The organism is Niallia nealsonii, assembly GCF_002835805.1.
Classification (GTDB): domain Bacteria; phylum Bacillota; class Bacilli; order Bacillales; family Cytobacillaceae; genus Niallia; species Niallia nealsonii.
This window is the reverse complement of record NZ_PISE01000041.1, coordinates 1-56,984: the sequence shown is the minus strand read 5'-3', so window position 1 is coordinate 56,984 and position 56,984 is coordinate 1. Positions and strand designations below refer to the sequence as shown.

56 protein-coding genes and 1 tRNA gene are annotated in these 56,984 nt (G+C 34.1%); 3 read left to right on the top strand and 54 right to left on the bottom strand.

Annotation, left to right across the window (positions count from 1 at the left end; genetic code table 11):
* Positions 1-401 precede the first annotated feature (401 nt).
* The 18 genes from lysS to spoIIE all read right to left on the bottom strand — a co-directional run bounded on the left by lysS (position 402) and on the right by spoIIE (position 19,907).
* A complete protein-coding gene (gene lysS / locus CWS01_RS17165) occupies positions 402-1,886 on the bottom strand; it encodes a lysine--tRNA ligase (protein WP_101178399.1) in 1,485 nt (494 codons plus the stop codon).
* Between the two features lie 190 nt (positions 1,887-2,076).
* Positions 2,077-3,069, bottom strand: a complete 993-nt coding sequence (dusB, locus tag CWS01_RS17160) for a tRNA dihydrouridine synthase DusB (RefSeq protein WP_101178398.1) — start codon at positions 3,067-3,069, stop codon at positions 2,077-2,079.
* Between the two features lie 29 nt (positions 3,070-3,098).
* Positions 3,099-3,311 (bottom strand): helix-turn-helix domain-containing protein, encoded by a 213-nt coding sequence (locus tag CWS01_RS17155; protein ID WP_101178397.1) that lies wholly within the window; start codon positions 3,309-3,311, stop codon positions 3,099-3,101.
* Positions 3,260-3,790, bottom strand: coding sequence for a 2-amino-4-hydroxy-6-hydroxymethyldihydropteridine diphosphokinase (folK, locus tag CWS01_RS17150; protein WP_101178396.1), 531 nt, complete (start codon positions 3,788-3,790; stop codon positions 3,260-3,262). The genes CWS01_RS17155 and folK overlap by 52 nt, the downstream gene beginning before the upstream one ends.
* Complete coding sequence (gene folB / locus CWS01_RS17145) at positions 3,787-4,149, bottom strand: dihydroneopterin aldolase (RefSeq protein WP_101178395.1); 363 nt, start codon at positions 4,147-4,149, stop codon at positions 3,787-3,789. The genes folK and folB overlap by 4 nt, the downstream gene beginning before the upstream one ends.
* On the bottom strand, positions 4,142-4,981 hold the full coding sequence (gene folP, locus CWS01_RS17140; protein ID WP_193603789.1) for a dihydropteroate synthase: 840 nt from the start codon (positions 4,979-4,981) through the stop codon (positions 4,142-4,144). Before folP ends, folB begins: the two co-directional genes overlap by 8 nt.
* Complete coding sequence (gene pabC / locus CWS01_RS17135) at positions 4,971-5,846, bottom strand: aminodeoxychorismate lyase (protein ID WP_101178394.1); 876 nt, start codon at positions 5,844-5,846, stop codon at positions 4,971-4,973. The genes folP and pabC overlap by 11 nt, the downstream gene beginning before the upstream one ends.
* Positions 5,847-5,850: 4 nt before the next feature.
* Positions 5,851-6,435 carry an aminodeoxychorismate/anthranilate synthase component II gene (gene pabA, locus CWS01_RS17130; RefSeq protein ID WP_101178403.1) on the bottom strand — a complete coding sequence of 195 codons (585 nt, stop codon included), beginning with the start codon at positions 6,433-6,435 and terminating at the stop codon, positions 5,851-5,853.
* A gap of 5 nt (positions 6,436-6,440) precedes the next feature.
* Entirely contained in the window at positions 6,441-7,841 is a 1,401-nt protein-coding gene (locus CWS01_RS17125) for an anthranilate synthase component I family protein (RefSeq protein ID WP_101178393.1), read from the bottom strand.
* Positions 7,842-7,991: 150 nt separating this feature from the next.
* Positions 7,992-8,924 carry a cysteine synthase A gene (gene cysK / locus CWS01_RS17120; protein WP_101178392.1) on the bottom strand — a complete coding sequence of 311 codons (933 nt, stop codon included), beginning with the start codon at positions 8,922-8,924 and terminating at the stop codon, positions 7,992-7,994.
* 231 nt (positions 8,925-9,155) lie between these two features.
* Positions 9,156-10,034 carry an Hsp33 family molecular chaperone HslO gene (gene hslO / locus CWS01_RS17115; RefSeq protein ID WP_101178391.1) on the bottom strand — a complete coding sequence of 293 codons (879 nt, stop codon included), beginning with the start codon at positions 10,032-10,034 and terminating at the stop codon, positions 9,156-9,158.
* A 55-nt stretch (positions 10,035-10,089) separates the two neighbouring features.
* Entirely contained in the window at positions 10,090-10,866 is a 777-nt protein-coding gene (locus CWS01_RS17110) for a type III pantothenate kinase (protein ID WP_101178390.1), read from the bottom strand.
* Positions 10,867-11,295: 429 nt separating this feature from the next.
* Positions 11,296-13,221, bottom strand: a complete 1,926-nt coding sequence (ftsH, locus tag CWS01_RS17105; protein WP_101178389.1) for an ATP-dependent zinc metalloprotease FtsH — start codon at positions 13,219-13,221, stop codon at positions 11,296-11,298.
* Between the two features lie 86 nt (positions 13,222-13,307).
* On the bottom strand, positions 13,308-13,856 hold the full coding sequence (gene hpt, locus CWS01_RS17100; RefSeq protein ID WP_101178388.1) for a hypoxanthine phosphoribosyltransferase: 549 nt from the start codon (positions 13,854-13,856) through the stop codon (positions 13,308-13,310).
* Between the two features lie 22 nt (positions 13,857-13,878).
* Positions 13,879-15,267 carry a tRNA lysidine(34) synthetase TilS gene (gene tilS, locus CWS01_RS17095; protein ID WP_101178387.1) on the bottom strand — a complete coding sequence of 463 codons (1,389 nt, stop codon included), beginning with the start codon at positions 15,265-15,267 and terminating at the stop codon, positions 13,879-13,881.
* A gap of 354 nt (positions 15,268-15,621) precedes the next feature.
* Positions 15,622-16,638 carry a protein kinase domain-containing protein gene (locus CWS01_RS17090; RefSeq protein ID WP_101178386.1) on the bottom strand — a complete coding sequence of 339 codons (1,017 nt, stop codon included), beginning with the start codon at positions 16,636-16,638 and terminating at the stop codon, positions 15,622-15,624.
* Positions 16,607-17,341: a vWA domain-containing protein gene (locus CWS01_RS17085; RefSeq protein WP_101178385.1), complete on the bottom strand. Its 735-nt coding sequence runs from the start codon at positions 17,339-17,341 to the stop codon at positions 16,607-16,609. Before CWS01_RS17085 ends, CWS01_RS17090 begins: the two co-directional genes overlap by 32 nt.
* Positions 17,342-17,435: 94 nt before the next feature.
* The gene (gene spoIIE / locus CWS01_RS17080) at positions 17,436-19,907 is read right to left on the bottom strand and encodes a stage II sporulation protein E (protein ID WP_101178384.1); all 2,472 of its coding nucleotides are present in this window, start codon (positions 19,905-19,907) and stop codon (positions 17,436-17,438) included.
* Between the two features lie 454 nt (positions 19,908-20,361).
* Here spoIIE and CWS01_RS17075 point away from each other — a divergent pair.
* A tRNA-Met gene (locus CWS01_RS17075) sits at positions 20,362-20,435 on the top strand.
* 137 nt (positions 20,436-20,572) lie between these two features.
* Here CWS01_RS17075 and CWS01_RS17070 read toward each other — a convergent pair.
* From CWS01_RS17070 to metG, 26 genes are all read right to left on the bottom strand, one after another.
* On the bottom strand, positions 20,573-21,049 hold the full coding sequence (locus tag CWS01_RS17070; protein WP_101178383.1) for a S1 domain-containing RNA-binding protein: 477 nt from the start codon (positions 21,047-21,049) through the stop codon (positions 20,573-20,575).
* Between the two features lie 107 nt (positions 21,050-21,156).
* Positions 21,157-21,543 (bottom strand): FtsB family cell division protein, encoded by a 387-nt coding sequence (locus CWS01_RS17065; protein WP_101178382.1) that lies wholly within the window; start codon positions 21,541-21,543, stop codon positions 21,157-21,159.
* An 18-nt stretch (positions 21,544-21,561) separates the two neighbouring features.
* Positions 21,562-22,188, bottom strand: a complete 627-nt coding sequence (gene yabQ / locus CWS01_RS17060; protein ID WP_101178381.1) for a spore cortex biosynthesis protein YabQ — start codon at positions 22,186-22,188, stop codon at positions 21,562-21,564.
* Positions 22,185-22,484 carry a sporulation protein YabP gene (yabP, locus tag CWS01_RS17055; protein ID WP_101178380.1) on the bottom strand — a complete coding sequence of 100 codons (300 nt, stop codon included), beginning with the start codon at positions 22,482-22,484 and terminating at the stop codon, positions 22,185-22,187. Before yabP ends, yabQ begins: the two co-directional genes overlap by 4 nt.
* A gap of 210 nt (positions 22,485-22,694) precedes the next feature.
* Positions 22,695-22,952, bottom strand: a complete 258-nt coding sequence (locus CWS01_RS17050) for an RNA-binding S4 domain-containing protein (RefSeq protein ID WP_101178379.1) — start codon at positions 22,950-22,952, stop codon at positions 22,695-22,697.
* 15 nt (positions 22,953-22,967) lie between these two features.
* Entirely contained in the window at positions 22,968-24,431 is a 1,464-nt protein-coding gene (gene yabN / locus CWS01_RS17045) for a bifunctional methyltransferase/pyrophosphohydrolase YabN (protein WP_101178378.1), read from the bottom strand.
* A 4-nt stretch (positions 24,432-24,435) separates the two neighbouring features.
* Positions 24,436-26,040 carry a putative polysaccharide biosynthesis protein gene (locus CWS01_RS17040; protein WP_101178402.1) on the bottom strand — a complete coding sequence of 535 codons (1,605 nt, stop codon included), beginning with the start codon at positions 26,038-26,040 and terminating at the stop codon, positions 24,436-24,438.
* Positions 26,041-26,643: 603 nt separating this feature from the next.
* A complete protein-coding gene (gene spoVT, locus CWS01_RS17035) occupies positions 26,644-27,180 on the bottom strand; it encodes a stage V sporulation protein T (RefSeq protein ID WP_101178377.1) in 537 nt (178 codons plus the stop codon).
* A gap of 482 nt (positions 27,181-27,662) precedes the next feature.
* The gene (gene mfd / locus CWS01_RS17030; protein ID WP_101178376.1) at positions 27,663-31,199 is read right to left on the bottom strand and encodes a transcription-repair coupling factor; all 3,537 of its coding nucleotides are present in this window, start codon (positions 31,197-31,199) and stop codon (positions 27,663-27,665) included.
* Between the two features lie 494 nt (positions 31,200-31,693).
* Complete coding sequence (locus CWS01_RS17025; protein ID WP_101178375.1) at positions 31,694-31,924, bottom strand: anti-sigma-F factor Fin family protein; 231 nt, start codon at positions 31,922-31,924, stop codon at positions 31,694-31,696.
* 240 nt (positions 31,925-32,164) lie between these two features.
* Positions 32,165-32,728 carry an aminoacyl-tRNA hydrolase gene (pth, locus tag CWS01_RS17020; protein WP_101178374.1) on the bottom strand — a complete coding sequence of 188 codons (564 nt, stop codon included), beginning with the start codon at positions 32,726-32,728 and terminating at the stop codon, positions 32,165-32,167.
* A gap of 190 nt (positions 32,729-32,918) precedes the next feature.
* A complete protein-coding gene (locus tag CWS01_RS17015; RefSeq protein ID WP_101178373.1) occupies positions 32,919-33,557 on the bottom strand; it encodes a 50S ribosomal protein L25/general stress protein Ctc in 639 nt (212 codons plus the stop codon).
* A gap of 265 nt (positions 33,558-33,822) precedes the next feature.
* Positions 33,823-34,779 (bottom strand): ribose-phosphate diphosphokinase, encoded by a 957-nt coding sequence (locus tag CWS01_RS17010; RefSeq protein ID WP_101178372.1) that lies wholly within the window; start codon positions 34,777-34,779, stop codon positions 33,823-33,825.
* Positions 34,780-34,868: 89 nt separating this feature from the next.
* A complete protein-coding gene (gene glmU, locus CWS01_RS17005) occupies positions 34,869-36,245 on the bottom strand; it encodes a bifunctional UDP-N-acetylglucosamine diphosphorylase/glucosamine-1-phosphate N-acetyltransferase GlmU (RefSeq protein WP_101178371.1) in 1,377 nt (458 codons plus the stop codon).
* A gap of 441 nt (positions 36,246-36,686) precedes the next feature.
* Positions 36,687-36,977, bottom strand: a complete 291-nt coding sequence (gene spoVG / locus CWS01_RS17000; RefSeq protein ID WP_003347151.1) for a septation regulator SpoVG — start codon at positions 36,975-36,977, stop codon at positions 36,687-36,689.
* A 332-nt stretch (positions 36,978-37,309) separates the two neighbouring features.
* The gene (locus CWS01_RS16995) at positions 37,310-37,684 is read right to left on the bottom strand and encodes a RidA family protein (RefSeq protein WP_101178370.1); all 375 of its coding nucleotides are present in this window, start codon (positions 37,682-37,684) and stop codon (positions 37,310-37,312) included.
* A gap of 21 nt (positions 37,685-37,705) precedes the next feature.
* Positions 37,706-38,527, bottom strand: a complete 822-nt coding sequence (gene purR / locus CWS01_RS16990) for a pur operon repressor (protein ID WP_101178369.1) — start codon at positions 38,525-38,527, stop codon at positions 37,706-37,708.
* A 57-nt stretch (positions 38,528-38,584) separates the two neighbouring features.
* A complete protein-coding gene (ispE, locus tag CWS01_RS16985) occupies positions 38,585-39,454 on the bottom strand; it encodes a 4-(cytidine 5'-diphospho)-2-C-methyl-D-erythritol kinase (RefSeq protein ID WP_101178368.1) in 870 nt (289 codons plus the stop codon).
* Between the two features lie 501 nt (positions 39,455-39,955).
* Positions 39,956-40,135 carry a small, acid-soluble spore protein, alpha/beta type gene (locus tag CWS01_RS16980; RefSeq protein ID WP_101178367.1) on the bottom strand — a complete coding sequence of 60 codons (180 nt, stop codon included), beginning with the start codon at positions 40,133-40,135 and terminating at the stop codon, positions 39,956-39,958.
* A 152-nt stretch (positions 40,136-40,287) separates the two neighbouring features.
* Positions 40,288-40,551: a biofilm formation stimulator Veg gene (gene veg, locus CWS01_RS16975; RefSeq protein ID WP_101178366.1), complete on the bottom strand. Its 264-nt coding sequence runs from the start codon at positions 40,549-40,551 to the stop codon at positions 40,288-40,290.
* A gap of 383 nt (positions 40,552-40,934) precedes the next feature.
* Positions 40,935-41,813 carry a sporulation peptidase YabG gene (gene yabG / locus CWS01_RS16970; protein ID WP_101178365.1) on the bottom strand — a complete coding sequence of 293 codons (879 nt, stop codon included), beginning with the start codon at positions 41,811-41,813 and terminating at the stop codon, positions 40,935-40,937.
* A 266-nt stretch (positions 41,814-42,079) separates the two neighbouring features.
* On the bottom strand, positions 42,080-42,961 hold the full coding sequence (rsmA, locus tag CWS01_RS16965; RefSeq protein ID WP_101178364.1) for a 16S rRNA (adenine(1518)-N(6)/adenine(1519)-N(6))-dimethyltransferase RsmA: 882 nt from the start codon (positions 42,959-42,961) through the stop codon (positions 42,080-42,082).
* Positions 42,954-43,514: a ribonuclease M5 gene (gene rnmV, locus CWS01_RS16960; protein WP_101178363.1), complete on the bottom strand. Its 561-nt coding sequence runs from the start codon at positions 43,512-43,514 to the stop codon at positions 42,954-42,956. The genes rsmA and rnmV overlap by 8 nt, the downstream gene beginning before the upstream one ends.
* 307 nt (positions 43,515-43,821) lie before the next feature.
* Entirely contained in the window at positions 43,822-44,961 is a 1,140-nt protein-coding gene (locus CWS01_RS16955) for a ubiquitin-like domain-containing protein (protein WP_328588928.1), read from the bottom strand.
* A gap of 286 nt (positions 44,962-45,247) precedes the next feature.
* A complete protein-coding gene (locus CWS01_RS16950) occupies positions 45,248-46,015 on the bottom strand; it encodes a TatD family hydrolase (protein WP_101178361.1) in 768 nt (255 codons plus the stop codon).
* 136 nt (positions 46,016-46,151) lie between these two features.
* Positions 46,152-48,140 carry a methionine--tRNA ligase gene (gene metG / locus CWS01_RS16945; RefSeq protein ID WP_101178360.1) on the bottom strand — a complete coding sequence of 663 codons (1,989 nt, stop codon included), beginning with the start codon at positions 48,138-48,140 and terminating at the stop codon, positions 46,152-46,154.
* A gap of 579 nt (positions 48,141-48,719) precedes the next feature.
* Here metG and CWS01_RS16940 point away from each other — a divergent pair.
* On the top strand, positions 48,720-49,004 hold the full coding sequence (locus tag CWS01_RS16940) for an AbrB/MazE/SpoVT family DNA-binding domain-containing protein (protein ID WP_101178359.1): 285 nt from the start codon (positions 48,720-48,722) through the stop codon (positions 49,002-49,004).
* Between the two features lie 85 nt (positions 49,005-49,089).
* Here the strand turns inward: CWS01_RS16940 and rsmI are convergent, their stop codons facing one another.
* From rsmI to CWS01_RS16890, 10 genes are all read right to left on the bottom strand, one after another.
* Complete coding sequence (gene rsmI, locus CWS01_RS16935; RefSeq protein WP_101178358.1) at positions 49,090-49,956, bottom strand: 16S rRNA (cytidine(1402)-2'-O)-methyltransferase; 867 nt, start codon at positions 49,954-49,956, stop codon at positions 49,090-49,092.
* A complete protein-coding gene (locus CWS01_RS16930) occupies positions 49,934-50,221 on the bottom strand; it encodes a GIY-YIG nuclease family protein (RefSeq protein WP_101178357.1) in 288 nt (95 codons plus the stop codon). The genes rsmI and CWS01_RS16930 overlap by 23 nt, the downstream gene beginning before the upstream one ends.
* Positions 50,208-50,951, bottom strand: coding sequence for a tRNA1(Val) (adenine(37)-N6)-methyltransferase (locus CWS01_RS16925; RefSeq protein WP_101178356.1), 744 nt, complete (start codon positions 50,949-50,951; stop codon positions 50,208-50,210). Before CWS01_RS16925 ends, CWS01_RS16930 begins: the two co-directional genes overlap by 14 nt.
* Before the next feature lie 171 nt (positions 50,952-51,122).
* On the bottom strand, positions 51,123-51,500 hold the full coding sequence (gene yabA, locus CWS01_RS16920) for a DNA replication initiation control protein YabA (protein WP_101178355.1): 378 nt from the start codon (positions 51,498-51,500) through the stop codon (positions 51,123-51,125).
* 12 nt (positions 51,501-51,512) lie between these two features.
* Entirely contained in the window at positions 51,513-52,340 is an 828-nt protein-coding gene (locus tag CWS01_RS16915) for a PSP1 domain-containing protein (protein ID WP_101178354.1), read from the bottom strand.
* A complete protein-coding gene (gene holB, locus CWS01_RS16910; RefSeq protein WP_101178353.1) occupies positions 52,333-53,340 on the bottom strand; it encodes a DNA polymerase III subunit delta' in 1,008 nt (335 codons plus the stop codon). Before holB ends, CWS01_RS16915 begins: the two co-directional genes overlap by 8 nt.
* A gap of 13 nt (positions 53,341-53,353) precedes the next feature.
* Positions 53,354-53,791, bottom strand: a complete 438-nt coding sequence (locus tag CWS01_RS16905) for a YaaR family protein (protein ID WP_101178352.1) — start codon at positions 53,789-53,791, stop codon at positions 53,354-53,356.
* A 76-nt stretch (positions 53,792-53,867) separates the two neighbouring features.
* Positions 53,868-54,197, bottom strand: coding sequence for a cyclic-di-AMP receptor (locus CWS01_RS16900; RefSeq protein WP_101178351.1), 330 nt, complete (start codon positions 54,195-54,197; stop codon positions 53,868-53,870).
* A 243-nt stretch (positions 54,198-54,440) separates the two neighbouring features.
* On the bottom strand, positions 54,441-55,076 hold the full coding sequence (gene tmk, locus CWS01_RS16895; RefSeq protein WP_407938579.1) for a dTMP kinase: 636 nt from the start codon (positions 55,074-55,076) through the stop codon (positions 54,441-54,443).
* A gap of 2 nt (positions 55,077-55,078) precedes the next feature.
* Positions 55,079-56,536, bottom strand: coding sequence for an aminotransferase class I/II-fold pyridoxal phosphate-dependent enzyme (locus tag CWS01_RS16890; RefSeq protein ID WP_101178400.1), 1,458 nt, complete (start codon positions 56,534-56,536; stop codon positions 55,079-55,081).
* A gap of 132 nt (positions 56,537-56,668) precedes the next feature.
* On the opposite strand from CWS01_RS16890, the gene CWS01_RS16885 reads away from it, so the two are divergent.
* Positions 56,669-56,887, top strand: a complete 219-nt coding sequence (locus CWS01_RS16885; RefSeq protein WP_101178350.1) for a sigma factor G inhibitor Gin — start codon at positions 56,669-56,671, stop codon at positions 56,885-56,887.
* The last annotated feature ends 97 nt before the right edge of the window (positions 56,888-56,984 follow it).

Here is a 56,984-nt window from a genome sequence, read left to right as displayed (position 1 = left end):
TGTATTACTTGTTGTTTCGTTTTTATAACAGAAGTTATAAAAAACGTTTATTGTTGACGTTTTGTTTGTTCAGTTTTCAAAGAGCAATATTATTTCGTCGTCATCGGCGACTTTTTAATGATATCAAATACCGATTACCGAGTCAACATTTTTTTAAAAAGTTTTTTTAGTTAGTTACTAAGTTACCTTAGCAACAGATAATAATATACCATTTCAGCCAAATCTATGCAACTACTTTTTAAAAGAAAAATTATTCTGATAATTCAATTGCGATATATTCCCTAAAGCAACATTACCACTAATCTCCAATCTAATTAAAAATACCCTAGAATTAGTTGGAAAATATCACTCCTATATAAAAAGAAGAGCCGAGCGCATTATCAAACGCCCAGCTCTCTTTATTAACGATGTCTCATTAACGGGAATAACAATACGTCTCTAATAGATGGAGAATTAGTTAAAAGCATAACTAGACGATCAATCCCTATCCCCAATCCTCCTGTAGGCGGCATACCATATTCTAGCGCCTCTATAAAGTCATCATCCATTAAATGTGCTTCATCATTACCCTGCTCACGCTCTTTTAGCTGCGCTTCAAATCTTTCACGCTGATCAATAGGATCGTTTAATTCCGTAAATGCATTTGCGTGCTCACGGCCAACAATAAACAATTCAAAACGATCAGTAAAACGGGGATCCTCTTCATTCCTTTTTGCTAGAGGTGAAATTTCTACTGGATGTCCATATATAAAAGTCGGCTGAATTAATTTCTCTTCTACTCGTTGTTCAAAGAATTCATTTATAATATGTCCATATGTCATATTATCATTTATTTCAATATTATTTTCCTTAGCCAATCTTCTAGCATCTTCTAAGCTTGTTTCAGGCCAGAAATCTACACCAGTATATTGCTTAATTGCATCTACCATATGAAGTCTTGTCCATTCTGGTTTTAAATCAACTTCATACTCACCATAAGCTACAGTTGTACTACCATGTATTTCATTTGCAATATGAGCTACTAGATTTTCAGTTAAGCTCATAATATCACGATAGTCCGCATACGCTTCGTACAATTCAATCATTGTAAATTCCGGGTTGTGTCTAGTAGAAACTCCTTCATTACGGAAAACACGTCCAATTTCATACACTTTTTCTAAACCGCCAACAATCAAACGTTTCAAATGAAGCTCAATAGCAATACGCATATACAGCGGCATATCTAATGCATTATGATGAGTAATAAACGGACGTGCTGATGCACCACCAGCAATAGAGTGCATCATTGGTGTTTCCACCTCTAAATAACCATGGCTATCTAAATATCTGCGCATTGATTGTATAATTTTACTACGAAGAATAAATGTACTTTTACTTTCTTCACTAGCGATTAAATCTAAATACCGCTGACGATAACGCTGTTCAATATCTTTTAATCCATGGAATTTGTCCGGAAGGGGACGAAGTGCTTTTGTCAGCAATGTAAAGTCTTTGACTTTAATTGATAGTTCCCCAACGTTGGTTTTGAACAATGTTCCTTCCACTCCAACAATGTCTCCTAAATCCACAGAATTAAATATAGAATATTGCTCTTCTCCTACATTATCTTTTCTTACATATAATTGAATTTGGCCTTGAAGATCTTGTATATGAGCAAATCCAGCTTTTCCTTTTCCTCTTTTAGTCATTACTCTTCCAGCAAGAGCAACAACAATATTTTTTTCTTCCAGTTCTTCTTTTTCAAAAGAGCTGTACTTTTCTTTTAACTCTTCCGATAAATTTGTTCTTTCGAAACGTTTTCCGAATGGATCTATTCCCTGTTCACGCAATTCATTCATTTTGCTGCGTCTTACTTGCAGTTGGTCATTTAATTCTTCATGACTCATTTTTAATCATCTCCAACATCTTTTTTATGTATGATCACCTAAAAAAGGAATCGTAAATTTTTATACATACTTTATTATTCTACACAATGTCACGATTACAGACACTAAAAAAGAAAAAAAACTGCCAGATTTTTCACCGACAGCTGATTTTCAAAACATATTATAAAAAAGAACCTAGTAAAAGTCAAAGTTATCCTACTTGAATTGCCTTTTGCTCTACTTCTATTACAAGACTATCTAACAAGGTAACTAGCTGTTCTCTTGTTTCGCATTGATTAACTTCATTGCGAGCTTTTGCATTTCCTCTTATCCCTTTTAAATACCAAGCAGCATGCTTTCTCATTTCTCGTACCGCAACATTTTCATTTTTTAAAGCAATTAAACGATCGAGATGAAGTTTGCAAACCTCTATTTTTTCTCGCACCGATGGTTCTCCCATCAATTCGCCCGTTTCCAAATAATTTACTGTGCGATAGATCATCCAAGGATTTCCTAATGCCGCTCTTCCGATCATTACAGCATCACAGCCTGTCTCCTCAAGCATTCTTTTTGCATCTTGTGGTGTTTGCACATCTCCATTACCGATTAATGGTATATTAATGGATTGTTTCACTTCACGAATAATATCCCAATTCGCCTTTCCTTCATACATTTGCACACGTGTACGACCATGAAGAGATACCGCACTTCCTCCTGCACGTTCCACTGCTTGTGCATTTTTGATTGCATAAATATGTTCTTCATCCCAACCCATGCGCATTTTAACTGTAACTGGCTTATCAACTGCCTCCACAACTGCTGAAACCATCTCATAAATTTTATTTGGATCTAATAGCCATTTTGCTCCTGCATCACATTTCGTAATCTTTGGCACAGGGCAGCCCATATTAATATCAATGATATCCGCATTTGTATTTTTATCAACAAACTTAGCGGCTTCCACCAAAGTCTCTCTTTCCCCACCAAATATTTGCAGACTTAATGGATTTTCTCTTTCATCAATATACAGCATATTCATTGTTTTTTTATTTTTTAAAACAATTCCTTTATCACTTATCATTTCCGCACATACTAGTCCTGCACCGAACTCTTTCACTGTTAAACGGAATGCTGAATTACAGATTCCAGCCATTGGTGCAAGAACCACTCTATTCTTCATTTCAACATTGCCTATTTTGAACAATACACTTACCTCCTCCATTAAATTATGATTTATTTAGAATCAGGATCTAAATCTTTTCTCGTTATTTTTAAAGCTTTCACAATTAAATTTATCATATCCTCTGATGGAATCCTGTTTCCCCGCTCAATTTCACCGAGAATAGAAACAGATACAAGAATTTTTTTGGCTAGCCCCTCTTGGGTATACCCTTTTAATTTTCGAAAAGCTCGAATACGTCTTCCCCATTTTTCTGTCGTCTCCATATCCTTACTCCTTCTTTACCCTGCAAAAACTCGTTGCTTTCTATTAAAGGCATTGATTTATTCGGTAGTTGTATTGTTGGAGCGATTTCCAGTAAAGGAATCATAACAAACGCTCTTTCTTCTATTCTTGGATGTGGAATGTTTAGTTTCTCTGATTCTATATTTTCATGATTATACAATAGAATGTCAAGGTCTATCGTCCTCGGCCCCCACCTTATTACCCTTTTTCTTCCTAACTCATTTTCCACCGACTGACATACATGTAATAAATCAAGTGGAGATAAAGATGTGCGCACCTCTAAAACAATATTTAAAAAAGGATCTTGTTCTACATAACCAACAGGATCCGTTTCATAAATAGATGAAATACTTACCAGCTTAATTTTTTCCTGACCATCCAACATGCGCACCGCTTCATGTAAGTATTCCACTCGATTACCAATATTAGATCCCAATGAAATATAAGCTTTATTTCTCATTGTCTTCTCCTAAAAATCTCAACAGATACCGATTGATAATGACCTGGTATCGGGGGATCTGGTTTAATAACTGCAACACGTATACTTTCAATTCGATTATAGGTAAACAAAAGTTTTTGTGCAATTCTTTCAGCTAGTGCTTCAATAAGCTGAAAAGGTTTCCCTTCCACTATTTCTTTTACATCAAAATAAAGCTGGCCGTAATTAACCGAGTGCTCTAAATTGTCACTTTCACCCGCTTCCTTTAAATCTACTTCTACTTCTAAATCTATAACAAAACGCTGGCCTAGTTTATTTTCTTCTGGAAAAACCCCGTGATATCCGTAAAACTCCATTTTCGTTAAGCGTATCTTATCCACTATATTCACCTCTCCCCATTAGCGCATCCATCATACGGGTCATTCTTGCCATTTCTTTCACATCGTGCACACGTACTATTTGGCATCCCTTTTGTATTCCAAAGCAAACTGTTGCTCCTGTTCCTTCCATTCTTTCAGCTATTGGCAAATCCAATACATTTCCAATCATTGATTTTTTTGAAGTACCAAGTAAAACAGGATAGCCTAGTTCTACTAACTTATCTAAACTCCTCATCATTTCAAGATTTTGCTGAAGATTTTTAGCAAAACCTATGCCCGGATCTAGAATAATATTAGACTCGGAAATCCCTGCATTTTTTGCAATTTGGATGCTTTCTGCAATATCTGCTAATACATCCTCGATAAAGTTTTTATACTCCTGCTTCTCTCTATTATGCATTAAAATAATGGGTACTTTTTTTTCTGCAGCGATACTGGCCATTAACGGATCTTTTTTGACTCCCCAAATATCATTTATAATATGGGCACCTGCTGTTAATGCTTCCTCGGCAACACGACCTTTATACGTATCAATAGAAATCGGAATATCTATTTCCTTAGAAATCGCCTCAATAATAGGTATTATCCTTTCTAATTCCTCTTCTATCGAAATTTCTACATACCCTGGTCTTGTGGATTCACCACCAATATCAATGATATCCGCACCATTTTCAATCATATCGATTGCATGTTTTAAAGCATGATCTCTTCTGTTGTATTTTCCTCCATCAGAAAAGGAGTCTGGATTAACATTCAATATCCCCATAATCAACGTTTTATTTTTATAATCAAGCTTGTAGGGGCCACATTTTACCGTTTTATCACTCACCATAAATTCCTCCTATCTCTTTCATTGTCCATAACGAACTAGTGCACTGCTGATATGCTTTATGAAGCATTCTGGTTATCTCACCATTTTCTCCCTTAAAACAATGGGAATCAATACGTCCCAATACAACGATTTCTTGAATAGAATTTGTCGCAAATACTTCTTCCGCCTCTAGTAAGTGCTCTACAGAATAAAAATCCTCTTCTACCTTTACCCCCTTCTCCTTCGCAAGAGAAATGATGAATCTTCTTGTAATCCCATTTAAAATACCTGTACGTAAACAAGGAGTGTATAATGTATCATTCTTTACCCAGAACAAATTAGAAGTGATTCCTTCCGCTACAAACTTGTCCTTCGTTAGAAAAATCCCCTCTATATCTAACACATCTCCTACTTCTCTTTTAGCAAAAACATTGTTGAGATAATGATGTGATTTTAATCTTTCTTTACCTTCTGGTGTATTGCGAGGTACAGTTACTATTTGTCCCCTTTTTTCGATTATGCCTCTCCGGTTTTCTAATGGTTTGATATAAATGATTACAGTAGGATTCGTATAGGGGACCGTTTGCAAACCAATTGCACCACTCCCTGCCGAAACATTAAAACGAATATAGGCATTCGTTAACATATTCGCTTTTAATAAATCATCTAACAGCTTCACTACTTCTACACGCTTAAAAGCTTTATTAATATTTAAAAGCTGCAACCCTTCATTTAATCGACTTATATGATCGTCTAATAAAAATGGATGTCCTTCATAAATACGAAATGTTTCAAACAACCCTAATCCATACATAAACCCATGATCAAAAGGAGAAATTACTGCTTCTTCCTGCTTTACGATTTGTCCATTTAAGTATATATACATATATTTATTCACTCTCGCATCTAGCATAATGAGTAATGAAATTATTTAATAATTTCATGCCAACTGTTGTCATAATGGACTCAGGATGAAATTGCACTCCTTCAATCGCCAATTCTTTATGGCGAATCCCCATAATTTCCCCTTCTTCTGTCCATGCACTTATTTCCAAACATTCAGGCAATGTTTCTTTTTTTACAATTAAGGAATGGTACCTTGTAGCTGGAAATGGATTAGGCAGTCCAGCAAAGATCGTTTTATTATCATGATGCATAAGAGAAGTTTTTCCATGCATTTGATTTTCTGCTTTTACAACATCTCCTCCAAATACTTGTGCAATGGCTTGATGCCCTAAACATACACCAAAAACAGGGGTTTCATCAGCAAATGCGGTAATAGCTTCTAAACTTATCCCCGCTTCATTTGGACTGCAAGGGCCTGGCGAGATCATTAAATAGTCAGGAGATACCTTTTGAATTTCCTCAATAGTTGTTTGGTCATTTCTTTTTACAACTAGTTTTTCACCCATCGATCCTAAATACTGAACAAGATTATAAGTAAATGAGTCATAATTATCAATCATATAGATCATTTGCTTTACTCCTTTTTTTCCGCTAATTCTTTTGCATTCCATAATGCTCTTGCTTTTTTCATAGATTCTTTATATTCATTGGCAGGAACAGAATCAATGACAATTCCAGCACCTGCTTGTACATATGATTTCTGCTCTTTTACAAGCATGGTTCTAATCATAATATTTAATTCTATATCTTTGTTAAATCCAATCCATCCAAGGGACCCAGTATATGGTCCTCTTCTCACAGGCTCTAGCTCTTCAATAATTTCCATTGTTCTTACCTTTGGTGCACCAGTTATCGTTCCCCCTGGAAACATACTGTCTATTAAATCAAATTCATTTTTATCTCCTGCTAATTTTCCACGAACATTTGAAACAATATGCATAACATGAGAGTATTTCTCAATTACCATAAACTCATTTACTTCTACCGTTCCATACTCGCAAACTCTCCCAAGATCATTTCTTTCTAAATCAACTAGCATGACATGTTCAGCACGTTCTTTTTCACTTTCTATTAATTCATTTGCAAGTATTCGGTCTTCCATATCATCTTTCCCTCTTGACCGCGTTCCAGCAATCGGCCTTGTACTTACCTCATCCCCCTTCTTTTTAACTAAAAGCTCAGGAGAACCAGAAACCAACTGAAAATCCGGTGTATGGAAATAACCCATATAAGGAGATGGATTTAATACTCTCAACTGTTTATAAACCTCAATTGCAGGAACGTGCAAGCTTTGAGATTGGCGTACAGATAAATTAACTTGAAAAACGTCTCCTTGTGAAATATACTCTTGGATCTTTCTAACAGATCTCTGGAAATCATTATCTTGAATAGATACTTCCACATCATATGACTTCTCTGCTTGTACAACAACTTCTTCTTGACCTGCATACTCTTCTAAAAGACTAATACGTTTTTTTATTTTATTTTCTATGCTATCTCTTGCAGTTTCTTTATATAAGCCCATCAGCCATAAAGATTGTTCTTGATGATCATACACATACCACTCATCAAACAAGAGAAAATATACTTCTGGTATTTCAAGGTCGCCTAACGTTTCCTCAGGAAGTCTTTCAATATAACGAATATAATCATAGCTAATGAAGCCAAGCGCCCCACCCTGGAAATCAGGCCATTCTATATTTGATTCTACTTCATACTTTTTCATTTCCTCTTTCACTAAATGAAGAGGATTTCCTTCAAATATTTCCGTGTTCCCTTCTTTTATAACGTTTAATTGATTGTTTTTCCCAATCATTCTTACGATTGGTTTATTAGCAGCAATACTATATCTTCCACCTCGTCCACTTTCTAATAAAACATAATATGGTTCGTCATTGGATAGTTGGAGGAATTGTTTATAAAAATGATCATATAGCATTGATTTTTTTTCGCCGTATACTTTAAACTTTTCCAATTTTTTTCGCCCCTTACCATTTTTTCTTTTATCATCATACATGAGATTGAAGTAAAAAAACAAAAAAATTAGAATTTGATTATAAAAAAACAAGCGGCCTATTAAGGGCGCTTGTTTATAAGTATAAAAGTAATCAGTTGCTTTTTCTGCTTATTCTTCATCAAACTGATAAAGTGGTGTACTTAAATAACGTTCTCCATTACTAGGAATAATCGCCAATACTTTTTTGCCTTTTCCTAACTCTTTAGCTACTTTTAATGCAGCATAAATTGCAGCACCAGAAGAAATGCCACCTAACACACCTTCTTCTTTACCTGCACGACGAGCATATTCAAAAGCTTGTTCTGTCGTTACTTGAATAATATCATCGTATACTTCTTCATTTAATGTTGCTGGAACAAATCCTGCACCAATTCCTTGGATTTTATGAGGACCTGGTTTACCGCCAGATAATACTGGTGAGTCAGCTGGTTCTACCGCATATATTTTAATATCATTATATGCTTCTTTTAACACTTCACCCGCACCAGAAATAGTACCGCCAGTTCCAATACCAGAAATAAATGCATCAAGTTTTTCCTCTCCAAAGGCTGCAACAATTTCTGGTCCAGTTGTTAATTTATGCACTTCTGGATTAGATAAGTTTTTGAATTGCTGCGGCAGGAAGTATCCATTTTCTTTAGCCAATTCCTCTGCTTTGCGAATCGCTCCACCCATTCCTTCTGGTCCTGGAGTTAATACGATTTGTGCACCGTAGGCCTTAAGCAATCTTCGTCTTTCAATACTCATAGTTTCTGGCATCACAAGAATTGAGTCATATCCTTTTGCTGAAGCTACCATAGCTAATCCAATTCCAGTGTTTCCACTAGTTGGTTCAATAATAGTGCTTCCTTCTTTTAAATCTCCGCTTTTTTCGGCAGCTTCAATCATCGCAAGGGCAATACGATCTTTAACGCTACTTCCAGGGTTCATATATTCTAGTTTTAAATAGACGTCTGCACTGTTTTCTTCTACTAAACGATTTAATTTTACTATAGGTGTTTGACCTATTAATTCTAAAATTGAGTTAGCTAAACGTGACATACACAATCTCCCCTTTTTCTTAATCCGAGTATTTTAATTGGTTTTATAATATATAATTTATCAATGAATCTTCTTTTTGTCAATTAATACACTTGAATTTTACAAAAAATTCACACTACAAAGGCAGCTTTCACCTCTTGAAAAAAGTATATTCAACTAGAGAAAAGAAAATCCTTCTAAATAAAAAGAAGATAAACACTATAATAAGGTTTATCCTCTGTTTATCTTCTTTTATCTCACTTCAGATAAAAGAGTTTCTAACTCGTTTTTTGTAAATACGTACTTTTCATTACAAAAGTGACAGTGTGCTTCTGCTTTTTCATCTGTTGCAATCATATCTTCAATTTCTTCTTTGCCTAAGCTGATAATAGCATTAGAAAATCTATCTTTTGAACATGTGCAGGTAAAAGATATTGGCATTGTTTCAATGATTTTCATATTATCCGCTCCGAAAATCTCTTCTAAAATTTGTTCAGGAGATAATCCTTTTTGAATCAGTTTCGAAATAGGAGGAATTTCTCCTAAACGTTTCTCTATCGCCGTAATCGTTTCATCATCTGTTCCTGGCATCAATTGAATAATAAATCCTCCAGCTGCTAGGATAGAATTATCTGGATTCACAAGTACACCAACACCTACTGATGATGGAACCTGCTCTGATGTAACTAAATAATAAGTAAAATCTTCACCAAGCTCTCCTGAAACAATCGGCACTTGTCCTGTAAAATAGTCACGCATGCCAATATCTTTAACAACCGATAATGTTCCTTCCGTACCTACAGCTCTCCTGACATCTAATTTACCATGTTCATTTAAATCAAAATGAGTTTGCGGATTTGTAACATAGCCCCTTACTTCTCCTTTTGCATTTCCATCTACCAAAATTAAACCGATAGGCCCACCGCCATCTATTTTAACAGTAAGCTTTTGATCACCTTTTAATAAGGCCCCAAGCATAGCGGTAGCTGATATCGCTCTTCCTAATGCGGCAGATGCTGTAGGCCATGTATAATGTCTTCTTTGTGCTTCTGCTACTGTTTCCGTGCTTTTTATAGCGTATGCACGTACTTGATCATTAAATGCTAATGCTTTAACTAGATAATCACTCATTTTTTCGACTCCTTTTTAGGCTTATTCCCAAAAGCAATATCTTGCTTTTTTAACCTTATTTTATATTTTCTTTATTTTTATTATAAATAAGCTGCAAGCCTTTTAATGTTAAAAACGGATCCACCACATCAATAACATCAGATTCTTTTGCTATTAAGTTAGCTAATCCCCCTGTTGCAATAACTTTAGGATTTGCTTTACTGTATTCTTTCATGCGTTTTACAATTCCCTCAACCTGACCAACATATCCAAATAATATGCCAGATTGCATAGCAGAAATGGTGTTTTTCCCTATAACTCCTTCAGGACGAGCTATTTCTATTCTTGGGAGTTTTGACGCTTTTGAATATAATGCTTCCGTAGCAATGTTAATGCCTGGAGAAATGGCTCCCCCCATATATTCTTTATTCTCATTTATATAGCAAAATGTCGTGGCTGTTCCAAAATCCACAACAATCAAAGGACTTCCATATTCTTCAATTGCGGCTACCGCATTTACGATCCTATCTGCCCCTACTTCTTTAGGGTTATCATACTTAATGTTTAAACTTGTTTTTGTTCCAGGACCAACAATAAGAGGTTTAATATGAAAATATTTATGACACATTCTTTCCAAAGCAAACATAATTGGAGGTACTACTGACGAAATAATAATGCCGTCTATGCTAGAAAAACTTAAATGAACATGATCAAATAGCGATTTAATGATCATGCCATACTCATCTTCCGTTTTATAACGATTTGTTTCTATTCTCCAATGATGCTCTAATTTCTCGTTATCATATACCCCTAGAACAATATTCGTATTTCCAATATCAAAAACAAAAATCATGACCTTCACCACTTTATTATTATTGTACGTTATACGATTTTAGTTTAATGCTTACTCTATTTTAAAGAAAGGCTGTTTTCTAAAAGATTGTTGTTTTCCGGACAGTTTCCATGAGTAAATCCATGGTTAAAACAGGTGGATTGGAGGGAAAGATGCAAGACTCCTGTGGGATTAGCGGGACAGGTGAGACCCCACGGCAATTACGCCGATGAGGCTCATCGCCCGCCCCACGGAAAGCAAGCATCCTGAAACGGAAATCAACCTACTTCTTTAAAAGCAACAAAGTTTACGAAAACAGCCTAAAGAAAAAAGAACACTATACAAAACACTGCAAACATCATAACATAATACCTTGCCAATAGTGAACTATTCAAATTCTGTATATATAATAAAAAAGATGTGCAAATAAATCGCACATCTTTTAACATATTATAGTTCTTCTTTTGGATTCACATCTTCTTTTTTCATATTAATGTTTACTTTCACATCATCTGAAGGAGAAGAAATAGTTTCCGTTGAAGAGGAACGATCCGGAAGTTTCCCTTCCTTAAACAAACTATTAATTTGTTCAGCATCCAATGTTTCTATTTCAAGAAGTGTTTCAGCAATTAAATTTAACTTCTCACGATTTTCAGTAAGAATTGTTTTTGCTCTCTCATAACACTCTTTAATGATTCTTTGGATTTCTTGGTCAATATCATAAGCAATAGCATCTGAATAGTTTTGTTCATTATTCAAATCCCTTCCTAAGAACACCTGACCTTGAGATTGGCCAAATTGCAATGGACCTAATTTTTCACTCATTCCATATTCTGTTACCATTTTCCTTGCAATATTAGTAGCTCTTTGGAAGTCATTATGTGCTCCAGTACTTACTTCACCAAACACAATATCTTCCGCTACGCGTCCACCCAATAAGCCTGTGATTTTATCAAGAAGCTCTTGTTTTGTCATTAAGAAACGATCTTCTCTTGGAAGCATTACTGCATACCCACCTGCTTGACCACGAGGCACGATGGTTACTTTATGAACCATATCTGCTTCATCCAGCACTACGCCTATAATTGTATGTCCACCTTCATGATAGGCAACAATATTGCGTTCTTTTTTGGAAATAACACGGCTTTTCTTAGCAGGTCCCGCAATAACGCGATCTGTCGCTTCATCCATATCTTCCATATCAATCTTTTTCTTATCTGATCTAGCAGCAACAAGGGCTGCTTCGTTTAATAAATTTTCTAAGTCTGCACCAGAAAAACCTGGAGTACGCATTGCAATTGCTCTTAAATCAACAGCTGCATCTAATGGCTTATTGCGTGCATGAACGCGAAGAACTGCTTCACGACCATTTACATCAGGTCTATCAACCGTAATTTGACGGTCAAATCGGCCTGGACGCAATAATGCAGGATCTAGAATATCTGGTCGGTTTGTTGCGGCAATGATAATAATCCCTTCATTTGCACCAAATCCATCCATTTCCACTAGAAGTTGATTTAATGTTTGTTCACGTTCATCGTGCCCACCACCAAGTCCAGCTCCACGCTGACGGCCTACTGCATCAATTTCATCGATAAAAATAATACATGGTGCATTCTTTTTAGCTGTTTCAAATAAATCACGAACACGTGACGCACCGACACCAACAAACATTTCTACAAAATCAGATCCACTAATTGAGAAAAACGGCACACCAGCTTCACCAGCAACAGCTCTTGCTAATAATGTTTTCCCTGTTCCTGGAGGTCCATTTAGTAAAACGCCTTTTGGTATTCTTGCTCCAAGCTCGGCAAATTTTCTTGGATCTTTCAAAAATTCAACTACTTCAACTAATTCTTGCTTTTCTTCATCAGCGCCAGCTACATCTTTAAAGCGCACTTTTTTCTTTTCTTCATTGTAAAGTTTTGCTTTGCTTTTACCAAAGTTCATCACTCTTCCGCCGCCGCCTTGTGCTTGGTTAAGCAAGAAGAAGAATAAAATGAAGATAATCACAAAAGGAATGATAGAAGTAAAAAATGTTACCCAGCTGTTTGTTTCCTGTGCTGGCAAAAACTCTACTTTTGATCCTTCTTGTGCAGCTTTGTCAATTCGCTGCTGCACCGTCTCACTATTTGTTACGTAAGAAACGAAATATTCATCGCTTTTGTATGAATTTAACTGTCCTTTAACCTCTAATACACCGCGCTCTGGCTGGCTTGTAATAGATTTTACTTCACCCTTTTCAAGATGACTGATTAATTGATTATAGGATATATGCTTGGTAGGTTCGTTGTTTCCATTGAAAAAACTTACTACACCTATAATTACTAAAAATATTAATAAATAAAAGATGGTATTACGGAAAATACGATTCATCCCTTACCTCCTCCCACGGTAAACAAACTATAGTGTATAGTATCATAGAAAATTGTGTAAATTCAAGAAATTAACCTTTTGTTTGATTATTCATTAGTTGCAGTGTAAACTTCCGGTTTCAATACACCAATATATGGAAGATTACGGTATTTCTCTGCATAATCTAATCCATACCCTACAACAAAAGCATCTGGCACAATAAAGCCAACATAATCTGCCTGAAGATCTGCTTTTCTTCCAGTTGGTTTATCTAAAAGTGTAACTATTTTAATCGATTTCGCTTTGCGGTATCTAAATAATTCCACCAAATAACTTAAAGTTAAACCACTATCAATAATATCCTCAATAATAAGAATATCTCTTCCTTCCACTGAAGTGTCTAGATCTTTTAAAATTTTCACTTCACCAGATGAAACAGTTGAATTGCCATAGCTTGATACATCCATAAAATCCATTTCTAAGTATGTATCGATTCGTTTTAATAAGTCGCCCATAAAAGGCATTGCACCTTTTAAAACACCAATTGCAAGAGGAAATCTGTCTGTGTATTCTTCCGTTAATTGAAATGCTAAATCCTTTATTTTTGCTTGAATTTCTTCTTCTGATATTAGAACTTTTTCAATATCTTGTTTCATTAAATATGTGCCCCCTAGAAGATCATTGCTTTTTATATGTTATTAATAGATAACAATCACTATTCTTATTGCTAAAAGAATAAATAGATTTTTTTAGACCTGGTATCCATAAAAGATTATTTTCCACATCTGTTACAATTGGCCATGTTGCTCTTTGCTGTATAGGTATTTTTTCATCCACAAATATCCTGTTTACTTTTTTGGTACCAGCCATTCCTTTCAACTTTATCCTATCTCCATTTCTTCTAGTTCGAATGATGAGTGGATATTTAATAGAATCAGCACAGAGAAGAATGCTGTCAGCTTCTAAGTTTTCTGGTCTTTTGTCTATATATTCTACCTTAATATAGTACCCATTAGGTAATAATAACTCTCCTGTTTTTGAAATTTCATAATAAAAGGGGTCCTCAGTTGAAAAATTCAATTGAAAATAGGCTAACTGATAGGATTTAACCACTTTTAGATTTTCAGGGAGATCAATATTTCCTGATGGATGAGGACTATTCAACAATGCAATAATTTGGTCTATATGTAATGCGGATAATGAAGCAGGTTTATCTTTATAAAGATAGTTTAATATTAGTTGAATACATCTTCTTTGTAAAGAATTAGCTATTGAAAGAAATTCGTTGATACCAATAACTATTTCATTCTCTTTCTTATCCATTACCACTGTATTCCATGTTTGAACAGTTAATTCCATTAAAAACAGCTCATCTTCTGCTATTTCCTCACTAAATCGCTGAAAATGCTGAATAACACGGTTATTTTCCTTTTTCAGAAATGGCATTACATGTTTACGAAATCTATTTCTGCTATATACTTCCTTATCATTACTAGGATCTCTCCTTGGGTTTAGCTCATTTATTGTACAGTAATTCTCGATTTCTTGTCTTTCTAAACAAAGAAATGGCCGAAATAGTATGCCTTTTCCAAACTTCCTTTCAAATGGAATCCCTGCCCGAGCACGTCCTGAACTTCCTCTAGTTAAATGCATCAAGATAGTTTCTGCTTGATCATCTCCATGATGACCTAATGCTAAATAGTCCATATTGTATATCGCTATCATTTCCTTAAAAAATGAATAACGACAGTCTCTTGAGGCAGTTTGCCCATTCGCCCTTGTTTCTTTTATGTATTTAGGCACATCTATTCTTTTCCAAACAAACGGGATGGATTTTTCCTTGCAAAATTCTTCAACAAATTTTGCTTCTTCTAGCGACTCCTCCCCTCTAAACATATGATCAACATGTGCGGCCATAATAGAAATATTCCATTCTTCTTGTTTAGTCCACAGGAAATGCAGCAACGCAAGGGAATCTGGACCTCCAGAAACTCCTACTAACACTTTACTTCCTTCAAGGGTCAACCCCTTCTTTTTTAAAAATTTTTTCACCTTTAGTTCTAGCATATGCATAACTTCCTTATTTCATTATCACAATTCTTTCAACTGACGATCATCTTTTAAAAATAGATATAAAATAGGTTTCTTATTAATAGGATACCACTTTTGTTTTACTATTTTCAAAAAAGACCTCTAAATTATGGATAAAAACTTATACTATTTTTATAACATTTTCTTAGCAAGTAGGCTTGCTAAATAACAGTTTAGCTTTTTGTTTTTATTTACACTCCTTGCAAAGCCCACTCATTAACAAAATCAATTTTAACCATTAACCTGCTAACCTATAAAAAATAACATTATTACCCAGAAATAGTTATTCCTTCATCAAAATATATAAGAGTTATCTTTTATATACCAGTGTTAAGTTAACTGACCATAAATGTAAAAAAAATATAGTAAAGAGATAATGAGAATAAGAAGCAATGATTCTAAAACACCTGTTTTCCTTTTTCGTTTTTTTACTAGTTGCCTACTTCTTGTATTTTGGTTAGTTGCTGTTTTTTGTTTCGGAGTAGCAGTCTGGCTTTTCACCTGATTGGCCGATGATGTGTCTATCGTATTTTTCATTACTTTGCTTCCGCTAGAAAGCTGCAATAGTGCCTGTTTCATTTCGTTAGCATTGCTGTATTTTCCCATAAAAGCCTGCATCAGAACATTTTCAAATGGCCTCAATTCTTTTTTTTGCTGAATCATGGCTTTTAATTGGGCAATCCCTCCTGTTGTTTTATTAAACCTTTTTGGATAGGCAATATTCATTATTACCATACCAACAGCAAATAGGTCATAGGATGGTTCTGCCTTTCTTGTCCCTAGCCCCCAATAGCCCCGATCAAAAAATTCTGTAAATTCCTTAATGGCTCTCCCCCTTATCGTTGTCCCCCCTACATCAATGCATCTAATTCTTGTAGGAGGACCTGTAATAATTAAATTTTCTGGTTTCAAATCGCCAAAAACCCAATTATTATCATGCAAGACTTGTAAATCTTTTAATAGCTGAATCATTAATACGTTTATCCAAGAGCTCTCCTTCTGGGAAATAAACGTTAACAGTTCAGGTCCCTTTATATATTCCATTACATAAAAAGATATTGTTCCCCTTCCTGTCACCCAATCATCTACGTCTACCAAAGAAGGTCCAAGGCTGTAACCTTGGACCTTTGCAAAAGATTTTAATACATTTACTTCAGAAATAATTGACAGTCCATTATCACTTATCTTTAATGCAAATTGTCCCAATTTGCATTCTGCTAAAAAAACAGTCCCGTTTGCACCAAAACCTAGTTCTTTTAAGATAGTATAATTATTTCCATGCCACTTCCCCTTAATAACTGTACCTGAATGGATTCTAAATGGACTCTTCGAAGTATTCATCATCATGAGAAATTAAGCCCCTTAATGAGCGTTTATTTTTAAAGTAGTGAATAGCTTCTTTTAAAGCCGGACCTGTTGGTGTAATGCCACCTGTGGAAAGTTTAGAAAATATAGTAGTAAGCGACTCTAATCTAGGTGTCCAATCAAGCAGTTTTTCCACCTCTTTCTTTTTCCCGGGAAATACAAAAACAGCATATTTATTTTCTCCAGACCTTGCATTTAAACTTAAAGACAGATCAATTAATGCTTCCTTTACCGTTGGGAGTTTATGCTTCATACTAGCACTTGTATCGACAAGAATAAGAACTTCTAGCTCTACCGTTTCACCTAATTCATCCACAACTTCCATTACCTCTCCCCTTTTTTCTGGGGGTAGGTCTTCTACTGTTTTGGATTTCCCTAATATTTGCTGAAGTTCTTTATTTACAACACCTTGTAATGTTTGTGTCATTGCCTTTTTTGTAACCATTTGAACGGTTTGCGCTAATGCTTGGGCATACACAACTTGACTTACTCCTCCACCAGAAAGAGCAATATCTTCAATTTCTTGCATCCCTCGCTCTTCTATCGTATCATGTTCCATCACACCTATTACATTAACAGTAATTCCTTGCTCCATAGCTAATGCAGCCATCGCTATCGGGTCTTCTCCCTGATTAGAGCAGCCATCTGTGATTAGAAGGATTTGTTTAAGTTTACCAGTTTTCATAATTACTCCCCTCCATTTATGAGTTATTTCCATTTTCGACGGAATAGGGCGTATTTATACTTATAATTCAGATTATTTATCCTCTACTAATCCATTAATTCGCCTCTTGACTATATGTTTGAACCGGAATAGATTTCCATTTCGGTGTATTGTGATTAATTTGTGCAACTAACACTGTCATATCATCTTCAATCAAGCCAGATCTAGAACGAATCACTTCTTCCATAATTAAATCGGCAATCTCTTGTGGATTATTGGTTTTTAGCTCTTTAATTTTTCTCTTCATCCATAAATCAAAATTTTCTACATGTTTTGGTCCCTCAAAAACGCCATCGCTCATCATAATAAGCAAATCGCCAGCCTTTAATTGTTCACTTACTACATCTACATCAAACTCCTGAAGTATCCCCATCGGCAAATTACTTGCTTGAATTTTTATGACCTTTGTTCCTCTTTTAATAAAGCTTGGCGTTGATCCTATTTTTAAAAATTTAGCTGAAGCATTTTGCAAATCAATCATGGCTAAATCTAATGTAGAGAAAATTTCATCTGTTGTCCGTAAAGACAGTACAGAATTAATGGATTTTATAGCGACTTGTTCTTCAATTCCTGATTGAAGAATTTTTTGAAGAAGCTGCAAAGTTTCTTCACTTTCTATATGTGCACGTTCTCCATTCCCCATGCCATCACTTATCGCCATCGCATATTTTCCTAACCCAAGTTCAATGGTAGAATAGCTGTCTCCGGAAATAAATCCTCCATCTTTGGCAGCATGCGCTACTCCTGTTTCTACAACAAATGCTCTAGCAGATCGAAACGTTGCATGACTATAATCATTAGAATATAGACTTTCTGTATTCACAATAATATTTTCTCCTAAAATATCAGATAACATCGGTGCAATCAGCTTTTCACTTTCACCATACCCCGTGTTATATGGAATGGTAATATCTATATCCACATTTCCTTGTTCTAAACTGTATATTTCTACGTTCTCTATATCAATGCCAAACTTCTGGATAGCATCTAGGATTAATTCTTCCTGCTTATGATGATTTTCCCTTTCTCTTTGGATTTCCTTAGCAAAGTCCTCCATTACTTCTGATACACCTTGAAGCTGGTCTGCAACAAGTTTTCGACTTTCTTGCACTTGTTTTTTTAGCTTTTGATTCGCCTGGTATAATGTTAACTCTTGATGGATAGCATCTGTTACTTTTTTCGATCTTGTGCAATGTTTTTCCCAATCTCTTGCTAAACTTAATGAAATATTACCATTTGTCTCAGACATTTCTGTCATAATATCTTTCATAAAGTCATAGGTTGTATTAAAGTTCCTTGCCCAACAGTGTTCCTTCCTAAAGCATGTTTGACATGTTTTTTCTGTAACATTACTTAAAAAATAATCCAATTCTCTATCATGATCTTCATTTTCGGCGAGGTTTTGATTTGAAGAGAAACTCTTTGATAAAGCATGGAAAACCGTAGAAAATTGGGATACCCTTTGTGCCGTTACATCCCGCATTTTCCGCATATATTGCTGTTGCTCCATTGAATATTCCGTTGTTCCTGGAATATGTTTTGCAATTCTTGTAGTTAAAAGCTGGGGCGTCAACATAAAAATAATGACGGCAATGGTTGTTTCCATAATAGAAATGGATAATACGCCGCCTCCCTCACCATACATCCCTATAAGCAACGTAGCAATATAAAGCCCTAAAGCTACCCCGACCTTTTTCCCCTCTTTCAGCAGTCCACCTAATAAACCAGAAAAAGCAAGCAAGCTCATATGATAAAAACTAGATACATTTGCAAGGCTAAAAATCAAACCTGTCACAACTCCTACAGTTGATCCAATAGTGGCTCCTGCAATATAGGCGAATAATAATACTAAGTATCTCGACATAATATGTTCAACAGACATATCGTAGACAGTCCACCCGATTGTTCCAGTCATAACCGATGCTAACATAATAATCAGACAAACAATCTCTTCCGTTTTTAATGCTTGTCTTCGCTTATTGAAAGATAACAATGGAAGACTTTGCAAAAAAATCAATGTTAAAATGAAACCCAAGCTTCCTTCTACAAGTGACATCATTCCGCTATATAAAGTAATTTCTCCCTGAAATAAATAACTTTCTACTAAACCGCCTCCAACCAAGCTCAATAAAACGATAAATGGGACGAGACTTTGTTCATTTTTTTTCCATTTGCTTAATAATTTATAAATAACAAGAAATATAAAGGAAAGTGCAAAACTAGAGAATGATTCTTTCAAAGAAATGGTTGCTGCTCCTCCAATTAACCCAACTAATGCAATGGGAGCTTTCTCTTTTCTAGTTAAATAAACTGCTGCAAAAAAGGGGAGAGTAAATGGAGTTAATTTTGCTAAAATTAATGCCCTCCCCAACAGAAAACCGATGAAAAGGAGCATATACCCTTTTACGATAAAAAGGTTCTCTATTTTGACATGAAATTTATTAAGAAATACCCCAAATCCGGCCTTCGATTTCCCAAAATTAACTTCACCTATTGTGTCTATTAAGTCCCTTTCTACTTTTTCCATTTAACTACACTCCCTATCCAGTATCGTTGCTGAAAATTATAGAATGCTTAGTATTAGAAGTTTGTCAAAACGGCAGACAAGCATAAAAATTTCGGTCGACTTCTTTCACTTATTTTTTTAATAAAATACATATTTCGATAAAACACAAGTTATTATAGAGCCTTTTAAATATTAAAAAACGTAGTAAAATCAACTATTTCGTAAAAAAAGTATTTTTTCCTCTCCCCAATTTTTTTGCCTCATTTTGTCAAAAAGTAAATATAAATAATTAAATATTAAAATTCTCCTATACTTGCAATCGATGATATATTTTTTAAAAATATCTTCTCCGTGATTGTAGAAATGAATGTGCTGTCAAACACTAAGGTTTACGAAAAGAGTCTTTAAAAAAACTATTGACTTTTTAATAATTATTTTGTAATATATAAATTGTGTCTGATAACTATATAAATATGGCGGCGTAGCTCAGCTGGCTAGAGCGTACGGTTCATACCCGTGAGGTCGGGGGTTCGATCCCCTCTGCCGCTATCTAAAAAACTATAGAATAATGTTCTATAGTTTTTTTATTTTTTAACCAACAAAAAAACAAGCCTAACTGGCTTGCTTAAAGCTACGGGAATATATAAACGATAAACCGTGCTATTTATTAGAAATTCAGCAGCAAGTTACCCTCGTCTAGCGCCTTTTCCCCCGCGTTTAGACTCAGTATTTCGTTTAAGTGAAGCTAAACGATCTTCACTATCTTTTAAGAAACGGGCCATTTTCGACTCGAAATTCTCTTTAGGCGCACGATTTTCATTTGGCTTCGCATGACGTGGTCTTTGAGAGTTATTAGAATATCCACCTCTAGACTCTCTTCTTTCTCCGCGTTCAAATGATCTCTCTGGTCTCTCTGGTCTCTCTGGTCTCTCTTTTGCCTTTTTAATGGATAGGCCAATTTTCCCATCCTTCTCCACATTGATAACTTTTACTTCTACTTGATCGCCTACTTTTAAATGTTCATTAATGTCCTTAACATAATTGTCTGCGACCTCGCTAATATGAACAAGACCTGTTGCTCCTTCAGGGAGTTCAACAAACGCACCAAAATTAGTAATACCTGTAACCTTTCCTTGTAACTTGCTGCCTACTTCGATTGACATAAAAAAGTTTTGCCTCCTTAAGGATATAAAAAATCATGCTTATAACATATTATACATAATGGAAAAAAAGAGTGTCAATATAACTGTCATTCTTATTCATTTCCATTTTATTTCTTTTCCTCTTTTTCTTCTGGAATATTAAAGATTATTTCTCCTTTTTCAGATAAAAATAAATCTTTCCTCGCCAATTTTGCTAAGTAATCCTCATCCTGCAGCTTCACTATCTGATCATTTAGCTCTTTTTCTTTTTCTTGAAGAGATGCTACTTTTACTTGTAATTTCTTCTTTTCGGCTATCTTCTCATCCAAAGTGGAGCTTTGAGATATGAGTGTGGAGATCATTATAAAGCCCATAACAAATGCAAATAGAAAAAATAATGTCAATCTGCGAAAAAGCAATTTTTTTCTTCTTGCCGCACTCAAGCTATTAGCCTCTTGTTTTATATTATATTCTGTTTGTAAATTTGCAACATCTGGTTTTTTTATTGCACTCATACACCGCTCCTCCTTTCGCTATTGTTTTTTTCTATTAGTTATCCAATTAATCCAATATTTCTTTATTTTATGGAAATATCCTGCCATTTCACCTGAAAACTTCTCGACTGAATTTTTACCTCGTTTCGGCAATAACAGCCAAATGAGGGAGAATAACCATTTGAATGGTAGAAACATTATCTTCAAGATAAAGCTTAATACCCTAACAGCAGCCCTCGCCAGTGCCATAAGTCCCTTATATAAAAATACAACAATAGATATAAGGAGAAAAATTAAGGATTTAATCGGTTTATAGACTAGATTAATCAATAGCTTAACAATAAGTTGATAGAACCGAATACTAATAGAAATAACCAGTTTCAATAACCTAAGATATACTTTCTTTAATAGTGCCTGATAAATCGCAAACCCTAAAAAAAGGGCTAAAATTATATAGATTCGCACTTCTCCCTGATTAACAAGAAAAAGAACATAAAACAGCAATAGTGCTTGGAAAATCCAAAATAAAAGATCATGAAAAAAAACAATCAGTCTTTTTCGTACCGGTCTTTTTAAAAAATATTGATATGTCTCTAGACTAATTCCAAAAAACAGGCCCATACCAATCATAGCAAGCATGGTCATAAATTGGACCGATAGCGTCATCGGAATATCTTGCTAAAGAATCCCTTAGCCTTGTCTCCATTATCATCTACATATACTAAATCAAAAACCTTTCCTTTGATAGAAACAATCCCCTTTTCTACATCTAAGTTTTTCATTTGAAGATTTTGGCCCCGTATCGATAAAAAACCCATTACTGTTTCTAAAAGAAATTCCTCACTATCAAAGCTCTCTACCTGCTTAACACCAGTAATGTCTACAAGCTTTCTTCCCCGCATTATCACATCATGCTCTACATTACTGCTTTTGGATGAATTCGATTCATAATATTGGCTCATCTATTTATCCCTCACAATCACTTAGTACATTGCTACTTGTACAATTGTATGAAGGATAATAATAAATTAGAACAAGCTTTCCGATACACACTTATATAATAAAAGCTATTAATAAATAGAGAAAATAAGTATATTTTTTATCCTTATATCTTTTTCCCCACCTATTTCTATTTTTAAACTTATGCTTATTATAAATATGAAAATGCAGCTTTAAGAAAGGCTTTCTTCCTTAAGAATTGTATACATATTTGCTGCATCTTCCTTTTTAGTGGAATCCTGCAATAACTCTATTTTCACCGTTACCACTTTTTGACCAAATCGAACTTGCAATTCATCCCCTACTTTTACATTCGAGCTAGCCTTGGCTTGTTGACCATTAATCAATATTCTTCCTTGATCCGCCACTTCTTTTGCCAATGTTCTTCTTTTAATCAATCTTGATATCTTTAAAAATTTATCTAGTCTCAAAATAATTCCCTCCGCTTAAATTTCTTTTTCTTTTGCTTCATTCCAAAGCTTATCTAATGATTCCAAATCCAACTCATGAATCGATTTACCTATTTCACTCACTTTTCCTTCTATATATCGGAAACGTCGCTTGAATTTTTGATTTGTTTGGTGAATGGCTAGTTCAGGATCTATTTTATAAAATCTTGCTATATTCACAAGTGAAAAAAGAATATCTCCAAATTCCTTTTCCATTTTATCTGTACTTTGTTTTAATTTCAGCTCTTCTTTAAACTCTTCCAGCTCTTCTTGAACTTTTCCCCATGCTTCTTCTACTTCTGGCCAATCAAAGCCAACATTCGCAGCCTTTTTCTGCAATTCATACGCTCTTAAAAGATTAGGAGCTGCTTCATTTATTCCATCTAAAACTGATTTTGGTTTCTCCGTATGTTCTAGACTTTTCGCCTTTTGCCAATGCTCCATTACATCATCCACTGATTCAGCATCTTTATCTCCAAACACATGGGGATGTCTTCTAATCATTTTAGCAGAAATGCCATCAATAACATCATGTACACTAAAGAACCCTTCGTCTTCTCCAATTTGACTATGCAACATTACTTGAAGCAAAACGTCGCCTAGTTCTTCTATTATATGATCGATATCCTCTTCATTTATTGCTTCAATTAGTTCAAAACATTCTTCTATTAAATACTTCCGCAATGATAAATGGTTTTGCTTTTTATCCCAAGGACAGCCATCAGGCCCCCTTAATGTAGCAATAATTTGGCGCAATCTCGAAAATTCTTTATTTAATAGCTCCTCATCTTTCACTGGAGGCACATAAACAGAAGTCAAATTATTTAAATTTACTTCTCTATCTAATTCATGCAAGGGAACTTCTTTTATCCATTCATCTGTACTGCCCGCAGCTGTTATAATTTTAACAAGATAATCGTACGGAAGTCTTTCCATCAATGTCAATTTTACTTCTGAAGCAGAAAAAGAGTCATATACTTGGCCAATAATTAGATGATTGCGAAATTGTATATCATCAATAGATAATGCAGTGCCATCTAGCAATTGAAATCCATCAATCGGATCGACCTTTAATGATTGAAAAATGCTGTCTAAAAAGCTTTGTCCCCCGCCAAATGCTAAATCCACTACACCATTTTCACTTTTTTCTATTAAAAGCTGTACTGTTTTCTCAGCAACAAGAGGATGTCCTGGAACAGCATAAATAATTTCTTCTTTTTTAACCTCTGTTAGAAGAATGGCAACTATTTCTTTGTAAACTTCTTCAAATTGGTCATGCTTCTCATAAATATCGTCTAAAAAAGTAAAACTTGCCCCTTCCGCTTCTAGTTCCGGCACAAGAGGATGATCTTTGGTTCTTAAATAAGTTCTTTTATCCTTTTGCATTAATAGTTTATAGACTCCTAAAGGAAGCTGGTTTATATCGCCTGCTCCTAGCCCTACAATAGTAATTTTATTCAAAACATTACCTCCTTTTTGTTGGTAAAAAAAATGATAGCTTGCTGCCCAAAGGCAACAATTGCAAATCTTGTTCTTTGAAAATATCTGCTTTCATTACTATAAACAAATAGACAATCCCGCCTATTGCTACACCACTCATCGCCTGAAAACTAGCCAAGATACGGATAGAGTGAAACAAAGGTTCCATAAAATTGGTTATATATAGATATAGTTTTAATAAGATAAACATAACAATTGCACTATATCCAATAACACAGACACTTTTTTTATCAAACAATGGCTTCTTTATTATAGACATCATCTTCATCACTAATAAAACCATAATAACAAAAAGAGTAATATTAGAGGAAATCCCCGCTCCAAGTGTCCCATATTTAGAAATTAGCAATATATTTAATCCATATTTTACAAAAATCGAACCTAAAATAACGATTGCAGGATATAAAGAATAGCCTAGTCCTTGCAATATTGCCGTGCATGTAGAAATAATTGCATTTAAAAATATGACAAAAGTCAAACTAGCAAGAACCGAAGAACCATTTGCATTTTCAAAAAGCATAATATTAGTCTCTTTTACAATGCCAAATAACCCTATTGTTGCACCTAATCCAATAAATAGTCCTATTTTTAACGATAATTTAATTTTTTCTATCAGCTCATTTTTATTATTTTTCAGCTTTTCTCCTGCAATAAAAGGAACAAGCGTCAACGCCATCGAAATAGAAAGAATCGAACCCATTTGAATTAAAGGCTGTCCTCTATCATAAATTCCCTTTAAAGATTTTGCAGCATCACTTTCTATTCCTGACAAAACAAGCTGTCCATATAGATTTAAAGAATCTGCCAACTGCATTAAAACAAGAAGCATGCTACTAATAGAAATGGTAAAACCTTCAAAAATAATTCTTTTATAAAGATTCTTATTATAACTATCCCGTACCAATCTAGGTTTATAAAGAGCAATGTTTCTTTTTTTATAATAGTAGAACAATACTAGAAGCGAGATCAAACCTCCTGTCACAGAACCAAACATGGCACCTGCTCCAACAGTATATAAAGACGTGTGATAACTCATGAAAACTGTTGCTGCAATTAAAATAGTGCTGACTCTTATTAGCTGTTCTCCCACTTGGGATACGGCAATCGGAAGCATGTCCCCCTCCCCCTGAAAGATTCCTTTTAACATTGTTGAAAAAGGAAAAAAAAGAAAAGAAAAGGAAATAACTTTTAATAATAAAGCTAACTCTTTATCCCCCATCCATTCTGCTAGCAAGTCTGAGCAAAAAAACAATAGAAAAAAGGAGAAAATACTTATACAAGACAATAGAAAAAAAGCAGATTTTATTAATGTAGCTATCCCCCCCTTATTTCCTTCCAATTTTATTTCCGTATATATTTTAGAAAGAATAACAGGAAAACCATATGTAGAAACAGCTGCTACTATTCCATAAAAAGGATATACTTGTTGGTATATATAAAAGCCTGTATCTCCTACAATATTCTGAAATGGAATGCGGTAAACTGCACTTAGCACCTTTGTAATTAGTGCCCCTATTGTAAGAATAAATGCCCCTTTAAACCAATTATTTGTATGAATATTAGGCTTCACCAAAAAAGCCCCTTCCTAATTTTTATCACTTCCCGACAAAAACCCCCGCTTCAAGGAATGCGAAGGGCGTAGCCTAATGAGTAAGTGGGAGATGAATGTCGGTAGGCATAAATCTAAATTGTTGAATAACACGAACAGTTGTACTGTAATATTTCTGTAAGTTGTTCTTTGAAAACGGAAGATATGGAGTCTGGCAGGAAAAGCGTCTGCTAGGTAAAATCTTTAACGTTCTAAACGCCCACGCATACCGAAATTGCAAAAACCAAGCTAAAGTAGGATGCGTGATGAGTCAATGTACAAGATTCTAAAAGTTTTCACCGTAGGGACTACGGGTAGAGCCTACTCCATAATTAGTGAATACACTGGTGTTCGTAGAAACCCTCCACTTCAAGCGAGTGATGGCAGTTCAACACTAGTATTATAGCATAGTTCTAAGTTTGATAAGCACAGCCACCTGCTACCTGCCTTTTAAATAATAAACATAAAAAATCCGATGAATAATTTATCTTCATCAGACTGATGCATAATAAAAACCTCTTAAATATTATGGCAAAAAGACAGCATGATAAGCAGCTGTCTTTTTGCGGAAACACTTTATCTTCTTTATGACTCCATTTGTCTAGCTAAAAAGCCAGCTGCGGTTTCCACTGCTTTCTTTTCTACTTCTCCAAGCGGATTTTCCTTTGAGAAAATAATAACTGCTCCTATTGGATCTCCATTTGCAATAATAGGCCCAATAGTATAAGATTGAATACTTTCATTATTATTCTCTACTAACGCTAATTGCTCTTGTTGATTTTTTAAAATGGAGCCTCTTTCTTCCATTGACTTTTCTACTAATTCACTTATATTCTTATTGAGGTACTCCTTCTTAGAGCCTCCAGCCATTGCGATATATGTATCTCTATCGCATATTAAAACAGAATTCCCTAAACTGTCATATAATGCCTCTGCATATTCTTTTGCAAAGTCACTTAGTTCACTAATTGGAGAATATTTTTTCAAAATAACTTCTCCATCACGATCCACAAAAATTTCTAATGGATCTCCTTCGCGAATTCTTAATGTTCTTCTGATTTCCTTTGGGATTACAACACGACCCAGATCATCGATTCGACGCACAATTCCAGTTGCTTTCATTTCATGTTGCCTCACTTTCATCAGATGATTTTAATTTGGCAAATATTTCTTTAACTAATTATGAAATGTTCGCCATATTTAAACATAGTATCTTTCATATGGAAAGTTCTATACACTTTAACAAAAATTTTTCTTTTTATTATGATTATTTCCATAAAAATAAGGATAGAGTGAATATCTTAGGTTAGTTTTTCTCTACTATATTTAGATCCTTTCTTAACTAAATTATGTTCATAAATAGACTTAAATAAGTGAAAAACTAGCAGCACTCCTTCACAAAACGAAAAGTAAAAGCTTCCGACAGACCATTAAATTCCAATTCCCTTATATTTATTTAGATACCCTTGTCTCAACTATTTAAACCTTAAAATAAATAGTATTATTCCTGCCAACCGGCTAATCAAAATACTTTTACAACAGCAAAATATACAACCGAAAAAGGAGTGTCCCAAATATACTATTTGAAACACCCCTCCCCCTTATTAACTTGTCTCTTGCGGTTCTTTTTTAAAGCTATTTAATGATTCCACCATTTCATAACAAGCCTCAAGCCATTTATCTGTTTCTATTCCTTTCACATGTAAAACGATTTTTAATTTTTTCCCTTCCATTCCAAGACCAATCATTCTTCCATATTTAGAGCTTTTCTCAAATATCTTTTGCCCATCCATTACATTGCTGCTTTTCTCTGATAAGAGTATCAGCACTTCTTCTTTATTTTGTTTGATTAATTCTACTCCAGCTTGTTTTCCATATACCTTCATTTCTGTCAGCTTAAATAAATAGGCAACTTCAGGTGGATAATCGCCGAAACGATCCACCATTTCTTCTTGAAGTTCTGCTAATTCATCTAAACATGCAACTCCTCTAAACCTTTTATACATTTCAATTTTTTGCTGGCCATTATTTATATAAAAATCAGGGATATATGCATCTATATCAAGATCTAGCTCTACTGTTTGTTTGCTTTCTTCATCAATTGTTCCTTTACGCTCTTCTATTGCCTCTTTTAACATTTGAGAATATAAGTCAAAACCAACAGAATCAATAAATCCATGCTGTTGTGAACCCAGGAGATTACCTGCTCCTCTAATGGTTAAATCTCTCATCGCAATTTTAAAGCCGGAACCTAACTCTGTAAATTCTTTAATTGCTTGTAAACGTTTCTCTGCAACCTCTGTTAATACCTTATCCTTGCGATAGGTAAAATAGGCATATGCAACACGGTTAGATCGTCCTACCCTACCTCTTAATTGGTAAAGCTGAGAAAGTCCCATCCGATCAGCATCTTGCACTATTAATGTATTAACATTAGGAATATCTACACCTGTTTCAATAATAGTGGTACTTACTAAAACATCATACTCTCCTTCAAGAAAACTAAGCATAACAGATTCTAATTCATTTTCTGTCATTTTTCCATGTGCATAAGTAACTTTTGCATCTGGGACTAGCATAGATATTTCTTCTGCTTTTCTTTCGATATCTTCTACTCTATTATATAAAAAGTATATTTGCCCATTGCGTGCAAGCTCTCTTTCAATTGCCTCACGAACTAATCCACCATTATACTCCATAACATACGTTTGAATTGGAAAACGATTTTCTGGTGGTGTTTCAATAACAGAAAGATCCCTTACTCCTAGCATAGACATATGCAGTGTTCTGGGAATTGGTGTAGCAGTTAAGGTTAAAACATCTACATTGGTTTTAAGCTGCTTAATTTTTTCCTTATGTGTTACACCAAATCGTTGTTCTTCATCAATAATCAGTAAACCTAAATCTCGATAAGAAATATCTTTTGATAGAATCCGATGTGTCCCTACAACAATATCTATCGTTCCTGCTTTCAGACCTTTCATTGTCTCCGTTTGCTGTTTTCTTGTTCTAAACCTGCTTAATAGACCAATCTCAATTGGATAATCTTGAAAACGCTCTCTAAGCGTTTCATAATGCTGTTGTGCCAAAATAGTAGTTGGTACTAATAATGCCACCTGCTTTTCATCGGCAATTGCCTTAAATGCAGCACGAATGGCTACTTCTGTTTTTCCATATCCAACATCTCCACAAAGAAGACGGTCCATTGGCCTTTCTCGTTCCATATCTTTTTTTATTTCATTAATAGATCGCAATTGGTCCTCTGTTTCCTGATAAGCAAACGAAGCTTCAAATTCCCTCTGCATTTCTCCATCTGGTGAAAATCCATATCCAACAGATGCTTCTCTTTCTGCATATAATTTAATTAAATCATCGGCAATATCTTGAACAGAAGATTCTACTTTGCGTTTTACTCTCTTCCACTCATTTCCACCTAGTTTATATATTTTAGGTTCCTTGCTTTCAGACCCAACATACTTTTGCACTAAATCAATTTGTTCAACAGGTACGTATAGTTTATCACTACCTTGATATTTTAAATGGAGATAATCTTTATGCACACCATTTATTTGCAACGTTTCTATTCCAAGGTATTTTCCTATCCCATGATTGACATGAACGACATAGTCCCCAACCTTCAATTCAGAGTAACTTTTAATTCTTTCTGCATTAGATAGCTTTTGCCTTCGTTTCGAGCTTTTTTTCGTTTTTGTTTTAAATAATTCTTCTTCTGTTAGAACAGCCATTTTTAAAATGGGCAGCTCAAATCCAGATTGAAGATTCCCTTCTATAAGCTGTATCTGTCCAGGAATAACAGATTGACCCCTGTCCTTGATAACACTATTTATTTCATAATCCCTAAGCACTTGTTCTAACTTCTCTAAACGCTCTTGATCACTCCCTATAATAAGCATAGAGTACTGATTTTTCTGCCAGCGTTCTATTTCTGTTTTAAGGACATTCATCTGTCCATGAAAACTTTGCATTGGTTTACAGGATATATTAATAATATTTTGTGGATTTGTATTTTGAACATGTCTTAAAAATAAAGATAAATAAACAATTGATTGCTTAGACTGGTGAAGCAGATAATTAACATTTTGAGATAATGTTAATTCATGAATAATCTCCCCTTCATGGAGTAAGCTTGTGTACCAGTCTGCTTCTTCTTTCTCTAAGGCATCATTCATTTCTTGAACTCTACTAATTTCATCAATGAAAATAAGTCCATCAGACGGCAAATAATCTATTAAACTTGTTTGCTTTCCATATAGAATGGACAAATATTTATATAATTGTTCTGGTTTTTGTCCTTCTTTTAATTGCTCTATTTCATGTCCGATATTTCGCGCCAGCAATGTTTTTATCGCAGGATCTTTTACTTTTTTCAGGCTTTTTGCAAGTCCTGATTCCATTTTAGCAATGAGCGATACTACCTCCTCTTCGCTAAATAGGACTTCTGTTGCAGGGCCAATATTTATTGCTGATAATTTATCCTTTGACCTTTGATCCTCTAGAGAAAATCTACGAATAGAATCTATTTCCGTATCAAATAATTCAATTCGTAATGGGTCTTCTTCTGTTAAAGGATAAATATCAATAATTCCTCCTCTAACACTAAATTCGCCTGGTGCAGAAACCATATCATTTCTTACATATCCCATTTGAACAAATTGCTTTAACTGTACTTCAAGATCCATTTCCTTTCCAACTTCTACCCTTACTTGACTATTATCCCACATCTTTAATGGGGGAAGCAGCTTTCTTAAACCAGCAACAGGAACAATCATGATTCCTTTTTTTTCTTTTGTCCAGTGGTTTAAAACTTCAATTCGCTGGGCTTTAAGTTCAGGACTTGCAATACTTATTTCTGCTGCTATCAATTCATTGGCAGGATATAAGAATACTTCTTTCTCATCAATTATATTTGTAATATCATCATAAAGTTTCTGAGCTTGAAGCAAGTTATGTGTAACAATCAATAAAGGCCTTTTCGTTCTCTCATATACCGATGTCAAAAACAATGTTCTTGCTGATCCTGACAGCCCTGATACTAATTGCTCATGTAACCCCACTTCAAAACCAGAAATGAGATTTTGAATATCTTCTTGTTGGTTAAATTCTTGTTTTAGCCCTAACAATGGATTTTTCCCTCCTTACTGAAAACTTCAGCATTAAGATAACCATAACGGAAGAGGAACATAAAAATCATGCTCCCCCAATCTATAGTTTTTATCCTTTTTTATGCAATGGCAGCACATAAGTAATCATTTTCACTTTTGCCTTTCCTTATTTAATTAAGCATTATCTCCATATCTATAAGTGTCCACATATCATAAAAAAGAATTAGCTCTAGGTTTATATTTTTTTGCTAAAAGGTATAAATAAAAGTGCTAGTGAGTTTATATACGATAAACATATCTAATATTCCTGCATGAAACGCCATTGATATATCAATTCCATCATTTTTTATCCGACGCTACTAAACAAACTTTATTTAATAAAATGGAAAAACGAGGGTTCCCCAAACACATTCACCCCCTCTACTAGTAGAGGGGATATGAACAATTTTTTGGGGTTACCCTCTAGTTTTTTGTTCCAATCCGGAAAACATTAATAAATAGCGGCATAATTTTTAATGAATTAAGTAATTATTTTCATAGAAATTAGGATTTTTTGTTAATGATTCATAGCAATCTTCACAAATGGACTTTATATGTACATGTCCATCTTCACTATAATTAACCATTTCTACTCGATCTTCATCTGTCAACAAATGAATTCCTAATCTACTAATATCTACAGACTCTGTTTCAAGTGTTCCCATATTAACGCTACAATGTCTGCAGTGATAATGAATAGCCATGCTCGAGCCTCCTTGCCAATCGTAATGACTTTAATTGCTAGTATTTACAAATGACAAGTTATCTATACCTTTAACTGGATTAAGAAACCATTTAATCAGTTGAGAGCATATGATTAATAAGTTTACTTTTTAACTATTCTATTATATGACAAAATAAAAAAATAATGCTTAATTTCCCTATTTTTTATTACTATCTCGCTTTACTAATTCAATAATCCCCTCACTGATTGAAGTTTTACTTTATTGAATATTATATTTATTCATCACTTGCAAAAATGGTTCCTTCATCCATTGCCCACAAGCTTCTGAACTTTTTTTGATAACAGCTTCTAAATCAGCCTGTTCTTCTTGGGTGAATTTTCCTAAAACATAATCTGTAACTTTCATACCATTTTTCGGTCGGTCAATGCCAATGCGAATACGGTTAAATTTTTCTGTTCCTAGATGAGCAATAGTTGATTTAATGCCATTATGTCCACCAGAACTTCCCTTTTGCCGTAATCTTATTTTTCCAACAGGTAAATCTAAATCATCATAGATAATTATAATATCTTCCAATTCTACATCATAATAATCCACAATCGGACGAATCGATTCACCTGAAAGATTCATATATGTAAGAGGCTTTAATAGTATAACCTTCTCCCCTTCTATTGTACCCATTCCAAAAATGCCTTTAAACTTTGCTTTATCTAAAGAAATACCATAATCTTGTGCAATACGGTCAATAATGTCAAAACCAATATTATGTCTTGTACTTTCATATGGTTTTCCAGGATTTCCTAAACCAACAATTAATTTCATATAAAATCTCCCTTTGTAAAAAATAAACTCTCATATAGAAAAAGAGGGTTTATCCTTTTAAGAACTTTCTTAAAGGACAAATCCTCCCATTCCTGCATGTATCAAGCGTAATAGAGACAAATTTCCATCTATCACTTCATTAAATCAACTAGTACAAAGGGTAAAAACTGTTAATAGCTTAACTATTTCGTTATTCTATTTCCTCTTTCACAGTTTCTCTGCCTTCTAAATTATCAGGCACGCCACCTTCTTGCTGTTCCCCTGTACTAATTTCTTCTTCTTGTCTAGGAGCTAGAATAGAAGCAATTACTTCTTCTTTTTCATGGTTAATGTCTACTCCATTATAACCTTTTATATCTGCAATCGTAAGTGTATCTCCAACTTGTAATTCATCAACTGCAATTTCAATTGCAGCTGGGATATCATTCGGTTTTGCTGTTACTTCTACTTCATGTAATGCTTGCTGCAGAACGCCGCCATCCTTTACTCCTTGAGCATCTCCTATTAAAGAAACTTTTACCGTAGCTGTAATAGCCTGGGATAAGTCAACTGCAAGGAAATCAACATGGAGAATTTTCCGCTTAATCGGATCTGAATCATAGTGATTTAGGACAACATTATGTTTTTTTCCATCTACATCGAGCTCGATTACACCATTGCGTCCAACCGTTTTCATTACTTTTAAAAAATCTGCCTCATCTAAGTATATGGAAGTGTTAGTTGTTTTTGTCCCATAAACCACTCCTGGAATACCTCCATTTTGGCGTAAACCTGTTAGTGTAGAATGTTTAAATTCCGTACGTTCCTTTGCTTGCAATAAAGTACTCATTTAATTAATCACCTTCCATTATTTTTTCAAGAAACACTCTAATTAAAAAATGCCCTAAATAAGGAAGATTTAAACATAGCCGTTTCATCTAATATAAAAATTTTCATTTACAGATAAGGAATAAGAAGGAGAAAAGATTTTTTTTGCTCTTTAGGCATCTAGGCTATAAATGCCTGCAATACTGAAAATAGCGTCCTTAAATTTGTTTAACTAATAGATATAGTAAAAAGGCAGCCTTCTATTAAAAGGGACTGCCTTCATTTTTTCAATCAAATAAAAGACTAACGGATTGGTCTGAATGAACTCGAATAATAGCTTCACCTAAAAGATCTGCTACAGATAATTGAATAACATTATCTGATAATTTTTCTTCAGCAAGTTCAATGGAATTGGTTACAACAAGTTCTTTTATTTTTGAATTTTTAATTCTCTCCATCGCCGGACCAGATAAAACAGGATGTGTACAGCAAGCATATACTTCTTTTGCCCCATTTTCAGCAAGAGCGTTAGCGCCAAGTGTAATAGTTCCAGCAGTATCAATAATATCATCAATAAGTATAGCTATTTTTCCTTCAATATTGCCTACGATGTTCATTACTTCAGCCACATTTGGTTTAGGACGTCGCTTATCAATAATTGCAATCGGTGCTTTTAAGCGCTCAGCAAGTTTACGAGCTCTTGTTACACCACCATGATCTGGAGAAACGATAACAATATCTCCATCAAATTCACGTTTACTGAAATACTCCCCTAGAATCGGAACACCCATAAGATGATCAATAGGAATATCAAAAAATCCTTGAATTTGCGGAGCATGTAAATCCAATGTAATAACACGTGTTGCACCAGCTGTTTCTAAAAGGTTTGCTACTAATTTAGCAGTGATAGGTTCACGAGCTCTCGCTTTTCTATCTTGTCTTGCATATCCATAATAAGGAATAACTAAGTTAATTGTTTTTGCAGAAGCACGTTTTAAGGCATCAATCATAATCAACAGTTCCATAATATGTTCATTTACTGGAGCACTTGTAGATTGAATAATGTATACATCACATCCACGGATACTTTCTTCAATATTGATTTGAATTTCTCCATCACTAAATCTTGTAACCGAACATTTCCCTAATTCTACTCCGATAGATTTAGCGATTTCCATAGCTAAATCAGGGTTTGAATTTAAGCTAAACAACTTCAAATTTGGATCTAAATTCTTAACTGACATCCTGAACCTCCATTGGCTTTTTCCTAACTAATAGGTTGTTCCTTTTTGTTAAGGAATAAGAAAACTTTTAGCTCTTATTCCATTTACCACTAGTTTTTATCTTGTTGTAATTTTTCTACATAATTTTCCTTGTTCACTTGACGGGCACGAGCAATAGAAAGTGCATTGCCTGGCACATCTTCCGTAATAGTCGAACCAGCAGCTACATATGCTCCTTCACCAATCGTAACTGGTGCAATTAAATTAGAGTTGCATCCAACAAATGCTCCATCCCCAATTTTTGTCAAAAATTTATTTTTGCCATCATAATTAACGGTTATTGTACCGCATCCAATATTTACATCACTGCCAACCTCAGCATCTCCAATATAACTTAAATGAGATGCCTTACTACCTTTGCCGAAGCTTACTTTTTTAATTTCGACAAAATTCCCAATTTTGACTTCATCATCTATATTCGATTGTGGTCGAATATGTGCGAATGGTCCTATATTTACTTCGGAACCAATTTTGCTATCATGTGCAATAGATTGTTTAATAACTGTATTTTTGCCAACAACACAGTTTTTTATTTCAGTATGTGGTCCAATTACACAATCTGAATCAATCACTGTATCTCCAGACAAAATAGACCCTGGCATAATTACTGTATCTTCTTTAATCCTAACAGATGCCTCTATATACGTATTTTCAGGGTCAATAATGCTAACGCCATTTTGCATATGGAATTTGTTTATTCTTTTTTTCATAAGTGCTTCTGCTTCTGCTAACGCCACACGATCATTTACTCCTAATGTCTCTTCGAAATCTTCAGTCTGAAAAGCAGCAACGATATCGTTTTGCTTTTTCAAGATTTCTATTACATCCGGCAAATAATATTCGCCTTGCGCATTTTCATTAGATACTTGATTTAGAGCATGGAACAATGCCATATTATCAAAACAATATGTTCCTGTATTGATTTCTGTAATTAATCTCTCTTCATCTGTTGCATCTTTATGCTCAACTATCTTTTCCACTTGTCCATGACTATTACGTACAATACGCCCATACCCACTTGGATTTTGAGTTACTGCTGTGAGAATAGTAGCTTTAGCAGATGTCTCATCATGGTGTTTAAACAGTGCCTCAAGCGTTTCTGACTTAATAAGCGGGGTATCTCCACAGACTACTAAGGTAACCCCCTCTTTATTATCAAGAAGGTCTTTTGCTTGTATTACTGCATGTGCTGTCCCTAACTGCTCTGCTTGGTTAACATACTTTACCTTATTGCCTAGCTGTGCTTTAACCTGTTCAGAACCATGCCCTATTACTGCCACAACATCCTTTATTTGAAGATTTAAAACTTGGTCAACAACATGCTGCACCATTGCTTTTCCACATACAGGATGAAGCACTTTATATAATTTTGACTTCATTCTAGTTCCTTGTCCTGCAGCTAAAATGACTGCGTAACGAGTTAACATTCACAGGCCTCCAATATAAACCTTTTTATCCATTAAAAATATTATCTTAAATACTGTCTGATTTCAAGAAAGGATTCAGCTATTTCATGATTTCTCTCCACATATAAAAATATTTATGCAGATCTACATTATTTTATTTTTGCTGGACATCTATAATTGCAGTAAATTTTCCTTATTTCCTCTTCTTATTAGAAAAAACTTTTACTATATATGTAACTTTAATGCATTTAACAGAAAGAATAAAACCATTTATAAAACAATAATACTATCATACTAGAAGAAAGAAAGGTTTACCTTAGAAAATAAAGGGAATTAAGAAACAAAAAAGAAGCATTGATATGGAGGACGTATTCATAAATCTAATGGCTGCACTTAAAAAAACATAATTTAGACTAAAAAAAGAGCCTTACTCATAGGAGGTAGGCTCTAGTTGCTTATTATTTAGGAAGCACCAGCTTCTTCAAATTCAACTTCTAATTCACCTAAACGGTGGTATTCCGCTAAAACAGCTTCTTGGATTTTACCTCTTGTACCAGAATTAATTGGATGTGCAATATCTCTAAACTCTCCATCTGGTGTTCGTTTACTAGGCATTGCAACAAATAATCCGTTATTTCCATCAATTACCCTGATATCATGAACAACAAATTCATTATCTAGAGTAATAGAGGCGATAGCTCTCATTCGTCCATCCGTATTAACCCGGCGCAACCTTACGTCAGTTACTTCCATTCTGTTCACCACCTTTACTAGAAGATAAAATCTAGTTTATTAAATTCAACAGAACTTTCATAACTCCTGCTTAATTATTAAAATTTTTTAGAATATTTAGGATAAATCGATGGAATTTGCTAAAAAATAGCATAAAACCCTTACATTTTGCAATAATTTCAAACTATTACCCTATTAAATATAAAGGTAATATTAAAAAATTCCATTCATTTGTAATTCCCTTAATTCTTTCTTCAATCAGTGATCACCTATTATTCTTATCCACCTAGATAATATAAAAAACGCCCATTCTTTACTTTCCTGTAAAAAATAAGCGTATCCTTTTATCTACTTTATTTGCAAAGTGCAATTACTTCAATTTCAAGCAGCACATCTTTTGGCAATCTTGCTACTTCTACACAAGAACGTGCAGGCTTATGCGTTTGAAAATATTCGCCGTATACTTCATTTATAGCAGAAAAATCTTCCATATTTTTAATAAAAACTGTTGCCTTTACTACCGTTTCAAATGAAGCATTAGCTGCCTCTAAAACGGCATGTAAGTTTTTAAATACTTGATGTGCTTGTGCTTGAACATCACCTTCTACCAAAGCACCTTCAGATGTCAATGGAATCTGCCCTGAACTGTAAAACATATTATTGACAATAATCCCTTGAGAATATGGTCCAATTGCTTGTGGTGCAGCATTTGTCTGAACAACTTTCATTCCTAACTCCCCCTATATTATTTATTGTTGATCAAAGTAATTTCCCATCTCTACGGAAATTCTTTTTTCTTTTACATCTACACCAGATAATTTTACCAGTGATAAATAGTCATCTACAAGTCTTTCTTCTGCTTCTTCTGCTTCCACTAAAACAGCAATGCCTGCAACATATGCATTAAATTCTTCCAATAGACTAATCATACCATTTACCGTGCCGCCAGCTTTCATAAAGTCATCCACAATTAATACCCTTGATCCTTCTTCTAAACTTCTTTTAGAAAGCAGCATAGTTTGAATCCTTTTTGTGGAACCTGAAACATAATTAATACTTACAGTAGACCCTTCCGTAACCTTGCTGTCTCTTCTAACCATAACAACAGGTACATTTAAATAATTGGCAACAGCATAAGCCAATGGTATTCCTTTTGTAGCAACAGTCATTACTACATCAATATTTGTATCTGCAAAAGCAGACGCGAACAATTTACCTACTTTTTGAACAAGAGCTGTATCACCCAATATATCTGTCATATATAGATAGCCGCCTGGTAAAAGTCTGTCAGGTTTCATAATCAGCTCACAAAGTTCCTCTATAAAAGGCTTTGCATCTTGCTCATTCACCTTAACCTGATATTTAACTCCTCCGGCTGCTCCCGGCAGTGTTTGAAGAATTCCTATTCCTCTTTGCTCAAATGTCTCCTTAATAATAGTCAAATCCTCACTAATAGAAGATTTAGCGGAACCATACTTTTCAGCAAAATAGGATAATGAAACTAACTGCCTTGGATGCTCTAATAAGTAATTCGTCATGTCTATTAAACGCTCACTACGACGAAACTTCATACTAAGGACCCCCAAAAACCGAATATTTTAACGTTAATATACCATAAATATACGGATTTAATCAAGACTATGACGATTTCCGATTATTCTCACTGCAAATACTTGATCGCAAAAGCCTCGTAAACCATTATAAACACGATGCATTCTAGAATCATGGTGCATTAAACCAAATACTGTCGGACCACTTCCGCTCATTAATACAGCATCTGCTCCAAATTTGCTCATTTGGTCTTTAATTTGGGCAACTTCCTCATAAAGATTTAGGGTAACATCTTCTAATACATTTCCCACATTTTCGCACATTTGATCATAATCCCCATGAAAAATAGAATCAATCATCGATTTTGTATTTGGATGATTAATTTTCGAAACATCAAGCCTTTTATAAATATCTGCAGTAGATACCCCTATAAATGGTTTAGCTAATACAACCCAGCAGATAGGCGGTGCTGGCAATTCTTTAATCATTTCTCCTCTGCCAGTCGCTAAAGCTGTACCACCATATACACAAAAAGATACATCTGAGCCAATTTCAGCCCCAATTTCGGCTAATTGATCAAGGTTCAACCCTAAATCCCATAGCTTATTTAATCCCCTTAGTACGGCTGCTGCATCACTGCTTCCACCAGCTAAACCTGCTGCCACTGGAATATTTTTCTCAATTTTTATCGAAACACCCTTTTGTACATGAAATTTATCTTTTAATAGCTTTGCCGCTTGATAAGCAAGATTTCTTTGATCATCTGGAACAAATCTATTAAGTGAAATAATTTTTATTATGTCATTCTCTTCTAATGAAAGCTCTATTCTATCTGCTAAGTCAATCGTTGTCATGATCATCTCAACTTCGTGATAACCATCTGGCCTTTTATTGAGTACATCTAATGATAAATTGATTTTAGCTGGTGCCTTTACCAAAAGCTTCAATATTTCCACCTACTTAATTTTCTTTATCTCCACAGTTTTTGTCCTAATTTATCATCCTGGAAGAAAAGGAAGAATTCCTTCTAAAAACGCAAGCCTATTGAACTTTTAGAAAGAGTTTTTGCTTTTCTTGTATGTTTATTAATTCCTCAAGTGATGATTCTTCTTATTTCATACACGGTTAACCATGTATTATTTTGTAATAGAATAAAAAGGGACATAACTACACTTATATGGATATAGTGATTTTACCATAAAACATGTAATTGCTTGCATCAGTATCCATGTTTTTTATGTATTATTCTACCCTATTATTATGATTTTAAAAAAGGGAGGATTTAAATAGAGTTTATTTTGAATAAAACAAAAATAAGGCTCCACATTTTTATTTGTAAAAGAGAAATTCTCTTACTACAAACTAAAATGTGAAGCCGCAATACCATGGTTGAATCCATTATGATAAAACTCGTGTAAACAAGATGAACGAATAAGATCCCAAAAACACTATTGTTTTTGATTTAGAAGATTTTGCTCCGCGATTTCTATTGCTCTTTTGACCATGTTTCCTGCATCTCTCGCTCGAATGCCGCCCCATCCGTCTTTTTGAACAATATCATAAAAACCTAACTCTTTGGCCAATTCTTCTTTCAATCCCTCAGACATAACACCTTTTCGTCTACCCACAGCAAATCTCTCCTTTCATCATCCATGGTAGTTATAGTATGCAGCTTCAGATTATTTTGATGTATTTTATTTCTTGCCAGTTTTTTTCTATTTTTTCTCAAATGAAAAAGCAGTAAACATGAATGTTCACTGCAATACAGAAACACTATATATTAGCTTAAAGCAACTTGTCCTGATGTATCTTCATAGAAAGTAATTTGAACCGTTTCTGTTAAAACATCCGCATAGCTGTATGATACACGTTCAAACGCATTTTCATCTTGGTCTAACTCAACCACAAAAACAGAAGGATAAGTTTCTGCTAAGACTCCTGAACGTTCAATTGTTTTACGACGTCCACCATTTGCCTTCAACATAAGTCTTTTTCCTAAATTTGAATCAAGAGCTCGTTTTATATCTGATAATGTTTTCGCCATTCGGTCCACCTCACTGTGTAAAGTATATCACACTGACACAACAGAGTCAAACAAAAATATAAATTATAACAGTCTTTTTTAGAAGTTGTCAATATTTTTTATTCTTATTTTTCTCTTATTTTTCAACATTTTTATATTTCACCTATTAGTTGGTAATTATGTAGAAAATTAAAATTTTATTTTATGCATAGTAAATGATTAACATAAAATAAAATTTTAATCCGTTTTTTCTTCATTCCCCACCTAACTTTGAAACAGGTCAAAGCCTTGCTAAATAAGAATGAATTATATGGCACATTGCAATGTTTGACGTATGGCTTCCTAAAATCAAACTAAAATAAAAGACGAAAGTAAACTAAAATGTTGTCCTTCGTCTTTTATCATTATTCCGTATAATTTAGATTATATGGCATTCCTGTTCGAAGCACTCCTTTTGTTTCAATGCCGCCAAGGCCTTTTTCTCCTGTTAAGGTACTTCGAAGTACCTCCCAAACATTTACTCTCTCCATAAATGGTGTAAAACTAATTTTGGCAACAATGTATACAGGATCTAGGGCATGTATATTAACCCGAGATGGAGAACTTGCAAAATTGGCACCTGCATGAATAAGTGATTCAAAATGGGACTGACAAGCTCCAGCAAAGATTACCAGCTGGTCTAAATGAGGAATCTTCTTTCTAGCCTCTCTTACCGTTTGAACAAAGTATTTTGAATGTCTATATGCATTTATATCTTGTTTTTCTCCCAATGTTTTAGAATAGGCATCATGCCCTGTAATAACCAGTATATCTGGGCGATAATATTCGATTAGTTTCCCTATTTTTTTATACATTTCTTTCTCATCACAATGTATACCTGTAACTGGTATGCCTATTTTTTCGTATAAAGTTAAACATTTTTTTAAATAAGTGGGGTCTCCATCTAAATGCAAAACTTTTCCAGGTAATTGAAAATAGTTCATTTGTTTACTATAGGCGTTTGTTGCCACATATTCTTGTTTTTGTCTAAGCAAATTAACATCTTGGCGAAATAATTCTAAGGATTGTTCTTCAAGGAACTCAAACTCCTGTGATATCTTTCTTTGCATCGGTTTATTAATACTCACTAGATCCTCATAAGGAGCATCTGCAATAAGACGAAAATCTTCCCCATATAAAACGGCAAGTTTTTGCCCATTTTCTTCTTTAATATCAGTAATTCGGAAAACAATATCACAATGATATGACTTTCTGCCGACGATATCCATGATTTTTATACTCACTGTCGTCACTCCAGTTACCCAAATGTAGAGGATTTTTGTTTCTTCCCTTATCTTTCATACATTATGCAGCAAATGGTTCAGATGTGAGCAATCCTTCATAGGAACTTAAGAGTAAGTTACTTTTAGTCAAAAGAATAAGCTTAGCTCATAAGTAACTAGAGCCAAGCTTATCATCTAATATATTCCATATTTATCAGGCAGTAAGACTTTTGACAAAAGGCATAAAATTCATCTATAAACGGCCTTTCAATAGCTTAAAGAATCGCCTATTTTTTAAAATAGACATATAAAGCATCACTTAATGCTGCAAACTCTTCAATCGATAACGATTCTCCTCTTCTAGTAGGCTCTATTCCTGATGCTTGAAGTGATTCTAGTATTAGATCCTTTTTTTCTTTACCCTTTTCCAGCTGTCCAACTAAATTGTTTAAGATTGTTTTTCTTCGTTGAGCAAAACTTGCACGTGTCACTTGGAAAAAGAAGTCTTCATCTTTTACCGCAACTAATGGTTTTTCCCGCTTAGTAAGCCTAATTACAGCAGAATCCACATTCGGCTGTGGCATAAATACTGTTTTTGGAACAATCATAACCACTTCCGGTACAGTGTAATATTGAATAGCTATAGAAAGAGATCCATATTCCTTTGTACTCGGTTTAGCAGAAATGCGCTCTGCCACCTCTTTTTGAAGCATAACAACGATGCCCCTTATCGGAAGATGAGCTTCTAATATTTTCATGATAATAGGTGTAGTTACATAGTAAGGCAAATTAGCTACTAACATAACGTCATCCATGCCTTGAAACTCTTGTTCCATCACTTTCTTAACATCTGCTTTTAAAATATCTTCATGAATGATTTTTGTATTGTCATATGGAGCAAGTGTTTCATCTAAAATAGGCAATAATCTTTGATCAATTTCAAATGCGACTACTTTTTTGCTGCGTTTTGCCAATTGCTCTGTTAATGCCCCAATTCCAGGCCCAACTTCAATCGCTCCAGATTGATCTGTAAGCAGTGCATGATCTACTATATTTCTTAATATATTTGTATCAATAAGAAAGTTTTGTCCTAAACTTTTTTTAAAGGAAAAACCATATTTTTTTAATATTTCTTTTGTCCTAACAGGTGTTGCTATATCTTTATACATTCTTTTCCTCCTGGCGCATCACTTTTAAGGCATTTGCAAACTCTTCTTTTGTAATTTGAAACATCATTAACCTTTTATGCAGCTGTTTTCCATTTGTATAACCAATTTTCAAAATTTTACCTAACATCTCTCGCCGTTCTTTTGCTCCATCACCACCAATAAGTTGCGCACAGATTAAATCGTCCTGTGTAATTTGTTCAACTGGTGACTCACTCATAATATGTGCATCTTTTAAGGATGCACGAATTGCATCAACAGACGCATGCTCAACCCCTACACCTTTCCCCAGCTTATGCAATGCCATTTCTTTTGGTATAAAAGCATGCTTACATCCTGCTACATGTTTTGTAATCGTATCGCGAATCTTCTGACCGGGATAATCAGGGTCTGTAAAGATAATTACACCTCTTACACTTTGAGCCAACCTAATTTTTTCTATTGTTTCTTTATTAACAGCTGATCCATTTGTCTCGATAGTATCTGCATCAACTGCCCGCTTAATCGCAGTAGTATCATCTCTGCCTTCCACTACTATTATTTCTTTAATTTTCATGGACCCTCCAAAAAAAAATAAAATATTTGAAAAAAATGAAACATTTTTGTAACATGCATCGTCTATATATATAGTAAGAAATGAAAAGTGCTATCTATTTTTTTTAAACATCTACATGTCAGGAACTTTAGCAAAAAAAATTGCTTATCGTAAAAATCATATCATTCATTATAGCGCAAATTATTATTTTCAACAAAATACTCGTCATTTTAGTAAACAAGTATATTTTTAATAAACAACAAAAATTAGATATAAACTATATTGCCAATAAAAAAACAGAGGACTCACTATCCTCTGTAAAAATGCACTATTGAATAATTTTTATTTTTACTGGTTTATTCCCCCAACGATAAGCATCTGCTTTCGAAGGGAAAAACACGTCAATTTTCTTTCCTTTTATAGCACCGCCTGTATCAGCAGCAACAGCGTAGCCATATCCTTCTACATATACTTTTGTACCTAAAGGAATATAACTTGGATCAACAGCAATCACTTTAGCGTTCGGATTTGCCTTTAAATTAATCCCCGTAGCAGTACGACCAGAACAGCCATTACAACTTGCTGTGTATGCCGTTGAATTAACATACATATCTGTCCCATTGTTTGAACTCTCACCACGGGATGCGATTTGCATAACATCACTTTTTGTTCCAACAGCAACTAATTTATCTTGTTTTTTTGTAATGGTTTTTTCACTTAGCAGCTTTCTAGAAATTTCTTTGCCGTTTTCTTTTGTAACTTCGAATTTTTTCGATACTAACCCTTTTTTCCCCTCTGTCACGACTTTTTCAGTGCCAGCCTTTAGGGTATGATCTTTTTGAGTAACAACAGCATAATCAATCGGTTGTTCCACTACATCGGTGACCTTTTCTACTCGTGTAATATTTACAACAGCCTTTTCTTTCACTTTTTCTTTTAGATTTGGTTCAACTCGGTCTAATTTTGCAAGTGAGATTTCTTGTTGTGTTAAAAAGTCAGCGACCGTAGTCGAAGTGGACCATACTTGTTTTTTCTTTCCTGCGTCTAATAGTGTAACTGGAAATGCAATATGTACTACAATCTCCATTTTCTGTTCTATCGTGGTATCCATTTGATGATTTACTTGGTCATACTCGTTCAAAGACAGTTTTTGTTCTTTCAAAAACTCTTCAACACTTCCTGCTGTCGTCCAAACCGTTTTTTTCTCGTCGTCCTTTTTCAATTCAACCTGTTTTGCTCGTTTCCAAACAACCTTCATATCATCGGTTATTTTTTTCTCTAACGAGGGAAATACGTAATCTTCTGAGCTGATGGCAATATCTAGTTCATCGAATATTTCTTGTATAGTGGATGAGTGCGTCTCGATGACCTTTTCTTTACCATCTAGTGTTAGAGTCACTGTTTTTTTGGATATCTCATACATAAGAAATCCAAAAGCACTTGCAAATACTATGAAACTAGCAAGCATAATGACCCATTTTTTTCTGCTCAAAGATGTGGAAAACAGGGCTTTCATGTTCGTGAATACGATGAAAAACGCCTCCTTTTCTCTTCGGAGTGATTATATAGAGTATCGCGTCTGCTGTCAACCCATATATTTCTATGAACGCATCTCTTATTATGCAAGGTATCTTTCCAAAAAGGAAGAAAGAAATCTCGACATATTTATCCTATAAGAAAAGAAAGCTCTGTAGAATTTTTTCGAAAAAACTAAAAAAAAGACAGACATTTCTATCTTTCGACAGCATTCCTTATCAACTTATGCCGAATAATTTTTTTGCATTTTCTGTAGTTACTTTTGCAACTTCTTCATAAGAAATCCCTCTAATTCCCGCAATTTCCTCTGCGACTAATTGGACATAGCTTGGTTCATTTCGTTTTCCTCTATATGGAGTTGGCGCTAAATAAGGGCAATCTGTTTCAATAAGCAGCTTTTCCAAAGGTATACTAGCAGCAACTTCTTTTGGTTTTTTCGCATTTTTAAAGGTTACTGTTCCACCAAGTGAGATATAAAAGTTCATTTCTATGCATTCTTTTGCTGTTTCCACACTGCCCCCGTAACAATGCATAATACCGCCTACTTCACTTGCTTCCTCTTCCCTTAAAATCTCTACGATATCAGCTGTTGCTTCTCTATTATGAATAATTATTGGCAATTTCACTTTTTTAGCTAATTGTATCTGTTTTCTAAACACTTCCTTTTGGATATCTTTAGGCGATTTATCCCAATGATAATCTAATCCCATCTCACCTAATGCTACTACTTTAGGATGCTTGGTTAATTCCTCTATCCAAAGCAAGTCCTCCTCTGTCATATCTACAGCATCTACTGGATGCCAGCCGACACTTGCATAAAGAAACGGGTATTTATCGATTAATTCTATCGCTTTTTCTATTGTTGGTCGATCAAATCCTACAACAATCATTTTCTCCATTCCTGCATCTAATGCACGCTGAATGGTCTCTTCTAAATCAACTTCAAATTGTTCAGCATTTAAATGTGTGTGTGTATCGAATAACATAAAATCCCTCTTACTTCATCATTATTTTTATATCTTTTTAGATTTCCTTCTTTAACAGGATAATAAACCTTTTTAGAAGAAAAACATAGGAAATCCAAATTCATTTTAGTAAATGGATACCTATGTTTTTGTTTTATTATTTTACTTTCGCTCCTAATGGCAAGGATTCATCTACAGATGCAATAGACAAAATGCCATCTTGGCTTCCAGCTAAAATCATTCCTTGAGAAAGCTCTCCTCTTAATTTCACTGGTTTAAGATTTGTTACACAAATAACTCGTTTGCCAACTAAATCCTCTGGCTTATAATGTTGAGCTATTCCAGAAACTACTTGTCTTTTTTCATATCCTAAATCCAGTTGTAACTTAAGAAGTTTATCTGCTTTTTTTACTGGTTCTACACTAAGCACCTTAGCAACACGCAAATCTATTTTCATAAAATCATCAATTGCAATTTCTTCTGCTTCTGGTACTGGCAGCTCTTTAGTTTTTTCTTCTTCCTTTACAGCAGGTCCTTGCATTTCAACTTTAATAAATTCTACTTCTTCTTTCATATCCAAACGCGGGAAAATCGGATCTCCCTTGACAACTTTTGTGTCTGATGGAATGACACCAAAAGTTGTTAAACTATCCCAAGATTTAATCGTTTCATCTTGGATATTTAATTGCTTGAAAATTTCATCAGGTGTTTTAGTTAAAAATGGTTTTAAAAGAATAGCGATTCTTCTTAATGACTCTGCTAAATGTGCCATTACAGCTGCTAATTCTTCTGTTTTTCCTTCCTTCGCTAAAACCCATGGTTGTGTTTCATCAATATATTTATTATTGCGACTTACCAGCTGCCATAAGTTTGTTAGCACTACAGAGAATTCCATTTTATCCATATGTGCTTCATATTTTTCTACAGTGTTAATATGTGCTTGAACAAGAGACTTTTCAAATTCTCCAACTGATCCTTTATAGTCAGGAATTACTCCATCGAAATACTTTTGAATCATTGCAACTGTTCGGTTTAGTAAGTTCCCTAAATCATTAGCCAAATCAAAATTTACTCTTTCAACAAAACCCTCCGGAGTAAATACACCGTCTGCTCCAAACGGCACTTCTCTTAATAGATAGTAGCGCAGTGCATCTAGTCCATATCTGTCAATTAGCGTTACAGGATTCACAACATTTCCTTTAGATTTCGACATTTTGCCATCTTTCATTAAAATCCAGCCATGTGCAAAAACTTTTTTGGGAAGAGGCAAGTCTAAAGCCATTAACATAATTGGCCAATAAATGGTATGAAAACGAACAATTTCTTTTCCGACTAGATGTACATTTGCTGGCCAAAACTTAGTATAATTCGAGTCGTCTTCTGTTCCATAGCCTAATGCTGTGATATAATTAGACAACGCATCAATCCATACATACACAACATGCTTTGGATCTCCTGGCACTTTTATTCCCCAATCAAAAGTCGTTCTTGAAACAGCAAGATCTTCTAATCCTGGTTTAATAAAATTGTTGATCATTTCATTTTTACGAGATTCTGGTTGAATAAATTCAGGATTTTTTTCGTAAAATTCTAATAAACGATCTGCATATTTGCTCATTCTAAAAAAGTAAGATTCTTCTTTTACCAATTCAACAGCGTGTCCACTATCAGGGCTCTTCCCGCCAATAATTTTTCCATTTTCATCATAAAGAGGATCTACCAGCTGCAATTCAGTATAGTATGTTTCATCAGATACAGAATACCATCCTTGATATTCATCTAAATAAATATCTCCTTGATCAACCAATTGCTGAAACATTTTACTTACAACATCTGTGTGTCTTTTCTCTGTTGTACGAATAAAATCATCATAGGAAATATCTAATTTATTCCATAGTTTTTTTATGCCAGCAACAATTTCATCTACATATTCTATTGGAGTTATTCCTGCTTCTTCTGCTTTACGCTGTATTTTCTGGCCATGTTCATCTGTTCCCGTCAAATAGCGAACATCAAATCCCCGCATTCTTTTATATCTAGCCATTGCATCCCCAGCAACAGTAGTATATGCATGCCCGATATGTAAATTACCGCTTGGATAATAGATAGGGGTTGTTATATAAAAAGTATTATTTTGTTCTTTCAACTTTTTCCCTCCTAAAGTTCTGTTTCTCTTATGTAGTAGATCATTTTTAAACCAATTAAATAGTTTAATCTATTTCTTATTGTATCAATAGTTAGCCCATTTCCAAACTACCAATTTAAAGTTTTATGAAAGAAGGTTTGTTTTTCTTATACCTATTATACTTCTATTTTTATAAAGCATAGCAGATGAATCATTGCCATTTTTGCCGAATGTACCATCAAAATATACCTAAAAAACTAACTTTCTGCAACTAACAATCCTATTATCTTCTTATATGTTCATTCAGCTTTTTTCAGAGAAATATTAAGTCGACAATAAATTTGTTGAAATATGTCGAATAAAGTCATTTTATTCTCATTCCATTCCTTGCTAAAATCAGGGATAATTTTACACAAAAATAAATAAATAGTAAATATCATAGAAAATCACCTATTATTTAGTCGATAAACTTTTCAAAAATAAAATAATTGACGGTTATGGGAATGGCTGGTATTATATAAACAAGCAAGGATTTTGTCGAATATTATCGAAAAAAACATACATTAATAAATTAGCAATCAATTGGGAGGAGAAAAGAAAATGAAATCTACAGGTATTGTTCGTAAAGTTGATGAGTTAGGTCGTGTGGTAATTCCAATCGAATTAAGACGTACATTAGGTATTGCTGAAAAAGACGCTTTGGAAATTTATGTGGATGATGAAAAAATCGTCTTAAAAAAATATAAAGCTAATATGACTTGCCAAGTTACAGGTGAAGTTTCTGATGATAACTTATCATTAGCAGGCGGCAAATTAATCTTAAGTCGTGAAGGCGCTGAACAACTTCTTAGCGAAATCAAAAGCAATTTTGAACTATCTAAATAATTATGACTTCTTTTATATAGAAAAAAGATGAGAGTGTGAACTCTCATCTTTTTGTTTATAACTGAAGGAACTATGGTTGTCTCCATTAATCATTGATATGATATTGTTGATATACTTCTCTTTTTTGAACCCCTCTATCAACAGCTGTTTTTTTTATTGCTTCTTTTACCATAATCCCCTTTTCTTCTATGTAAAATTGCACATGTTCAATAACCCCTAAATCTTTCCACCATTCTTCTTCAGATTGTATTTGATCATCCTTCTCGATGACAATGCAAAACTCACCACGAACTTCTTCTTTTTCTGCCCATTCCAGTACTTCTTCTATTGTCCCTCTAATAAACTCTTCATAAATTTTTGTAAGCTCTCGACAGAGACAAATATTCCTATTTCCTAAAATATCATACATAATGGTTAAGGTCTCTTTTAGACGATGTGGTGATTCATAAAGTAATATAGTGCCTTGAATACCTTTTAAAAAGACTAATTCTTTTTTCTTTTCTTTTTTCTGTCTATTAAGAAATCCATAAAAGAAAAACGGATGGGTAGGCAATCCAGATGCTATCAAGGCTGTAAGCGCAGCATTCGCACCAGGTAATGGAATTACTGGAATCTTTTTCGCTATTGCTGCAACTACCAGCTCATATCCTGGATCTGCAATCGTCGGCATCCCAGCATCGCTTACTAAAGCAATAGTTTTTCCACTCTCTAATTCCTCCAGCAATTTGCGCCCGCTAGTTTCCTTATTATGTTCATGATAACTAATAAGCGGAGTAAGAATTTCAAAATAATTACACAATTTTTTCGTATTCCTTGTATCCTCAGCTGCTATTACATTTGCTTCCTTTAACATTCTAATAGCTCGAAAACTCATATCTTCTAGATTTCCAATAGGAGTAGGAACTAAATACAAAGCTCCCTTATCCTCTTTATAACTCTTTTGTTGCCACAAATCCCTCACCTGCTTCCTTAATTAAAAACCGTTCCTTTTTACTTCTGCTCCATTGTTTAAAAGCATATTCTGCTTTTAATGCTTCTGACTTAGTAGGATACTCTTTCGAATAAACTAAACAAACTGGCAGCCGCCCTCGAGTATATTTAGCTCCTTTCCCACTATTATGTGTATCTACTCTTTTTTTTATATTATTTGTATAGCCTGCATAGAAACTTCTATCTCGACATTTTAATACATAAAAGTAGTGTTTATTTGTTTCCATTTAAAATATAGCCCATTTCTTCTGTATACTCATTTTTAGTATTATAAACAAATAATGGTGGAAGTATTTTTAAATCTGGCTTTCCATCTTTAATTCCTTCTATTAAAAGAATGTTTGCATCTTTCCCCTTCTTAGGATACACAAACTGCACTCTTTTAGGCTCTATTCTATATAACCTCATTAATGTAATAATATCAAGCAATCTTCCAGGACGGTGCACAAAAGCTACTTTACCACCCTGTTTTGCAAGTTGACTGGCAATACGAATAGTATCTTCTAATGTACAGAGAATTTCATGTCTTGCTATTGCATAATGCTCGTTTAAATTTCTCTCTTGAAGTGAATCTGTTTGGAAATAAGGAGGATTGCATGTCACTACATCATACTTCTCATAACCAATCACAGGGGGAATTTCCTTTATATCGTCATGGATCATTTGCACTCTCTCTTCTAGCTGATTATAAGCAACACTTCTAGTCGCCATATTATACAAACGTTCTTGAATTTCTACTCCTAAAATGGTACCTTTTGTCCTTAATGACAAGAAAAGAGGAATAACCCCATTTCCGCTGCATAAGTCGACTAAATTTCCCTTTTTCATTGGTACAGATACAAAGTTAGCTAATAATACCGCATCAAGTGAAAAGGAAAAAACAGAAGGACTTTGAATAATTTTTAAATTTTCTCCTAATAAATAATCGAGCCTCTCATCTCCTATTAACTCAACCATCTTATGACCTCCATCCTAATTGCTCCTTCTTATCCAGTATTTTTTCTAGTCATATTCTGCTAGCTCATCTAATCGTTAAAAAACCTTCCCTAGTAAAAGGAAGGTTTCATGTGTGCTGAAAATATCTTTCACTTAGCTAGTGAATCGATAAAAGTATATGATAAGCTTACCTTACTTTTTATTAAGAAAAGATAAACAAAATAAACAATCTCCATCTTTTCGTGGACTTCCAAAGTGAAGATTGCAAATATGAAATCCTTCTTGATAAAGTCGAGCTAGATTATCATATCCCTCACCAACATCCAAGCTTTTTTCCTCCGTTTGGCTTGTTGGCTTTGAACTTTTCTTTTTATTTATTGCTTTATTTCCTTGATTCAAGCCACTAGGGTTTTCTAAATGTCTTCGCAAATTCTCATTTTCGAGCTTTAGCGTATTATTCTCTTCAATTAGTTCAGCAACATGCTGCTTTAATTCTCCTAATTGCCGATATAAATTTCCAATTTGGCTTTCCATATTAATTACTGAATCAAAAACTTCTTTTTTATCCACTCTTCCACCTCATTAATCTGTGGATTGAACTGAAACAGCATCTTCTTGTAGTATTTCTTCTAAAGTATATTCAAGCACTCGTTCTTGTTCAGAAATTTCCACTTGGAGTAAACGTTCCAATATATTTAGACCTACTACTTTCCCTCTTCCATCAGGAGTATTAATCCACTCTCCCAAATCAGGAAGCTGTTCTTTAGCAGACTCATATTCATCATTTTCATATTTTAAACAGCACATCAACCTACCGCATAATCCAGAAATCTTAGTAGGATTTAAAGAAAGGTTCTGGTCCTTCGCCATCTTTATTGAAACAGGTTCAAAATCTCCTAAAAAAGTAGAGCAACAAAGCATTCTTCCACAAGGGCCTATTCCCCCCAGCATCTTCGCTTCATCTCGAACGCCAATTTGGCGCAATTCTATTCTTGTTCTAAAAATGGATGCTAAATCTTTTACAAGCTCCCGAAAGTCCACACGTCCATCTGCAGTAAAATAAAAAATTACTTTATTTCTGTCAAATGTATATTCTACATCCACTAATTTCATATCTAAATCATGCAGACTAACTTTTTCACAGCAAACCTCATATGCTTCTTTTGCTGCGCTTCGGTTTTCGTCCACAATCATTTGATCTTTTTGATCGGCTATCCTTAACACTTTTTTTAAGGGCAAAACAACATCATTTTCATTCACTTTTTTTGGAGCGATTACTACTTTTCCGTACTCTACCCCACGTACTGTTTCAACAATGACATAATTCCCTTTTTCGATAAGAATATCACTGGGATCAAAATAATATATTTTTCCAGCTTTTTTAAAGCGGATTCCTACAACATCATACAACTGAAAATCCCTCCTGCAGCTTTAGCACAAGCTGCTCCATCAATAACTGCGGATTCATATTGCTCTGCAGCTTACGCTTAGCTTCGAAAATAGCTGTTATTTTCTCTGTTAAAAGATGATTTGAAAACTTTAATGCATTTGTTTCCAATAGCTCCTTTTCATTTATATGAACAATCTGCTCATATTTGCCCAGCTGTATATATAATAAGTCTTTATAAAGCAGCAATAATAAATCCAACCCTCTATCATACTGATCCTTCTCTTTAAAATGGATAAACCATTCCCTTTGAAGGTATATTAAAGTGTCCAAAGGATTTCCTCTAAGAGTCTGATATAATTTTACCACTATTTTTTGTGCTTGTACAAACCATTCATCAGAACTTAATAATAATGCTTCTTCGTAATTATTGGTAAGCTGTGCAATTTTTGGTGCATCACTTTTTTTCATTCCATTGGCAATAAGCTGTTCCGCCATTTTATTAGGAGCTAAAGGGGTAAAAGATATAATTTGGCATCTAGATAAAATAGTCGGCAGAATTTGCTGAATCTGCTCCGTTAATAACATTGCTACTGTCAATGCATTTGGCTCTTCTAAAAATTTTAATAAGCTGTTTGCTGCATTTGTTGTCATTTTATCAGCATGAGCTAATATATAAATTTTCCTTTTAGATTCAACTCCAGTTTTAGAAAATTCCTCTTGCAGACTTTGAATTTGATGTTTTTTAATCGACAGTCCATCTGGCTCTAATAGATGAACATCCGGATGATTTCCATTTGCAATTCTTTTACAGTTGTTGCAGCTATTACACGGGATATATCCGTCCATCAAATTTTCACATAAAATGCTTTTGGCAAAAAGAATACTTCCTTCTTTTTTTCCAGTTCCTTTCATTCCCTCAAAAAGATAGGCATGTGCAAGCCGATCTTTTTTTAAGCTGTTTTTCAACATTTTTAAAACAATGGGCTGTGTTTCTCCTAGCAGTTCCCATGTTCTTATCAAGACAATCACTCACTTACGTATATAAATTAATTAGCATTCCTTTAATTTCTCCGATTTTATTAAGCAGATTTAAATGGCTGCTTTCTTTATTCATCACTTCCTCTGTTAAGGAAATGAGTTTTTCATCTATAACTGTGACAATATTCAAGTCTTTTCCTTGTCCAAATTGATCCCAAGATTGATCCTTTTTTAGCTGTAGCCCATAATCAACTGCTTCTTTTACAAACTGTTTTACCAGAGATTTAAATTTAGCTAAGTCTCTTAGATTTTGCGATTTGTTCAAACGGTTTCCGGTATCATCTATATGTTTCATTAAACTGCTAAATTGCTCTGCTTGTAGTTTTTCATTTTGTTTCACAACAAATTGTTGAAAGTTTACTTCATTACTTGTAATTTTAATATCTTGCTTTGTATTCTCAGCAGCATACCTAATATCTTTATTAATTTTCATTTACTTCCTCCGATTAAGTATTTAAAGATTAAATACCATAATCTTCCTCTATTACGAAGGATCCACCATTTATATCCTAAAACTGTTTAAACTGTTCAACTGGAACAACAAAAACAGTTGCTCCTCCTACCTCTACTTCAATAGGATAAGGAACATAGGAATCAGCGTTTCCTCCCATTGGCGATACTGGAGCTACTAATTGATCGCGGGATTGGCAATTTTCCTTAATGATTTGCAAGCATTTTTCTACACGGATATCTTCTGTTCCAATCATAAACGTAGTATTCCCAGACTTTAAGAAACCGCCCGTACTAGCTAATTTTGTTGCCCTAAAGTTATGTTCCACAAGGGCATTTAATAGCTTATTACTATCTTTATCTTGAATCACCGTTAAAATTAATTTCATCATTCCCCATCCTTTATCTCTATACTTTTCCGATTAAGTACTTATTTCTATTATATCAATAAATGCTTAATCATCCATAATGCAGGAATTATTTTAGACTTTCAAAATAAGATGTTGATTTATAATCTATACTTGTAATGAATACATTTTTCTATAAACCTTATTGACAAAATAATTTTCATTTTATTCGTATACAGAAGATTTCGTAAATATTCTCTAATTATTACTATAACGTTATTGTTATTATTTTTTTTCCACATAATCGATAATAATCTTTTTGGCGTCCTCAAAAACTTGCTCTAATGATTGAGAAGCATCCACTTTATATATTCTATTAGGAAACTTCTCTATTATTTGATAATATCCTTCTTTTACACGTTCATGAAAATCAAGTTTTTCCAAATCTAGCCGATTTATTTCTCTTTCATCTGTTTTATTAATTCTTTCTAAACCAATTTTTGGATCTATATCAAAATAAATAGTTGCATTCGGCATTAATCCATCTATTGCAAACTCATTTATTTTCCAAACATTATCAATTCCTAACCCTCTAGCATATCCTTGATAAGCTAATGAACTATCAATAAAACGATCGCATAATACAATATAACCTTTTTCCAACGCCGGTATTACTTTTTCTACTAAATGTTGGCGTCTTGCGGCAGCATATAACAATGCTTCTGTTTTCCCATCCATCTCCGTATGATTGGGATCTAGAATAATCTGTCTAATTTTTTCCGCTATATGAATGCCACCAGGTTCTCTAGTTGCTAAAATTTTTTTTCCAGATGCAGAAAAATACTCAATAAGCATATTAATAATAGTTGTTTTTCCTGCTCCCTCAGGTCCTTCCAATGTTATAAAAAAACTGTCCATCATTGCTAACTTCTCCTACTTTCTTTATCTGTATATATAGCTAACATACCTTTGTATACAAAGGTATCTCCTTGAAACTTAGCGCCCACTTGCACCAAATTCTTTAACTGTTTAATATGGTCTAAGGTTATTTCCTCTCCAGGAATTAATAAAGGAATTCCTGGAGGATATGGAATCACTGTTTCTGCACTAATGCCATGTACTGCCTCATCAACTAATACATATTTCTTCTCTCGAAGAGATTGCTCTCCGTCATTAAGTTTTAATTCTACTATATTAGTGTCTATATTTATAGATACTCCTTTATCTTCCAAGACATGATTATCATTTGGCAATTTTATAAATGCCTTTTTTATTCTTTTTATTGCTTCCTCTATTGGATAATGCATCCCGCTTTTTAATAATGGAAAAATAAATAAAATATTCTTTGCATCTGCTAATTCTGTATAAACACCTTCGCTTTCCAACATTTTTTGTAAAGAAAATCCATTTGAAGAGTAAGTCGATTGTATTGTAATTTTTAATGGATCTCCTACTCCATCTTTATATCTTAATACTTTTATTTGTTTAATTTTACTTAGTTCTTTTCTGAAGCCAGAAATTTGTATCTTTAAATATTCTTCATCTTCTCTATTAAATGTAGCTATATAACTTCTAGCAATATCTAAGGATGCCATAATAGGATAAGAAGGACTGCTTGATTGTAAAATAGATAAATACCCTTCTATGCTTTCTTTCTCTATTAGATCGCTATTAAAATGTAAATATGAACCCATTGTTAAAGCAGGCAATGTTTTATGTGCTGATTGTACAACTACATCTGCTCCTGCTTCTACTGCTGAAATTGGAAAATAATTAGAACCAATAAAATGTGCACCATGTGCCTCATCTACCAGTACTATTATTTTATTATTATGTGCCAGTTGAATCAGTTTTGCTAATTCTCCTACCATCCCATAATAGTTTGGCGATGTTAAAATAAGAACCTTAACATCTGGATATAATTTAATTGCCCTTTCCAGGATATCAGTAGAAATTGTACTTGGTACTTCCCATTCTACATCATATTCCGGATTTAAAAGTATAGGTTTTGCTTTAGAAAGCTTTATAGCATTCATGATAGATTTATGGCTATTTCGTTGAACGAATACTTGCTGACCTTCATGAACAGTTCCTAAAATCATTGCTAAATTCCCGACTGTTGAACCATTTACTAAAAAATAACTATTTTTTGTTCCATACAATTCTGCTAATAATTCCTCCGCATGTAGAATTACATCAGTTGGAGCATGAAGATCATCCAAATCTGTTAGTTCTGTAAGATCGTAACTTAATAAGTTCTCCTTCCATGCCTGTTGAGATAATAATAAGCCATTCTTATGTCCAGGTACATGAAAGGATATATTTTTCTTTTCTTGAAACCTGCTTAATCTTGTATATAACGGTGTATTAGTTTGCATAATAAACCTCTTCCTCATTTTATATATTTTACCATTTGTTCCACGTGAAACAATTTGATTTTTCAAAAAAAAATTTTCTGAATATTGTATATGAAATGAAAATAATGGGGAAAATAGTGGTATGGAGGTGGGGAAATGAACTTATATCAAAAAAAAGTAAATCAGTATCCGGATACAGAAACTTGTTTAATTTGCGAAAAACAAAAAGCATTAGGAATTCATTTATATCATTCTTTTATTTGTTTGGACTGTGAAATGGATATTATAAACACTAAGACTAATGATCAAAAATACCAATTTTATGTTCGTCGTTTAAAGCAAGTACAAATTAGTGAAAAAAGAAGACAGGCTTAGTTTAGCATAATTGAAGTATATTATTCTACTTTTGATTTTCTAATTATTTTTTAAGCTTATTAGATTTTCTCTATGAAAAAGAGTACCTAATCAAATT

What these genes read in the sequence shown, in the direction of transcription:
- lysS (WP_101178399.1), bottom strand. Translation starts at nt 1,886, where the DNA reads ATGAGTCATGAAGAATTAAATGACCAACTGCAAGTAAGACGCAGCAAA.
- CWS01_RS17155 (WP_101178397.1), bottom strand. Translation starts at nt 3,311, where the DNA reads ATGGAGACGACAGAAAAATGGGGAAGACGTATTCGAGCTTTTCGAAAA.
- folK (WP_101178396.1), bottom strand. Translation starts at nt 3,790, where the DNA reads ATGAGAAATAAAGCTTATATTTCATTGGGATCTAATATTGGTAATCGA.
- folP (WP_193603789.1), bottom strand. Translation starts at nt 4,981, where the DNA reads ATGGTGAGTGATAAAACGGTAAAATGTGGCCCCTACAAGCTTGATTAT.
- pabC (WP_101178394.1), bottom strand. Translation starts at nt 5,846, where the DNA reads ATGTATATATACTTAAATGGACAAATCGTAAAGCAGGAAGAAGCAGTA.
- pabA (WP_101178403.1), bottom strand. Translation starts at nt 6,435, where the DNA reads ATGATCTATATGATTGATAATTATGACTCATTTACTTATAATCTTGTT.
- cysK (WP_101178392.1), bottom strand. Translation starts at nt 8,924, where the DNA reads ATGTCACGTTTAGCTAACTCAATTTTAGAATTAATAGGTCAAACACCT.
- hslO (WP_101178391.1), bottom strand. Translation starts at nt 10,034, where the DNA reads ATGAGTGATTATCTAGTTAAAGCATTAGCATTTAATGATCAAGTACGT.
- CWS01_RS17110 (WP_101178390.1), bottom strand. Translation starts at nt 10,866, where the DNA reads ATGATTTTTGTTTTTGATATTGGAAATACGAATATTGTTCTAGGGGTA.
- ftsH (WP_101178389.1), bottom strand. Translation starts at nt 13,221, where the DNA reads ATGAATCGTATTTTCCGTAATACCATCTTTTATTTATTAATATTTTTA.
- hpt (WP_101178388.1), bottom strand. Translation starts at nt 13,856, where the DNA reads ATGAAACAAGATATTGAAAAAGTTCTAATATCAGAAGAAGAAATTCAA.
- tilS (WP_101178387.1), bottom strand. Translation starts at nt 15,267, where the DNA reads ATGCTAGAACTAAAGGTGAAAAAATTTTTAAAAAAGAAGGGGTTGACC.
- CWS01_RS17090 (WP_101178386.1), bottom strand. Translation starts at nt 16,638, where the DNA reads ATGATGATGAATACTTCGAAGAGTCCATTTAGAATCCATTCAGGTACA.
- CWS01_RS17085 (WP_101178385.1), bottom strand. Translation starts at nt 17,341, where the DNA reads ATGAAAACTGGTAAACTTAAACAAATCCTTCTAATCACAGATGGCTGC.
- spoIIE (WP_101178384.1), bottom strand. Translation starts at nt 19,907, where the DNA reads ATGGAAAAAGTAGAAAGGGACTTAATAGACACAATAGGTGAAGTTAAT.
- CWS01_RS17070 (WP_101178383.1), bottom strand. Translation starts at nt 21,049, where the DNA reads ATGTCAATCGAAGTAGGCAGCAAGTTACAAGGAAAGGTTACAGGTATT.
- CWS01_RS17065 (WP_101178382.1), bottom strand. Translation starts at nt 21,543, where the DNA reads ATGAGTGCAATAAAAAAACCAGATGTTGCAAATTTACAAACAGAATAT.
- yabQ (WP_101178381.1), bottom strand. Translation starts at nt 22,188, where the DNA reads ATGACGCTATCGGTCCAATTTATGACCATGCTTGCTATGATTGGTATG.
- yabP (WP_101178380.1), bottom strand. Translation starts at nt 22,484, where the DNA reads ATGAGCCAATATTATGAATCGAATTCATCCAAAAGCAGTAATGTAGAG.
- spoVT (WP_101178377.1), bottom strand. Translation starts at nt 27,180, where the DNA reads ATGAAAGCAACTGGAATTGTGCGTCGAATCGATGATCTGGGTCGTGTT.
- CWS01_RS17025 (WP_101178375.1), bottom strand. Translation starts at nt 31,924, where the DNA reads ATGGCTATTCATTATCACTGCAGACATTGTAGCGTTAATATGGGAACA.
- pth (WP_101178374.1), bottom strand. Translation starts at nt 32,728, where the DNA reads ATGAAATTAATTGTTGGTTTAGGAAATCCTGGAAAACCATATGAAAGT.
- CWS01_RS17015 (WP_101178373.1), bottom strand. Translation starts at nt 33,557, where the DNA reads ATGAGTACTTTATTGCAAGCAAAGGAACGTACGGAATTTAAACATTCT.
- CWS01_RS17010 (WP_101178372.1), bottom strand. Translation starts at nt 34,779, where the DNA reads ATGTCAGTTAAGAATTTAGATCCAAATTTGAAGTTGTTTAGCTTAAAT.
- glmU (WP_101178371.1), bottom strand. Translation starts at nt 36,245, where the DNA reads ATGTTAACTCGTTACGCAGTCATTTTAGCTGCAGGACAAGGAACTAGA.
- spoVG (WP_003347151.1), bottom strand. Translation starts at nt 36,977, where the DNA reads ATGGAAGTAACTGACGTAAGGTTGCGCCGGGTTAATACGGATGGACGA.
- CWS01_RS16995 (WP_101178370.1), bottom strand. Translation starts at nt 37,684, where the DNA reads ATGAAAGTTGTTCAGACAAATGCTGCACCACAAGCAATTGGACCATAT.
- purR (WP_101178369.1), bottom strand. Translation starts at nt 38,527, where the DNA reads ATGAAGTTTCGTCGTAGTGAGCGTTTAATAGACATGACGAATTACTTA.
- veg (WP_101178366.1), bottom strand. Translation starts at nt 40,551, where the DNA reads ATGGCGAAAACATTATCAGATATAAAACGAGCTCTTGATTCAAATTTA.
- rsmA (WP_101178364.1), bottom strand. Translation starts at nt 42,961, where the DNA reads ATGTATAAAGATATAGCAACACCTGTTAGGACAAAAGAAATATTAAAA.
- rnmV (WP_101178363.1), bottom strand. Translation starts at nt 43,514, where the DNA reads ATGAAAATTAAAGAAATAATAGTAGTGGAAGGCAGAGATGATACTACT.
- CWS01_RS16955 (WP_328588928.1), bottom strand. Translation starts at nt 44,961, where the DNA reads ATGCTTGCTAGTTTCATAGTATTTGCAAGTGCTTTTGGATTTCTTATG.
- CWS01_RS16950 (WP_101178361.1), bottom strand. Translation starts at nt 46,015, where the DNA reads ATGTTATTCGATACACACACACATTTAAATGCTGAACAATTTGAAGTT.
- CWS01_RS16940 (WP_101178359.1), top strand. Translation starts at nt 48,720, where the DNA reads ATGAAATCTACAGGTATTGTTCGTAAAGTTGATGAGTTAGGTCGTGTG.
- CWS01_RS16930 (WP_101178357.1), bottom strand. Translation starts at nt 50,221, where the DNA reads ATGGAAACAAATAAACACTACTTTTATGTATTAAAATGTCGAGATAGA.
- CWS01_RS16925 (WP_101178356.1), bottom strand. Translation starts at nt 50,951, where the DNA reads ATGGTTGAGTTAATAGGAGATGAGAGGCTCGATTATTTATTAGGAGAA.
- CWS01_RS16905 (WP_101178352.1), bottom strand. Translation starts at nt 53,791, where the DNA reads ATGAAAATTAATAAAGATATTAGGTATGCTGCTGAGAATACAAAGCAA.
- CWS01_RS16900 (WP_101178351.1), bottom strand. Translation starts at nt 54,197, where the DNA reads ATGAAATTAATTTTAACGGTGATTCAAGATAAAGATAGTAATAAGCTA.
- tmk (WP_407938579.1), bottom strand. Translation starts at nt 55,076, where the DNA reads ATGATGGACAGTTTTTTTATAACATTGGAAGGACCTGAGGGAGCAGGA.
- CWS01_RS16885 (WP_101178350.1), top strand. Translation starts at nt 56,669, where the DNA reads ATGAACTTATATCAAAAAAAAGTAAATCAGTATCCGGATACAGAAACT.